A 57,671-nucleotide genomic window follows, 5' to 3' on the forward strand; every position below is an offset into this window, starting at 1 on the left:
AATCTGTGATTACTAGAACTTGGACATTAACTGATGACTGTGATAATACAACAACACTTGTACAAACCATTACCATTCAAGATACTACAGCACCTACATTTACTGTACCTGTAGATATTACTTTGGATTGTAATCAAGATTCAAATGACCTAACAATTACTGGTGATGTAACTGATGAAGCTGATAACTGTTCTACTGGCTTAGACGCAACATTTACAGATAATATTGCTATTGGCGATTGTGCTAACGAGCTGGTAATAACCAGAGTCTGGAGACTGGAAGATGATTGTCTTAACACAACCACTTTCAATCAAATAATCACAGTTGTAGATAACATTGCACCTACATTTACTGTACCTGCTGATATCGCTATCGAATGTGATCAAGATCCTAATGAGCTTACGCTTACTGGTGATGTAACTGATGAAGCTGATAACTGTTCTACTGGTCTAGAGGCTACATTCTCTGATGCTGTTGCTGATGGCGCTTGTGCTAATGAATCTGTGATTACTAGAACTTGGACATTAACTGATGACTGTGATAATACAACAACACTTGTACAAACCATTACCATTCAAGATACTACAGCGCCAAGCTTAGTTTCCGATTTAGAAGATGAAATATTTGTTGTTTGTAATGAAATTCCTGTAGTGCCAGAATTGGTATTTGAAGATGCTTGTTCAACTAATATAAGTGTTTCATTTACTGAAAACTCAACTTCTGATGGAACTACTGAAGATTATATGATCATAAGAGAATGGTTAGTTGGTGATGAATGTGGAAATGAAGCTATTTATTCTCAGATCATTAATGTAAGCGTAGAGAGCATAATCGATGCAGTTGATACAACACTTTGTATTGAAGATGACTTTGAATTTGATCTATTTAGTTTACTCTCTGGAAGTTTTGATACTGATGGTATATGGACAGTTACTTCTGGCAATGCAACTATAGATGGAAGTTTATTCAATCCATCATCACTGCTAGATAGTAATGGAGAATTTACTGAAGCTGATCTAGGTGATTATGTTTTCACATATACTGTTGGCGGAATTTGCCCAAGTGAAACTGAAGTTACAATTACTATTGATGATGAATGTGTGGTTCTTCCATGTGGCGAAGGAGATGTAATTATTTCTAAAGCCGTGACAGTGAACAACGATAATATTAATGAATTCTTTACCATTACTGGTGTGGAAGATTGTGGGTTCGTTATCGAATTGCAAATATTCAATCGTTGGGGAGCAAAAATATATGACAACTCAGATTATCAAAATGACTGGAATGGTGTTGCCTCTAGAGCTTCTATTGGAAGTTCTGGATACGTGCCAACAGGAACATATTATTATGTAATTAATTTAAGAAACAGTGGATTAAGACCTTTCACAGGCCCAATCTATGTATCAACAAACTAAATCTTAACCTAAAATGAAATTAGTAAAGTTTAATATTATAGCGTTTATACTGCTTAATTGCTGGTTCGGAGCTGCACAACAGCTTCCACAGTTTACTCAGTATATGTACAACACGATTTCTATTAACCCTGCTTATGCTGGTAGTAGAGAAACATTGAGTGTTGTAGGTTTGCATAGAAGCCAGTGGGTAGGTCTTGAAGGAGGTCCTACTACACAAACGCTATCTATACATACACCGTTGAGAAATGAAAAAATTGGAATTGGTGTTTCATTCATAAATGATGAATTAGGATTTCAAAATTTCTCTTATCTATATGGTGACTTCTCATATACTATTCAAGTAAGTGAAAATAGTCAATTAGCCTTTGGTTTAAAAGCTGGTTTCACCAGTTTTAGTCTTGATCCAGATTTTCAACTTTCTGAAGCAAATGACCCAGTAATCTTTGGTTTTGAAGATCGTTGGAAACCTAATATTGGTACTGGTGTTTATTGGCATAGTAACAGATGGTACTTAGGGCTTTCAGCTCCAAGAATTTTGAATACTGATTATACTGGTGATGCAGAATTTGAGGCTTTAGAGCGAATAAGTTATTATTTTACTGGTGGTTATGTATTTGATATAAGTGCAAATACTAAATTTAAGCCAGCCATGCTATTAAAAGCTACCAATGGCGCACCTTTATCTTTTGATATTACAGCCAACTTTTTGTTTCATGAAAAGTTCTGGTTAGGTGGTGCATATAGAGTAAATGAAAGAGCATCTGCTCTTGGTGGCATTGCCGATTTTCAAGTCTCAAAACAATTGAGAATAGGTTATGCCTATGAATACCCTTTATCTGACCTAAGACCATATACTAGTGGAACACACGAAGTTTTATTAATGTTCGAAATCTTTAAAAGCAAACGTATTAAATCGCCTAGATACTTCTAAAAACTTAATCATGATGAAAACAAAATCTTTACTATTATTTTTTGTGCTCAGTAGCACATTCATGATTGCTCAAGAAAAGCTAGCTGATAAGTTTTTTGGCAATTATGGCTATGTAAAAGCAACCGAACTTTACAAAGAAGTTCTTAAAAAAGGAGATACAAGTCTGCACGTTTTAACGCGCCTTGGAGACTGCTATTATAACAACTCTAAGTCTGAAGAAGCTGCGTTGTGGTATGAAAAGGCTTTGAAAAAATACGATGAGAAAGTCAATCCTGAATATATTTATAAATACATTCAATCTTTACGAAGCTTAGGGAAATATACTGAAGCCAATGAATGGATGAAAAAATTTACTGAGATTCAAAATAACGACACTAGAGCTAAAGATTATGATCCAGAAAATATTGCTAAATACAATGAATTAGCAAAAACAGAGAATGATCGCATCGTTAAACTTATAAACCTTCCATTTAATTCAAAATATTCAGATTTTGGTTCATATGTGTATAATGACCAACTATACTTTGCTTCTGCTCGAAATACTGACGAGAAGAAACTTTATAGTTGGAACCAGGAGCCTTTTCTAGATCTTTATAGCGTTGCAATAAATAAAGATGGTGATTCCATTAGTTATGGTAGTGCCGATTTTTTAAATGCTGAAAAAGTAAATACAGATTATCACGAAGCTTCAATAGCAATAACAAATGATGGCAAAACTATGTATTTTACTAGAGATAACGTGAGCAAGAAGAATAAAGTACAATATGATAAAAAAGGAACCACTCACCTTAAACTGTATAGAGCTTCTCTTGTAGGTGAAATCTGGACAGATATTGTTGAGCTTCCATTCAATGATGACATTTTTTCAACAGGTCACCCTACACTGAGTCCTGATAACAAAACTTTATATTTTGTTTCAGATCGTGATGGAGGTTTAGGACAAACAGATATCTACAAGGTAGAAATTACAGGAGATAATACCTACTCTGAACCTGAAAATCTGGGTGAAAAAATAAATACTGAAGGACGTGAAATGTTTCCTTTTGTAAGTAAAGATAGTACGTTTTACTTTTCATCTGATGGGCATTTGAACTTAGGTTTATTAGATATTTTCAAGTCTGACATCCTTAAAGATAGTACCGCAGAATCTGAAAATCTTGGCGCACCATACAATAGTGGTTATGATGATTTTGCCTTTTTCTTGAATGATTCAGAAAATGAAAATGATAAAACAGGCTACTTTTCGTCTAACAGACCAGATGGCCAAGGTAGTGATGATATATATAGCTTTGATGCAAGTATCTGTATTCAAACAATTAAAGGTATTACAAGAAATAGTAACACTAATGAAATTTTAACAGGTGTTACCGTAAAATTAATTAATGAGGTTGGAAAAGTTCTAGAAGAAGTTGAATCTAACGAGAATGGTGAATATCAATTTATGGTAGACTGTGATAAGAAATATACTATTGTTGGTAGCAAAGAAGATTATAAAGATGATAAAAAAACGGTTTCTACCAATAATGAAAATGAAAAGGTCACTGAGGTTGACTTAAATTTAGAACCTTTAATAAAGGACAACCAAATTGTTATCAACCCAATATTCTTTGACTTTGACAAATGGAATATCAGAACTGATGCTCAATATGAACTTGAAAATATTGTTGATGTTATGAGAGCTCACCCAACAATGGTCATCAAAATTGAATCACATACTGATAGTCGAGGTAGTGACAGATATAATATGAAATTATCAGACAGAAGAGCAAAATCAACTAGAGATTATATTATTTCTAGAGGTATTGCTGCTGAAAGAATTGAGAGTGCTATTGGTTATGGTGAATCACAATTATTGAATAAGTGTTCTAATGGTGTGAAATGTAGTAAAGAAGAGCATCAATTAAATAGACGTTCATACTTCTATATTTTAAAAGAATAAGCTTTCCCTCTATTTTTATAACTAGAAAAGCAGGCTATGAAATAGCCTGCTTTTTACTATTAATCATAAAAAAGTCTCAAGACTGAATTTATTAACCATACATTCTAGTAAGCCCCTAATGTATTAGACATTACATTAGAAGATCTTAATTCGTTCCTAACTAACGGAAGCTAGGCTTAAGATGTCATCCAACCTGAGACTTATTTTTTAATAAAAAAGCCAACAAAATAATTGAATTCTGAAGAAATGTAGGCTAATACAAATCAATTAAACTATGAATCAAAATCTTTCTTATGTTTGTTGGCATAATTAATATTATTAGTTAGTCTTTTTTAGTTTATAAACACCATTAAAGTTTAAATTCCACGTTTTTCCTTCATCACTGGAGCTTTCCATAATTTGAGTTACATTTCCTGTTTCATTATCTTTTTCATAACTCATTCGTATTAGGTTACCATCTCCTTGATCAGACATCATCATTAAATAACCTTCCTTTGCGCTAGTTTCTTTGAACTCAATTTTACCATTATTCTTATCAATCCATATTTGAGTGTATAACTGGTCAGCGGCATCATAATAATTCATACTTCTACCAAAATAACCACCTAAAGTTCTATAGTCTTCATGTAATGTACAACCACCTTCACTTTTAGTGATATAACTATCTGCAGTTTTTTTTCCTTTTACATAAACATCCCACTCACCTAGCCAAAAATCTAGTTTTTTATATTCTGCACCATATTTACAAGGATTAGCACTGGCATCAACTTTTGATCTTAAATTTTCAAATTCTTTATTATCATTTAAATAATCAAACTCTTCAGTTTTCAATACTGCCATACTATTAAATCCGTTACTAACCATCTCATTTAGTTGACGCAAAACTAGTTCAGATTTTTGCTGTCCAGCATACATTCTTAATAAATTAGAATTTACAAAGACAGCAGGTTGAAAATTATTTTCTTTAGCTTTCAACATATAAGCTTCAGCTGTATTATAGTTTTTCGTTCTAATCAATGAAGCACCCTTAAAAAAATTTGCTTTAGCATTTGCCTTATCTACCGTCAATATTGAATCACAAACATCAATACAGGCTGAATAATCGGCAGCATTAAAATGGGCTAACATTTTATCGTCATTATTTTGTCCGTAAACAAAACACAAACAAACCATACTTATAACTGTTGCTATTGAATATTTTTTATACATATCATCTAATATTAAAACTCTAAAATATCATATTAGACCTAAATAAAAATGTAAAAAACGCCTATGGCTTAAGTATATAATTGATAAATTTGTTTAGGAGAAAATCCTATTACAGATTTAAAATCTTTTATAAAATGTGACTGATCAAAATATCCCAAATCATAAGCTAGTCCAGTTAAAGAATTATACGATTTATCCTTTAAGAGTTTTAAGCTAGTATTGGCTCTTTGAATTTTACAATATTGGCTTGGTGAAGTACCTATTTCTTCATTAAATCGCTTTCTAAATTGCGAGCTACTTAATTTTACTACATCTAGAAGCTGACCTACTTCTATAAAGCCGTTACTGTTATGAATATATTGCAAAACTTTATCTATGGTAGAATCTTTTCTATTCTCTACTTTTGATTTAAGAAAATTTTCGATACAATTTACTCTTTCGGTATCAGTTTTTGCTGCTTCTATTCTTGATATAAGAAGATTACTATCATTCCAAATTTGAGATAACTCTACTAGTTTATTTTGAAATCTATTTAATTTTTCCGGAATGAAATACTTGGTAGCATCTGGTTTAAACTCTACGCTTATTACTGAAAGATTATTAGACTTTTCTGGCTTAACGTAATATGATTTACTATGAAGACCTCCAATGAAATTTTTTGGTCTTGTTTCCCAACCATCAGAATAAGATGTACTGTGTTGAATATCTGAATTTCCTTGAATTACCATTTCAAATACACCCTTTGGGTGTAAAAGCGTCTTATTACTACTTTTAAAATGGTAGATGTATATATTGCTAATGTATTGCTTCAAAAATCTAGAAGGATATTGCTTGACTATTAAAGACTCATTATACATTTTGAATAATTTAGCAAAGGTTAGTACTCAAATGTATTAAATAGATTTTATGGAAATCTCAATATTTTGTTAATTAACAAGTGCATTCACAATGCTAAATGTTAAAAATAAAAAAGCCACAGACATGCTGTGGCTTAAAAACAATGGTTTGCTATTAATCAAGTTTTTAAAGTGTATTATCGTTTAATGAAAATATTTGTAAAATACCATTTACCTTGCGCGTTTTGCTCTGCAGATATGTCAAAGTCAGTAAAATCACCTTCAATATTGGCTCTATGGCCATCGCTGTTGATCCAAGCATTAACAACAGATTGCGCTGAACTGAACGCATAGGCTACGTTTTCTGATACTCTAGTAGCAGAAGCGTTTTGCATTAAACTATTTTTACGTTGAAAAAAATTATCGTGAGATACATTATCAACCTCTACCATGTAATCTGTATGTGTAAATGCCACAGCTTTAATGATATTATGATTATTTAACGGATTTAAACCTATTTCTATTCTATGAGCATTGATGAGCTCTAAAATTTCAATTTCTATAGTTTTAGGTGTTGGTGCATTTTGTAGTTCTATGTTATCAATTGTTTCTTCTGGAAAATCTTCAGTTGAACATGAGAACGTTAACAAAGCTAATAGTGCCAAAAAAGGCAGTAATTTTGTAGGTTTCATAAGAGCGGTTTTTAGATTTGGTACTCTAAAATAGAATGCTCATTAGAAAGATACTGTTAACAATATGTTAAAATCGATAAAATACATGCATTTCATCGAAAATATATGTAAATCATCGATGAAATACACGTTTTGAATGTAAAAAAATGTAATACACCGGTAGTAATATGTATTTCATCGAAAATATAATTTTGAGATTTATGGGGATAGTCGTTCCATGATCCAGTTTAAATTTTTATCTAATTTGAATCGAATTCTGTCATGTAACCTATTAGGTCTTCCTTGCCAAAATTCAATTTCATTTGGCTTTACCATAAAACCACCCCAAAAATCTGGTCGTGGTATTTCTTTTCCATCATATTCTTTTTCAAGATTTTTTAATCGTTGTTCCAAATTTGCTCTGCTAGTAATGGTATCACTTTGCTTAGATACTATTGCACCTAATTGACTACCTCTTGGCCTTGATTCAAAATAGCCATCACTTAAGTTTTCTGAAATTTTTTCTGCCCTACCTTTTATAATTACTTGCCGTTCGGCTTCTGGCCAAAAAAATGAAAGACATACGTTTGGGTTCTTAGAAATAGCTTTTCCCTTTTCACTTTCATAATTAGTAAAAAAAATAAAGCCTTCATGAGTAAACTTTTTAAGTAGCACTACTCTATTTTTAGGGAAACCATCTAAACCGATTGTACTTAAAGTCATTGCGTTGGTCTCACCAGTATTAAAATTGATATCAACTTCATGAAACCATTTTTGAAAGACTTCTAGAGGGTTATCACTAATGTTATTTTCAAGCAACTCTTGCTTTTCGTATGATTTTCTATAATTACTTAAATCTGTGTTCATTAGCGCTTAAATTATGGATTTAATTTTTATTTTGTTTCTTTGCTTCGTTTATTTCATATAAATTTAAACAATAATCCCTACTAATGAAATTTGAAAATAGCAAATATTCTGACCTCTTAGAATACAAAAAGATTTCTCTCCCCTATGGAAATTTTTATATCACCAAAATGTTCATCATTTCAGAACTTAAAGAAGGTATTCATGTTGACCATGCCATGGTAAGTGAAATCATCAGCAAGTTCTCTGATGAGATTACAATAGGTTTAAAGGTTGGTTACATAGCCAATCGTATTAACTCATACTCTTTTGATCCGCAGCTTTGGTTAGACTTTAACAACGACCACGACTTCTTGATCGCTACTGCTATAATTTCATATAATGAACTTAATTATATGAACGCTACCATTGAAAAGCAATTTTTCAAGAAAAGTCTGAAACGCTGTCATAGCCTCGAAGAAGCCATAGAATGGATGCAAGGACTTGAAGAGTTTGAATTAATTACAAATTAATCAAAATTAAATACTTTTCCATCGACTGCTAACTTCGTATTTTTAAAAATCGGCTCAGCTTCTTTTTTAAATATACTAAGATCATCATATCTTGTAGAATAGTGGCCTAAAATTAATGTGCCAGAATTTGACATTTTAGCAATTTTAGCAGCTTGTTTAGCAGTACTGTGCTTTGTTGATTCAGCCAATTCTTTATTTTGCTCTAAAAACGTAGATTCATGATATAATACATCTACATCTTTAATTATGGGTAAAATAGATTCTGAATAAGCAGTATCACTACAAAACGCATAACTTTTTGGTTTATTTGGATCTCTAGTCACCGTTTTATTTTCTACCACAGCTCCTTGTCTATTTTCAACATCAAACCCTTGCTTCAATTTTCTGTAATAAGAAACCTCAATATCTGCATTAAGTACAGCATTCATATCTAGTTTACGTTCTCCAAGTTTTTCTTTAAATAAAAAACCATTAGTATATATTCTATGTTCTAGAGGAATGGTATAAACTTCTACCTTATCATCTTCATAGATAAGCTCTGAAGTTGTAGATGTCAATTCGTGAAAAATAAGTCTGTAATTGGTCCAAGAATCTGATAACTTCATTTGAAGTGTGATGACTTCTTTGAGTCCTTTAGGCGCATAAACATGCAAGTCGGCTTCTCTTGTTAAGAGTCTGAAAGTGGAGACAAGTCCAACTAAACCAAAGCAATGATCACCATGCAAGTGGGAAATAAAAATATGTTTTATTCTACTGAATTTTATTTTATTTCTGCGAAGTTCTACTTGTGTACCTTCACCGCAATCAATCAAAAATGTATGGTTCTTAATCTCTAGTACTTGTGAAGTTGGATTGGTATTAGTTCGTGGTGTAGCACTATAGCAGCCAAGTATGGTTAGTTTCATATACTATTAGAATCCTAGATCGCGCTCAATATCTTCCATTTCGATAATATCATATGCTTCTTGAATTGTTGGAACTACAACAATTTCGTCTGGAGTTTCGTTTAGATCTGTCTTATCTGTTACAATTACAAATGAATGCTTAGCCTTCCTGTGCGTATTAGATAATTGCAAGAACTCAACAATATCAGATAAAGGTATTTTATCTAAGGTGGTTAAACAGATGACAATGTTATTATTTTTATAGCGTTCGTATAAGACATCAATTTTTTTGACAAGTTCTGTTGTCGTTTCTTTTTCTTGAGTTATTATAGTCGTGTTTCCGTCTTTATCAAAAATCATAATTTTAATGTTTTATTTTGGATGCTAGTAAATAAATAACTGCCATTCTAATGGCTACACCATTTTCAACTTGATCTAGAATAATAGCTTGATTAGAATCTGCGACTTCACTTGTAATTTCTACACCTCTGTTGATAGGTCCTGGATGCATAATTGTTATTTCCTTATCTAACGAGTTCAATAGTGATTTATTAACACCATATAACTTTGTATATTCTCTTGTTGAGGGAAAATAACTCATATCCATACGTTCGTTTTGTACGCGTAACATATTTGCAACATCACACCAATTTAAAGCTTTACGCAAGTCAGTTTCTACCTTTACACCTAAGTCTTCAATATACTTTGGTAATAGCGTCTTTGGACCACAGACCATAACTTTAGCACCAAGCAATTGAAGGGCATAAATATTGGAAAGTGCAACTCTGCTATGCAATATGTCACCCACAATAACCACATGTTTCCCCTTTATTTCTCCTAAACGTTCTCTAATTGAATAGCAGTCAAGTAATGCTTGGGTTGGGTGTTCGTGAGCACCATCACCTGCATTTATAATACTCGCATCAATATGTTGAGATAAAAACACACCTGCTCCAGGGTTTGGATGACGCATGACTACCATATCGACCTTCATCGATAGAATATTATTAACAGTATCTATTAATGTTTCTCCCTTTTTTACTGAAGATTGTGAAGCAGAAAAGTTAATCACATCTGCAGACAAACGTTTTTCAGCTAATTCAAATGAAAGTTTAGTACGAGTAGAGTTTTCAAAAAATAGATTAGCAATAGTTATATCTCTAAGCGAAGGAACTTTTTTAATTGGTCTATTAATCACTTCTTTGAAATGATCTGCCGTTTCAAAAATCAACTGGATATCTTTTTTATTTAGATATTTAATTCCTAATAAGTGATTGACACTTAATTCGCTCATAGTTATTAATTATTAATCAAATATACTGAGTCTTCACCTTCGTTCTCTACCCAATTAACTTTTACTTTTTCTTCATTGATGGCATCAACTTGTCGTCCTCTATAATTAGGTTGAATTGGTAAATGCCTACTAAAACGTCTATCTATTAACGTTAACAATTCAATTTCATTAGGTCTACCAAATGATTGGATTGCTGTTAATGCTGCTCTAATGCTTCGCCCAGTATAAAGTACATCATCTATAAATACGATATTCTTATTCTCTACTAAGAAGTCTATATCTGTAGTATTGGCTTCCAATATTTTTTCACCTCTTCTAAAATCATCTCTAAAAAAAGTAATATCTAAATGCCCTAATTGTAGATTTTTGATCTTATAATCTGTTTTAAGAATTACTGCTAAACGATCTGCAAGATACTTTCCCCTAGGTTGCAAACCTATGAGAACTGTATTCGTAAAGTCGTTGTGATTTTCAATTAGTTGACAAGCCAGTCGATGAAGAATGATGTTTACCTCTTTGGCATTAAGTAACACTTTTTGACTCATGTGGTTTCCAAACGTATTTGGTTGACAAAGTTAAGTGTTTTAATTTAGAAATTAAAAAAGTCGGGCAAACATATATTATCAGTACCAAAATTATAATAAATAATTATTTTTTGACCACAATTTTATTATGAGTAGTATTACTTCCCTCAAATGAAATTTTAAATATATATACACCATCTGCCATTTCGCTGATATCAACAGAGTTGTTATTAAATGAATTTATTGTTTTTACTAACCTTCCGTCTAATGCGTAAATAGTTATTTTTCCCAAAGGTTTATTAGCAGAATTTGAAATTGTAACTAATCCAGTAGATGGATTAGGATATACATTTATAAAAGGCGTGTTATTTTTATATTCAGTAACATTTAATAGCGCTCCACAATTTGCCATAAGCGCTTGCACTGCATTATTAACATTAAGTCTACCTCCAGTAGTGGTAATTCCATTTAAACTTAAATTTGAGTCGACATTATCAAGTATTAAATCTCTTACAATTCTTGCGGCTTCTGCAGGATCATTATCTGCTAGATCAGCTAGTTCTTGACAAGGAGCTGAATATAACAATGCAATTGTACCAGTAACATGTGGTGTTGCTCCAGATGTTCCGCCAAAACCACCATATCCGTTATTCCAACTAGTCGTAAATGCACCTTCACCAGGAGCACCAAGATCAATAGTCTGAACACCATAGCCCGCATCAGTTACTTTTATATCATTAATATTTGTATTTGTAACTGATATTAAATATTCACTTGGACAAGCGGTTGGTAAATCACCAACAATATCTACATCAAAATTTCCGTTGATCGTCGCTCCACAACTTAAAATCCCATTTTGACCTAATGTATCATACAATGCACACCATAATGGTGCATTCGCTGGGTTTCCAAAATCAACTCCCCAAGAAGCATTTGTTGCCACAATAAAAGCACCTTCAGTTCCATTGGTTTGGTTATATAATATTCTAGCATCTAGGGCGTAACTATATGCTTCAATAACTTCAGCTTCATTGGTGTCAAAATCATTTCTAATAATCATGAGTTTTACGTCCCAATTAACTCCTGCTACTCCAATTCCATTATTACCTTTAGCTCCAATAATACCAGCAACTGGAGTACCATGACTACCGCCAGCAATATTTCCATCGTTTGCTACTGTGTTCCATCCTAAATAATCATCTACATACCCATTTTGGTCATCATCTAGATCATTATCAGGAATTTCCACTTCATTGATCCAAATATTATCTCCAAAATCTTCATGATCAATATCATGACCATCATCTAAAACAGCAGCTACGATAAGATTTCCATTTAATGTAGTTCCTCCAGTAGTGACATCCCATGCTTCGCCAGCATCAATATCTCCATCACTCATTTGAAAATATTGCCACTGTTGATTGATTAATTGATCATTTGGTATATTAAGTCTCGTAGTTACTTTGTGATTTTTTTGAGCAACAAGGATATTTTTACTTCTGTAAAATGCATTAATGGCATTGTTTTCAGTAATTGAAGGCAACAAACGAATCTGCCAAATATTCAAAGCTTTTGAAATGAGTTTGTATTCTAAAATAGGTATATCATTAAGTTCCGGAGTAATATGAGACATACTTATTCCCTTATCTAGTTGAACTAAAATCTCGTTGGGTACAATACTTGGTTCTTGAGTATAAGCCTTTCCGACTATTAAGACAATTGCAAATAATAGTAACTTCCTCATAATGAATATTTTATTTACTTCATAAAAGTACAGAAAAGCAATCATTATAAATTAATTAGTTATTAACAAAAAAAGCTTCTCAGAAATGAGAAGCTTTTTTTAGTATTTAAAATGCCTAGAAGAAGATTACTTCTTACCGTCCATTTTATCTTTAAGTGCTTGTAAGGCATCATTAGCATCACCTAGTGTAGGTTTAGCCTCTGCTGCTTGAGCCTCTGCTTTTTTAGCAGCTGCTTTTACATTAGCAATTTCCTCTTCTTTAAAGATAGCTGTATGAGAAGCTACTACTCTTTTGAACTCTTTATTGAACTCAATGATTTTGAAATCTACAGTTTCTCCTTTTTTGAGTTTACCACCATCTTCTTTTTCTAAGTGACGAGAAGGTACAAAAGCAACGATATCTTCATTAAACTCTATTGTAGCTCCTTTATCAACGATCTCAGAAATTGCAGCAGTATGTGTAGTTCCTAAAGCAAATTCAGTTTCGTATTTGTCCCAAGGATTATCTGTAGTTTGCTTATGACCTAAAGATAATTTACGCCCTTCAACGTCAAGTTCTAATACAACTACATCTAACTTATCTCCTACGTTACAGAACTCACTTGGATGTTTAATCTTCTTAGTCCAAGATAAGTCTGAGATATAGATTAATCCGTCAATACCTTCTTCTAATTCAACAAACACACCAAAGTTTGTAAAGTTACGTACAACACCTGTATGTTTAGAGCCTACAGGATATTTAGTTGTAATATCTGTCCATGGATCTGGAGTCAATTGTTTAATACCAAGTGACATTTTACGATCTTCTCTATCTAAAGTTAAAATTTCAGCTTCAATTTCATCTCCAACAGAAACGAAATCTTGAGCAGAGCGTAAATGAGTTGACCAAGACATTTCACTTACATGAACTAATCCTTCTACACCTTCTTCTACTTCAACAAATGCACCATAATCTGCAATAACAACAACTTTACCTTTAACTTTATCACCAACTTTTACAGTTTCGCCTAAAGCTTCCCAAGGATGCTTGCTTAATTGTTTAAGACCTAACTGAATTCTAGACTTATCTTCATCAAAGTCTAAGATTACCACGTTAAGTTTCTGATCTAATTCAACAATTTCATTTGGATGATTAATTCTAGACCAAGAAAGATCTGTGATATGAATTAATCCGTCAACACCACCAAGATCAATGAATACTCCGTAAGATGTGATGTTCTTAACTGTACCTTCTAATACTTGGCCCTTTTCTAATTGACCAATAATTTCTTTTTTCTGTTCTTCAATATCTGCTTCAATAAGCGCTTTATGAGACACAACTATATTTTTGAATTCGTGGTTGATTTTAACAACTTTAAATTCCATAGTTTTATTTACATATTGATCGTAATCTCTAATAGGCTTAACATCAATTTGAGAACCTGGTAAGAATGCTTCAATACCAAATACATCTACGATCATACCACCTTTAGTTCTGCACTTAACAAAACCATTTACGATTTCACCAGTATCATGCGCATTATTAACACGATCCCAAGCTTTTATCACTCTTGCTTTTCTGTGTGATAATACCAATTGACCTGTAGCGTCTTCACGTACATCGATTAATACTTCTACTTTATCTCCAACTTTTAAGTTTGGATTGTAGCGGAACTCATTAAGAGAAATTACACCTTCAGATTTGGCATTAATGTCAATAATTGCATCGCGATCAGTAATATGAATAACTTCTCCTTCAACAACTTCATCATCTAATGTATCAACAAAGTTTTCTGCTACTAATTTTTCAAACTCCTCGAGTTGCTTATCATCAACTTGGTCGATTCCTTCTTCGTAATTATGCCAGTTGAAATCTTTTAAGAATTTCTCTGGATTTGCTTGCGATTCAGATACTTTTGGAGTTTCTGCTGTTTGTGTAGTTTCAACAGCTGTAGCCTCAGTAGTTGCTACTTCAGCTTTTTTTGTTTCTTTTTCAGACATGTCTGAATATTAATTTGTATTCTGTATGTTTAGAAAGATTTATGCGAAATAACACACAGAAGCGTTATTGTTTGTTTAAAATAGTCCTTTTTGTCTTTCAATATTCGCCAAAAGGAGCGCAAAAATACAATTTATCAGTCAATAAAACAAACAAAAACTAACTTATTGACACTGTTCTATTTGTATGAATCTAAAATGTTAAAAAATGCTCTAAAAACTATTGAATATTTGGCACATTAATTGGTATCTTTACATTAGTATTAACACTTAATTTAAAATTAAATATTATGGTAAGAGCAAAATACCAAGGCGTATTAGACTTAGGAGAGCAATTAAACATCCAAGATGGAGACGTAAAAGAAGAAAATGGTGTATTAAAGGTATGGGGAACAGCAAATACACAATATGAAAAAGACTTATTATGGGATAGCATAAAAGCTGCTGGTGGAGAAAACCCTGAAGATATAATGGCAGACATAAAAGTAGCAGATACTTCAGTATACCACAGACACACTGTAAAAAGTGGCGAAACCCTTGGCAAAATTGCTAAACATTATTACGGCAACCCGTCTAAGTATCAGGCAATTTTTCAAGCCAATTCTGATATTTTAAAGAATCCAGATTTAATTTATCCTGATCAAGAATTAATCATTCCTAATTTGTAAAAAATTACTGAAATAAAAAAAGCGACTAATAGTCGCTTTTTTTATTAATGGGAAAAGCATTTTAGTTGCATTGTTTGATTTTATCTTCAGCTAATTGTAGCACATATTCAAATTGTTCGTCAAGTCCCATATCTGAATTATCTATTTCTATGGCATCATCTGCCATTGTTAATGGTGAATCTGCTCTAGTCGTATCAATATGATCACGTGTTTGTACATTTTTTAAAACGGCATTATAATCTACATTATCGCCACGTTCAATCAATTCTAGATAACGACGGTGTGCGCGTTTTTCAGCTGAAGCTGTCATAAATAATTTTAGTTCTGCTTTTGGAAAAACCACAGTACCAATATCACGACCATCCATTACAACACCTTTGTGCTTACCAAATTTTTGTTGTTGCCTTACCAGTTGCTCTCTTACTTCTGAAATTGTAGCTATCTGACTTACAAATTGTGATACCTCTAAGGTTCTAATTTGTTTTTCAACGTTTTGACCATTAAGGTATACTTCTGCAAAACCCAAATCTTCATTGAATTTAAAATCAATTTCTATGCCTTCTAACTGTTCTATAAGCTGAGCTTTGTTAACTAACTCAGAATTTATCAATTCGTTTTGCATTGCGTAAAGTGTAACTGCTCGATACATTGCTCCAGAATCTACGTATACATAACCCAATCGTTTTGCTAAGCGCTTTGCAACTGTGCTTTTTCCTGTTGAAGAAAAACCATCTATAGCTATGGTAATTTTATGATTCATCGTAAATCGATTTGCAAACCAAAGAAACTTGTATTTGATGCACTTGAGTATCTGGCATGTGAATAACTAAACCGCATTTTGTTAAGCTTGACTCCTATTCCAAATGACAACCCAGAAAAATTGCGTTGTTCTTCAATACGTAATTCTTCTGCTCTTCTAAAATTATAACCCATGCGTATACTAAATCCTCGTTCAGGAAACAATTCTGCACCAATAATTGTATGTCGTAATACCTCACTTAAAAACCCTACTTCTTCTTGAGTTTGGTTACCATCAAGATCTGTAGTAGCTCTAGCTGGGTTTGATACTGCAATAGGCCATCTTTGAAGGTTTTCAAATGTTAAATGCCATCGCAAAGGTACATTTTCTAGCGTTTGAGACAAACCTAAATCTATTTCTAATGGTAACTTTTCATTAAGACCTGCATAAGTGACTATTTGTGTTCCAATATTTCTTATGGTCAAAGCAGCATGAAAATCTAAACGTTCATTGATATACATGGCGCCAAGATCTGCAGCTATACCTATTGAGTTGTACTGTTCTAATTTAGATGTAATGATTTTTGCATTTGCTCCAATGTAGAAATCGGTAAAAGGAATTTGGTAAGCATATCCAGCAGATAAAGCAGCTTCATTTCCTGTAAAGGTTCCAGTAGATACTCCATTTTGATCATATCCATCGAATTCGCCATAATTTATATAGGTCATTCCGATATGCAAAGTTTGAACATGCCTGTCCCATGTATATGCATATGCAGCTGTACCATAACTAATACCACCGAGATAACTAGAATAGTTGACGGCAAGCTGATTATCCATTTGATCGTTAATGCTTGCTGGATTGAAAAGACCTCCAGTCACATCATAATCATAGTTAGTGATGATTTTTCCACCTAATGCAGCTTGTCTTGGTGAGGATACCAAATTTAAAAACTGAAAAGTAGCTTCACCTCCTACTTGGGCAAAACTAAAGACAGTCATTAGCAGACAACAATACGTGGTAATCTTCTTTAACATATAAGTTTGCAAAGTAAATAAATCTATCTTAAAACGAGTAGTTGTCTATTTTATTTTTTAGTAAAGCTGTTTTCTATTGCAACCGGAGCTTTTGCCCTGGTTTAATGAGATTACTTTGCAAACCATTCAATGCTTTTATTTTCTCAACTGAAGTGTTATTGCGTTTTGCAATGCTGTATAAAGTATCTCCTTTAGCAACTGTCCAGACTGATATGTCATTACTATCAAGTGAATCAAAGTTTTTAACCCTTAATTTTTGATTGATTTTTATAAGTGTGGTATTTAAATTATTAACCAATTTAAGTTGACCTATAGTGGTTTGATATTTCTTTGAAAGTGCATAAAGTGTTTCATTCTTTTTCACTATATGAAAATCTGAATCAGTAACATCGTCTTTCTCTGGCTTTGATAACACTTCAATCACATTTTCAGATTTGGCATTTACACTTTTATGTAGTTTAGGAGGAATAAAGTAAACCGAGTCTAAAACCTTATTATCTGCTAACTTGTTTTTTGAGGTTTTTGATTTTGATGCAACTGTATCAGTAAGGGTTACCTCTCCAGTATTCACATTAAGTTTAGCAGGTTTATCATTTAATAATACGTCTTTAAAGTCATTGGCTTGGGCTACAGCATCAAAACATGAAACTGTAGCCATCAATAGGATCAATGTAACTTTAAAGTGCTTTAGCATTTTTAACTTTCTGGTTAGTTAGTGCTAATTTTAAGACATCACTCATCTCTTTCACATAATGAAATTTCAATCCTTTTAAGTATTCAGGTTTAATTTCATCAATATCTCTTTTATTATCCTCACACAATAAAATCTCTTTAATCTTAGCACGCTTTGCTGCTAGAATTTTTTCTTTAATACCACCTACAGGTAATACTTTTCCTCTCAAAGTGATCTCTCCTGTCATAGCAAGACTGCTTTTTACTTTGCGTTGTGTAAACAAAGATACTAAAGATGTTAACATCGTTACACCTGCACTAGGGCCATCCTTTGGTGTAGCACCTTCAGGTACATGGATGTGCACGTTATAGTTATTAAATACTTCTGGATTAATACCAAACTCGTCTGCATTAGCTTTAATATATTCCATAGCAATAGTAGCAGACTCCTTCATTACTTTACCTAAATTACCAGTAATTGTCAGGTTTCCTTTTCCTTTAGATAAAATAGATTCAATAAAGAGAATATCGCCTCCTACTCTAGTCCAAGCCAATCCAGTAACGACACCAGCAACATTGTTATTTTCATATTTATCACGTTCTAATCTAGGCGCTCCCAATACTTCAACGACATCTTCATTTGTTACTTTAAGGTTGTAAGTCTCTTCCATAGCAATATTTTTAGCTGCATGACGTACCATTTTTGCTATTTGTTTTTCTAAACCACGAACACCAGATTCTCTTGTATAACCTTCAACTATTTTTTCAAGTTGCGGCTTCGCTATTTTTAAATGCTTATCAGTTAGACCATGCTCTTTGAGTTGCTTAGGCAGTAAATGGCGTTTGCCAATTTCTACTTTCTCTTCTATGGTATAACCTGTTACATTAATAATTTCCATACGATCTCTCAATGCTGGCTGTATGGTATTTAGACTATTAGAAGTCGCAATAAACATCACTTTAGATAAATCAAATCCCATTTCTAGGAAATTATCATAAAACTCACTATTCTGTTCAGGGTCTAAAACTTCCAACAATGCTGAAGACGGATCACCTTGGTTAGAATTTGAAAGCTTATCGATTTCATCTAAAACAAATACTGGATTAGAAGTACCTGCTTTTTTCAAGCTTTGAATAATTCGACCAGGCATGGCGCCTATATATGTTTTTCGGTGTCCACGAATTTCAGCTTCGTCACGCAAACCACCAAGCGACATACGCACATACTCTCTTCCTAAAGCCTCAGCTATAGATTTTCCTAAAGATGTTTTACCAACACCAGGAGGACCATATAAACAAAGAATTGGCGATTTCATATCGTTTCGTAGTTTTAGAACTGCGAGATATTCAATAATCCTCTTTTTTACATCATCTAAACCATAATGATCACGATCTAAAATTTGCATCGCGCGTTTTAAATCAAATTTATCTTCACTGAACTCATTCCAAGGTAAATCTAAAAACAGATCTAAATAATTCCGCTGAATAGAATATTCGGCAACTTGTGGATTCATGCGTTGCATTTTTGATAACTCTTTATCAAAATGATCAGCAACTGTATCATCCCACTTTTTGTCTTTTGCACGCTGACGCATTTCTTCTATTTCTTCTCCAGAAGATACGCCACCACCGAGTTCCTCTTGGATGGTTTTCATTTGCTGGTGCAAGAAGTACTCGCGTTGCTGTTGATTCATATCACTTTGAACCTTAGATTGAATATCGTTCTTTAGCTCCAGTTTTTGAAATTCGATATTCATATACTTCAAGGTCGCTAAAGCACGTTCCTTTAAATCATTGATCTCTAACAACTCTTGTTTTTCCTTTACAGAGAGGTTCATATTAGAAGAAACAAAATTTACCAAAAACGAATTACTTTCAATGTTTTTGATTGCAAATGATGCTTCAGTAGGAATATTAGGACTGTCTTTAATAATTTGCAGAGACAAATCTTTAATAGATTCGATAATAGCAGAGAACTCTTCATTATCTATAGCTGGTTTTGCTTCAGGCACGTCCTTAACTGTAGCAGTTAAATAAGGGGCTTCTGAAACTACTTCTTGAATCTCAAAGCGTTTCTTTCCTTGAATAATAATGGTAGTATTACCATCAGGCATTTTTAATACTTTCAGAATACGAGCTACGGTACCCTTTTTGAAAATATCTTTTCCCGTTGGATCTTCAACATTTTCATCTTTTTGCGAAACAACACCTATCACTTTACTACCTTTATTAGCATCGTTAATTAACGTAATAGATTTATCTCTACCTGCAGTAATTGGTATCACAACTCCAGGAAACAAAACCGTGTTACGCAATGGTAAGATTGGTAACGAATCTGGTAAGAGTTCGTTGTTTATTTCTGCCTCATCCTCAGGTGTCATTAAAGGAATTAATTCTGAATTTTCATCAAAATCCTGAAATGACAAACTGTCAAGCTTTAAAAAATTAGACTTCGCCATATTATTTTTTTGGTCATTCTGTCATTAAAATTACAGAACACTATATTTATATTTATTAAAAAAAATTAACTTACTACTTGATTTATAGCTGTTTAACAAGCAACAGTAATTATATATCTTTATATAAATTCAATAGTTATGCCATTACACAATTTCATTATCAAAACTTTTTTGGGTAAAAGTGTAACATTAGTGGTTCATGACCATCTTTATAATAAAGCATTTGTTTTTTGTCACTAACCCATCAAAACATAGAGCAGTTAATACAGCTTTGTAAAACAGGCAACCAAAATGCACAAATGGAAGTCTATAATAGATATTACATAGCAATGTATAATACAGCATTTAGAATTGTAAAAGACAGTTTTGAAGCTGAAGACATCATGCAAGATTCATTTTTAACCGCTTTTACAAAACTGAATGATCTTAAAGAGATTAAAACTTTTGGTTCGTGGTTAAAACGAATTGTTATTAACAACAGTATTTATCAGTATAAAAAAAATGGCAAATATCATGTAATACCATTAGATGATGTACTTTATAAAGTAGAAGACTTATCTGATAAAAACGAAACTTATGAGCTTTCTAGGCTTAAGGCACACCAAGTTATAGATACAATTAAGTTACTTAAAGATAATTACCAAATGGGATTAACCTTACATTTAATCGAAGGATATGATTATGAGGAAATTTGTGAAATCATGAACATATCTAAAGCAAATTGTAGAACACTAATTTCGCGTGCTAAAGAAAGTTTGCGACAAAAACTTAAGCCTTTGGCTTGTTAATACTATCACTTATGGAAAAAGATACTATTGATACACTTTTTGAAAGACTGGACAGTCAATTTGATATCCACATGCCACATAAAGGACATGAAGATCGATTCTTTAGTAAATTAAAGCATATAGACCGAGAAGTTCACAAATCGTCACGTCCAGCAATACGCTTTTGGAAACCATTATTAGCAGCTGCCGCATCAATTATTTTATGCATAGCAATATATATCGTTTTGCCTGAAGAACCAGAATTAATGGATTTAGCTAACGTATCTCAAGAGTTATCACAAACTCAAGATTTTTTCACAGCAGCAATCCAAGAAGAATTATCAAAATTAGAGCAAGAGCGTACACCTGAGACTAACAAATTAATAGAGGGTGCATTACAACAGTTAAGTATTTTGGAAACAGACTATGAATCATTAAAAAAAGATCTTGCACAAAGTGGTGATGATAAACGCGTTATTTATGCAATGATCACAAATTTCCAGAATAGAATCAACGTTCTAGAAACAGTTTTAGATAAAGTTGAAATGGTAAAACAAATTAAAACAAAATATAACGTACTTTAATTAAATTAATGGCAATTTATTTGTCAGTAGAGATCAAAAACTACATATTATGAAAACAAAATTACTATACAGATTTGTTCTAATTACACTAGTTATTCCTTCTTTAGCGCTAGGTAAAACTGCCACTGGCTGGTCAGGGAAACATAGTAAACAAAAAACGGTTAATAAAGAATTTGCTGTTTCAAAAAATGCAACACTTAAAGTAGATAATAGTTTTGGAAATATTGATATTGTAACTTACGATGGTTCTAAAGTATTAATTGAGGTGAACATTAAAACAAATGGTAATGACCTTGAAAAGGTAGAAAGTAAACTCAATCAAATTGAAATCAAATTTTCAGCATCCCCAGATTGGGTTGCTGCTGAAACTCTAGTTGGGAAAAAGAATTCTAACTCATGGTGGAGCTGGGGCAAAAAAAAGAAAGTGAACATAGAGATTAACTACATCATTAAGTTGCCAGTTACCAATAATGTTAATTTAAATAATGATTATGGCAGTATAAATTTAGATACATTAGAAGGCAAAGCAGAAATTAATTGTGATTATGGAAAAATTACAACCAAAGAACTAATGGCCGATAATAATATTATAAATTTTGATTACACTAATCATAGTTATTTCGAATATATAAAAAGTGGTAAGATTAATGCAGATTATAGTAGTTTTACCGTTGCCAAAGCTAAATCTTTAGACTTGGTAACCGATTATTCAGACTCTAAAATAGAAGTTGCAGAAAACATTACTTACAACTGTGATTATGGATCAATGAATGTAATGAATGTAAACAATATTAATGGTAGTGCTGATAATTTAACTCTTAGACTTGGATCAGTCTATAAAAATGTAGATATTAAAGCAGATTACGGTACAATTAAGATTGATCAAATGACCGCAAATGCTGGAAATATTAATATCAAATCGGACTATACAGGAATCACTATAGGATATAATGCTTCATATCATTTTAATTTTGAAATCGGTTTAGATAATGGCACACTGAGGAATCATGATGGCTTCCAGTTTTCTATTCAAAATGTAAATCATTCAGATAAATTTTATAAAGGCTACTATGGTAGTGCTAATAGTTCAAATTTAGTTAGAATAAAATCGGATTATGGAAACATAAGTTTCAAAAAACATTAACAATCAATTAAAAACAAAAAAAAATGAAAACGTCAGCTTTATTAACCGCATTGTTACTTTGTGTAACATTTAGCTTTGCAGGAAACAAAAAAATCAAGGGCAATGGTAAAGTAATTACAATTACAAGAACCACATCAGATTATGATGGCATTAAATGTTCTGGTTCTTTTGATTATGTATTAGTATCAGGTTCTGAAGGAAAAATCACTGTTGAGGGTGAGGAGAATTTATTAGAATATATTGTCACTGAAGTCAAAGATAATAATCTAATTGTAAAAGTTAAAAACCATACCAACATAAGAACCAGCAATGGAAAGACCATAAAAATTACAATTCCATTCAAAGATATAGAAAAAGTGACCTTATCTGGATCTGGTGATCTATGGAATGAAGATGTTATCACTGCAACAGACCTAGAAGTGGCTCTAGCTGGATCTGGAGATATCAATTTAGATGTTCAAGCATCTAACACTATAGCAAAAGTTGCTGGATCTGGTGATTTGACAATTAAAGGCAATACAAATCAACTTGAAGCAAAAGTTGCCGGATCTGGTGATTTTGACGGGTTTGATCTGCAATCTAACCATACTGTGGTAGCTGTAGCTGGATCTGGTGATGCAAAGGTTGTTAGTAAAGAAAGTTTAAAAGCTAGAGTAGCTGGATCTGGTGATATTAAGTATAAAGGTAATCCTAAAATACAAGACACAAAAGTTTCTGGATCAGGTAGTATAAATAACTAATCAAATATGTTAACAAACGTCACATTAGCTTAACTGCTAATAATGTGACGTTTGCTTTGTGCTACTTATTATTGTTTTGTGTAAATAAAAGTCAAATCTTGAGATGTAGTAACCGAAGCATCATCAATATTAAACGCAATGAATCCCTGCGGAATAAATGTTGATATTTGATTACCTTCTAAGGTCCAAACCGATTCAATATCTAATTCATCAACAATAGTTATTTGACTTCCATTTTGTGACCAAGTAAAACTTGTATTCTCATCTTCTAAAATACAATCAACACTATAAATATAGGTGTCTGATGAACCAACTTCTATTTCAAATAAAACATCAGCATAAGACGTACTCATGATTACACCAGTATTATTAGCGTTAAAAACAATGGTTTCATTATTATAACATTCAAATTCTGCTAATAGATCTGTACTTTCAACACCATCATTATTGATGTCAACTGGTTCTTCAGAAATCCATGAGGTAGCTAACCATGTACCAACAATGTCTTCATCTGATTGGTTATTCATGGTACAATCTCCTAAATCATCTATTTCAGATTGAGTACCTCCATCATTACCACATTGTACTATAAGGTTTTCTAAAGCGTCTCTATATGCATTACATAATTCTGTGTAATTCTCATCTGTTGCGTTATCGAAAGCAGCTTGAGCTACACTTACTGCACTATTAGCTGCTGCACAATCATCGGATTGATTATCTAAGGTACAATCTCCTAAATCATCTATTTGAGCTTGTAAGCTACCATCAGGATCTCCACAAGCTTGTATTTGCGATTGTAAAGCTGATCGAAAAGCGGTACATATCTGTGTATAATTCTCATCGTTTGCTTCTAAAAACGCAAGTGCAGCTTGTACTACATTTCCGGTAGCAATTTCGCATGAGAGTTCTACTTCATTAATAAACTCTCCTTCAAGTGGTTCATCTTCGCATGTAAATGCTGTTAATAAAACAAATAACGAAAATAGAATTGTTATTTTTTTCATAGCAAAAGTATAATTGGGTTTATGCAAACATACTAATTTATATTTATTCTTTAATAAGTTTACTATTATACAAAAAAACCAGAGGTATGAGCTCTGGTTCAAATTATCCGTCGTGTCTAAATTTATTCTACTCTTTGCCAGACCGAAGTAGCTTCAATCATTGTATTAGTATCAAAACCGTTATCTTCATTAAGCTGTTCAGAATCTTGAAAGAAAGTCAAGGTTTGTCCATCTGCACTCAATTGAAAGTCTGCGTCTTGATTAATATCTAGATCTCCTGTTTGCATGCCATCAACTTCAAAGTCTAAAAACGAACCGTCAATAGTCATCACATTCCCGTTTGTCACATATGTACCTTCACCAGATACGCCGTTATATTCATCTAAATAACTATCATTAACTTCTCCATTGACTGTGGTTGTAGATTCTAGTACATAATCACCAGATACTGTATAAACTGTTTCCGTAAATACCAAAGTATAATCTGAACTAACCATTTCAGAAGTAAAGTCAAGTACAAAATCTTGGCCTTCAAAACTTGTTATCGATGTAAGGTCAACATCAAACTCTATGAGAGTCCATGTGCCAACTAGAAGTGGATTGAAATCTTGCAGGTCAAAATCTTCATTTATAAACTCTCCCTCTAGAGGTTCGTCCTCACAAGTAAATGCAGTTAACAAAACAAATAGTGAAAACAAAAAGCTTAATTTTTTCATGGTAATTGTGATTTAGTTTAAACAAACATACTAATTTAAAGTTAGTTAGTTCGTTTATTCATTTTCTTTTGGTATTCTAAATAACAAAATAATTCCAACCAAGAAAAATACAAATAAGAACAGAATAGCATTTCGCATACTACCTGTAATCTGGTCAATGGTAGCAAAGATTCCCATCCCAATGACAATACCAATTTTTTCTGCAACATCATAGAAACTAAAATATGACGTAGTATCATCGGTTTCAGGCAAAAATTTAGAATATGTTGATCTGGCTAAAGATTGAATACCTCCCATAACCAATCCAACTAAGGAAGCTGCAATATAAAATTGCAGAGGTGTTTTCATAAAGTAAGCATATACACAGAGAGACATCCATATTATGTTTATGATTATCAACGTTTTTATGTTACCAAATTTTGATGATGCACGTGAAGTTAAAACGGCTCCTACAATTGCTACAAGCTGAATCACTAAAATACTAACAATCAATCCCTGTGTTTTGGCATCTGAGCTTCCCCAAGTAATTTCTTCTTCTCCAAAATAAACAGCTATTAACATAATGGTTTGCACAGCCATACTAAATACAAAGAAAGCTGCTAGATAACGTTTTAACCTCAAGTTTTGCTTTAACTGCTTCCAGACTAATTTCAATTCTTTTAAACCATTAAAAATGACATCTTTAGTCACTTTATGTCCTTTTGAAGTTCCTTTTGGCAACCAATAAAATGTATACTGGCTGAAGACTATCCACCATAGGCCTACTGTTATAAATGAAATTTTCATTGCTTCAAATGAAGCACTGTTTTTTGCTTTCTCTATGGCTTCTTGAATTTGTATTTCAGTGCCAGTTTCTCTTAAGTTTTCAGATATGCTAATATCAAAACCAAACCAATCTGGTTTCATGACCATAGCTAAGTTTATTAGTAACAAAATCACACTACCAAAATAGCCCATACTATAGCCTTTTGCACTAATACGGTCTTGTTGTTCTGGAAACGCTATATCTGGCAAATAAGAATTATAAAATACTAAACTTCCCCAATACCCAATTAAGCCCATGAAATAGAACAATAGACTCAAGTGTATCTGCTCTAAACTAAACCAATATAGACCTATACAACCAATTCCACCAACGTAACAAAAGAATCTCATAAAATTCTTCTTATTTCCAATATAATCTGCAATTCCAGAAAGGATTGGTGACATTATAGAAACTACCAAAAATGTAAAAGCAGTAACATAAGTAATTAGTGCTGTACTTTTAAATTCAAAACCAAAAGCTGATACTACTTTATTGGTTTGAGAAATAAATAATGCTGAATAAAAAATTGGAAATATCGAAGAGGCAATAGTTAACGTGTATACCGAATTTGCCCAGTCGTAAAAAGCCCAAGCATTAAGGAGTTTTTTACTGCCTTTCTCTAAGTTTGCCATAATATCTAATTAAAAAAGCCGCCTTTGATTAGGCAGCTTCTAAATTACTATATTTTTTAATCTTTACAATTAAAAGTTTCCTAAAGGTCTAAAGGAAGTTATTCCAAACTTTTTAGCTTCTGCTTTAGCTCCTGGTGCCCAGTTTTGTAAATTTGTTATACGTGTGTCATTTGAAGGATGCGTACTTAAAAACTCTGGTGGAGCTTGCCCACCACTATTCGCTTTCATACGTTTCCATAGTTCTGCAGCTTCATCTGGATTGTAACCAGCTATCGCCATTAATGTTAAACCGATATTATCTGCTTCGGTTTCATGACTTCTACTGAATGGTAACATACCTCCTACAGTTGACACAATACCAAATGCTTGATTATATATCCCAAGGTTTTCATCGTTTTGAAGTGCAATATTTCCTCCTATAGCTATACCTTGCTGAATATAAGCTGCACTCATACGCTGTTGCCCATGATTGGCTAAAGCATGAGCCACCTCGTGACCCATAATTGCTGCAATTCCAGTTTCATTTTGTGCTATAGGCAAAATCCCAGTGTAGAATACAATTTTCCCACCAGGCATACACCATGCATTGACCGTTTTATCATTAACTAAGTTATACTCCCACTGGTAATCGTCTAGATAACCTTGATTCCCATTGGCATTTAACCAACGTTCTGCTGCTACAGCTATACGTTGCCCTACACGTTTGATCATTTCAGCATCAGAAGTTCCAGTAACGACTTTGTTTTCACTTAAAAACTGATCGTATTGCGCAAATGCTGAAGGAAATAGTTTGTCATTAGAAACAAATGCCATGGTTTTCTTTCCTGTGAATGGGTTTGTAGCACATGATAAGAACATAAGTAATGTTCCTAGCACTACTATAGTGTTTTTGAATTTCATTGTTAATGGGTTTAAATATTATAAGCTAAATTTACAAAAATCGTTCCGTATATTTTGACACATATACATATAATATTGTCACATTTATATGTGAAATTATAATATTGATTTGCTTGATCTACTATTTGCCTATAAAATGTAACTCAGAAAAATCCTTGTCTATATTGATATTAGAATACTGATCAACATTCAATCGTTTGATATCTATCACTTCATTGTCGACTTGAATTTCTTTAACTTCAAAAGGTAAGCCCAAAATTTTCAAATTGAAGGTATTATACTTTGTTGTGTATTTTCCTTCTTTATGCTGTTGAATAATGAGTTCGTTTGTTTTTCCTGTTAATTTGAATGTTCTTAAGCTATAACGTCCTTTAGTATAATCATAACCATCTTCGGCATCGTCATATAATGTGGAATAATCTTTTCCTTCTTTATAATAAACATCAAGTTTTACCTCATCTATTTGCAATTCATCAACATACTGTTGAATTGGATATTTAGGAATGATCGCACCTTCTTTTACAAATATTGGCATACTATCTATATCAGCATCTACCCACATTTCCTTTCCTCCTTTTATGCGTTCATTAGTCCAATAGTTATACCAATACCCTCTTGGTATGTACATACGTCTTCCTCTAGCATTTGGCTCTATGACAGGGCAGACTAATATTTTATCACCAAAAATGAATTCATCTGTTCTGTAGTGTGTATGCACATCGTCTTGATCATATAGCACTAATGACTTAAGTATTGGAGTACCTTGGTCGATATGATGCCAAAATGCGGTATATAGATATGGCAATAACTGATATCGAATTTCAATAAACTTTCTTACTATGTCTGTAACATCTTCATCAAAAGCCCATGGCTCTTGATCGCCATGATCACCTGAAGAGTGTACACGACAAAATGGGTGAAATACACCAAGCTGAATCCATCTCGTAAATAACTCCCCTTGTGGCTGTTCCGCAAAACCTCCAATATCACTACCTGCAAAACTAAACCCAGACATTGCCATGCGTTGAGCCTGTACATTTGCAATCCATAAGTGTTCCCATGTGGCAACATTATCTCCTGTCCATGTTGATGTATAACGTTGTGTTCCAGAATATGCGGCTCTAGTTATTACAAAAGGTCGTTTTGGGTATGCATATTTCTTAAGTCCTTGATAGGTGGCGCGAGCCATTTGCATACCATATATATTATGTGCCTTTCTATGACTGCAATAATTACCATCATAATTATGTCGTACATCATCGGGAAATGTCTTATTTGGAACTTCCATTACGGCTGGTTCATTCATATCATTCCAAACACCTTTAACTCCGATGTCTTCAATAAGTTCTTTGAAAAGTCCAGACCACCATTCTCTAACTTCAGGATTGGTAAAATCAGGAAAGTAACATTCGCCAGGCCAAACCTTACCTTTCATGTATGGACCATCTGCTCTTTTACAGAAATAATCATTCTCAAGCGCTTCTTTAAATACAGAATAGTCATTATCTATTTTAATACCAGGATCAATAATAGCTACTGTTTTAAAGCCATCATCAGCTAATTCTTTGACCATTCGCTTTGGATCTGGAAAATACTCTTTATTCCATGTGAAACATCTAAAACCATCCATATAATCAATATCTAAATATATTGCATCACATGGAATCTTTAGTTTTCTGAATGTTGATGTGATTTCTTTTACTTTACTTTCTGGATAATAACTCCATTTACATTGATGGTAACCCAAAGCCCAAATTGGTGGTAATTGATGTGGCTTTCCAGTAAGATCTGTATAACTTTCAATCACGTCTTGCATTTGTGGTCCATAAATGAAATAATAGTTCATTTCACCGCCATCTGCCCAAAAACTAGTTACGTTACGACGTTCATGAGAAAAGTCGAAAAAACTCCTAAATGTATTATCGAAAAATATTCCGTAAGCCTTTTTATTATGTAAGCCAGTATAAAATGGGATGGCTTTGTAAATAGGATCTGTATCTTTACCATATGCATAAGAATCTGTTACCCAATTCTGATAGCGTTTCCCCTTTAAATTCAAATGACTAGGCTTATCACCTAACCCATAGTAACTTTCGCCATCATTAGATACCTTACTCATTTTTACAATATTACCGCCATATTGATAGCTTTCTTCCCAATGAAATCCTGATTCGTCTTCATTAATTAGCGCTTTATCTTTTGCATCGTAAAGTGCTACTCGTAAATTTTGTTTCGATATTTTACAGATCAGTTTAGATGTTGTGATAGAATAGTAGGTTTCATCTTCTTCGATAGATAAGTGATTATATCCTGTACTTGCATACTTTGTTATTGCGTATGAAAAATCATTATCAAAAGTACCTGTAGTTGTATACCTAAAGCGCAATACACTATCTCTTAATACAGTGAGCTGCAATACAACATCATTATCTGTAGAAAAATATAAAGTATCAACATCTTTTTTGAAAGCAATAATTTTTGATGGAAAAAGATTTCCTTTTTGTTCTAATTCGGTATTTATAATCATAGCTTGATTTTTTAATAAAAATCTAATAATTAGTTATGGTATTTAAACATCACTACACTTAATGGCGGAATGATAATTTCAGCAGAGAAGTCTCTAAATTGCCAAGGTTGTTCCTTAACACTTAAGGGCTTATTTACAAAATCGCCTGTCCCAAAATATTTTTTTGAATCGCTATTGAAGATTTGTTTTATTTTACCTGCTTTTGGTAGTCCTAATTTGTAATTTTCCTTGGGTATCGGAGTCATATTACAGATAACAATAATAGAGTCTTTCTTATCATGGCCATGACGCATGTATACAAACATTGAATTTTCAGCATCATTATAATCAATCCATTCAAAACCTTCACCTGAAAATTGCTTTTGGTACAAAGCTGGTTCTTTTTTATATAGTTTATTCAAGTCTTTTATTAGCTCTTGAATTCCTTTGTGTGGTTTAAAATCTAAAAGATGCCAATCGAGACTTTGCTGAAAATTCCATTCTTCACTTTGTGCAAATTCTGCACCTTGAAATAGTAAGTTAGTTCCTGGATGTGTGAACATGTAACTGTACAAAATTCTCAAATTTGCAAAGCGTTGCCATTCATCTCCTGGCATTCTTCCAAGAATTGATTTTTTACCATAAACTACTTCATCATGACTTAATGGCAACATAAAGTTTTCAGTAAAAGCATAGGTCATGCTAAACGTTAGGTCGTTTTGATGAAAACGTCTATAAATAGGTTCTTTTGCAAAATACTGAAGCGTATCATGCATCCAACCCATCATCCATTTCATTCCAAATCCTAACCCACCCATAAATGTCGGCTTTGATACCATTGGAAATGCAGTAGACTCTTCAGCAATGGTTTGCACATCTGGAAAACTTGAATAAACAGCTTCATTCATCTCACGCATAAATGCAATGGCTTCTAAATTTTCACGACCACCATACATATTTGGTTCCCACTGACCTTCTTCTCTTGAGTAATCTAAAAAAAGCATTGACGCTACAGCATCAACTCTTAAACCATCTGCATGATACTGGTCTAGCCAAAATATAGCATTACTTATTAGAAATGATTTTACTTCATTACGTCCGTAATTAAAAATTAAGCTCTTCCAATCGTTATGATATCCTTTTTTAGGATCTGGATGTTCGTACAAATGAGAACCGTCAAAGAAACCTAAACCATGCGCATCTTCAGGAAAATGTGACGGCACCCAATCTAAGATAATTCCAATATTATTTTGATGCAATTTATCGACTAACAGCTTAAATTCTTCAGGGTATCCAAAACGAGATGTTGGTGCAAAATACCCTGTTAATTGGTAACCCCAACTTGGGTCGTAAGGGTATTCCATTATTGGCATTAGCTCAACATGAGTGAAATTCATTTCCTTAACGTAATTCACTAAATCATCAGCAAGCTCGACATAGGATAGGAAACGGTTTTCTTCAATTTGTTTTTTCCAAGAACCTAAATGCACTTCATATACCGAAAAAGGAGCATCTAATGCATTATGCTTTTTACGCTTCTTCATCCACTTATCATCATTCCAATTATAGGTGTGATCCCAAACTATAGACGCTGTTTTCGGTGGATGTTCACAGCGTCTAGCATAAGGGTCTGCTTTTTCAGTTTTAATGTCATTATTATTACTTTGGATCTTATACTTATATACACTTCCTTTACCAGCACCTGGAATAAAACCTTCCCATATACCACTAGAATCCCAGCGTACATTTAAAGAATGTGTACCTTCTACCCAAAAATTAAAATCTCCAATTACCGAAACATGTTTTGCGCTTGGAGCCCAAACAGCAAAATAGGTGCCTTCTACTCCATTTAATGTCATGGTATGCGATCCAAATTTTTCATACAGTCGATAATGTTTGCCTGCTTTAAAAAGATCGATATCAAATTCTGTAAATAGACTGTGCGCTATTACTTCTGCCATAAGTTAATTATTAATGATATTAGAAATTCCTTTTAGAGGAATAACTGCCCAACGTGGGCGTGAATTAAGCTCGTAACCTAACTCGTAAACTGCTTTCTCTAACAGTGAATATTTTAATAAAAAAATGCGTTCTTGATGATATCCTATATTAATATTTGCATTTTGTATTTCAATAATATAAGTTCCTAAAAACACCCCTTTGAAGTATTGATATAGAATCTCGGCTGCTTCAAAGAGTTTGGTTTGTTCTTGCTTGTATAAATCGATATTATTAAAAATTGTCGCATATATCGCATAATGAAATGAACGAAACATACCAGCAACATCTTTTAGAGGAGGCTGTTTTACTTTTCGATCTCTAATGGTACTTTCTGGTTCTCCTTCAAAATCAAGAATATAAAAATCATCATCTTTAACTAGAACCTGACCCAAATGATAATCACCATGAACCCTAATACGTTCGCCTTTTAGTTTTGTCCAATCAAAATTCACAAATTGTTTACGGATTTCATTTTTCCGGTCTAAAAATTCATTGGCTAGATCTAAAGCTAACCCATCCAATTTATGCAAATTATTTTCAATGGAGTTCAATCTATTTTGAAATTGGTACAACAATCTATTTTTTAACCAAACGGTGTAGTCACCATTAAAATGAGTTGGTGTAAAGGACGTGTCTTCAAATTCACTGCCTAATGCTATGTGCATTTCGGCAGTACGTTTAGCAAGTATTTGAATTTTTAAAAACACATTAAGTCCTGCCCAATCTATAATTCTTGGAGGGACATCACCAATATCTAATCTACCATAATCTTCAGTTCTAGGTAGTGCGCTTATATCTATATTTTTATATTCAAGATTAGAGAATACTTTGTGCAGCTCTCTGAGCATATATTCCCAAGCATCACCATCATTATCTACCATTTCTTGCATCAAGCCTATAGTGATGTTCGTATTATCACTATCTTTAATTTGAATGCTACCAAGATATGCTGGTGTATTTTTAAAGTCTTTTTTTTCAGATAAAAAACGACTCATTTCATAATCTGGATTACGATCTGCATAAATGCGTCTGAAGAACTTCAGCACAAACTTTTCGTTGTATACAATTGAAGTGTTACTTTGCTCCAAACCCATGAATCGTGAAGATTCATACTGACAATTTTTAAATAGCTCACTTTTATGATAACGCACTCTTGTTTTGTCTTTAGGAAGTGCGTTTAAAATTCGTTCAAAAACGACCTTTCTAAATGCTTCTAAATGAATAGCGTCTATGATAAATCCTTTTTGGTTTTGAATACTAATAGGCAGAATTCGATTCTCTTTGGCAAAATTTTCATCTGAAACAAAAGCAATAGGTAAAAAGTAATGTTGGTAGAATGCTTCGTCAAAATTAATTTCTAAAATTAAGCCATAGTAAACTTCTTCATTCTGTTGAATTTTAAAATACTCAGCAAGCTCAATATATTTTAACTTGCTCGACTTGCCACCATACCAACGCTGTTTTTTAACGTAATCTTCTAAAACATCAGACAAAAACACCTTAACGAAATCTTTGTTATCTAGCAACTCTTCCCATCGGTCATTAAAATTAAATGGTGGCTGTAAACTTATGTTTTTAGTAGACTTTTTTGACATGCTTATTTGTTTATCTTAAAGATATGAAAAGGCAGTGTTGGATGCAACTCTACATAATTCCACTCTTGATCCCAATTATAACTACTTCCAGTTATTAAATCGTGCATATGTAGTGTATGTCCTGACGCTACTCCAATAGCATCTAAAGGCAATTGAACTGTACCTTGTTGTTTGTAATATTGATCTAAACTTATAACGATTAAAAGCTCATTGGTTTTTTCGGTATTCCATTTGTAGAATGCTAACAAATTATCGTTCTCTACGTAACAAAATTTAATATTATTGGTTTGTTGTAGAGCTTCGTTTTCATGTCTTAACTCATTGATCTTAGTAATTAATAACGTGAGTTTATTCTCTTTAAACCAGTCGTAATACTTTACTTCAAATTTTTCAGACATGTGATATTCTTCTTTACCAGGAATAGCTTCAGAGATCATTTGCTCGAAAACTGGTCCATAAATACCAATACTAGAACTTAATGTAGCCGCAAGTGCGTAACGTTGAAGGTACATAGACTCACTTGCTCCTTGCAAATGATAAGGATTGATATCTGGAGTATTTGGCCAAAAATTAGGCTGCATATATTCACGCTGATCCGTTTGTGTTAACTCATTGATATAATCAATAAACTCTTGTTTTGATGTGCGCCAAGTAAAATAAGTATACGATTGTGAGTAGCCTTGTTTTGCTAACTGCTGCATCACTTTAGGTCTAGTAAATGCTTCGGCTAAGAAAATAACATCTGGGTGCTTTTGCTTTACTTCAGAAATTAACCAGTTCCAAAAATAATAAGGTTTGGTATGTGGATTGTCAACTCTAAACACATTTATACCGCAATTAATCCAATATAACATGGTATCAAGACATTCCTGCCATAAGTTTTTATAGTCTTTACTTTCCCAATAAATTGGCAAAATATCTTGATATTTCTTTGGTGGGTTTTCAGCATATTGAACGGTACCATCAGGTCGCCATTTGAACCAATCTGGATGTGATGTTACCCATGGATGATCTGGTGCAGCTTGTAAAGCGTAGTCCATGGCCACTTCAATATTTATATCTTTCGCTTTTTGAATTAATGATTTGAAATCCTCAACAGTTCCAAGCTGTGGATGAATGGCTTTATGGCCACCATATTTAGAACCAATTCCCCAAGCAGACCCTACATCATCTTTATTAGCTTCAGTTGTATTGTTTTTACCCTTTCTATTAACTTCTCCAATAGGATGCACTGGCGGAAAATATAACGTGTCAAAACCCATTTGAGCTACTCTTGGTAACAACCGTTCACAGTCTTTAAATGTTCCATGCTGACCTTCTTTTTCAGATGCAGAACGTGGAAAAAACTCATACCAAGTACTAAATCTTGCTTTCTTACGGTCGACATAAACTTGCAACTCATGCGTTGAATTAGACAAGTGCTTTTCAGGGTACTTTGTAAAGATTGCATGTAATCTTTTACTCTTGGCTTCTAATTTAGCAATAGCATATTGTGTCTCATCCTCAAAAGCTTTAATACATTTTTCTAAATATGTTTTTTCTGCTTTATTCACCTTTTTTACTAAAGCTTGTAGATAGAGAATACCTTCTAAAAGCTCAGATTTCACTTGTTGTCCATCATCGATCTTACGTTCAATTCCATGTTGCCAATTGAGCGCATAATCAACCCATGCTTCTACTTTATAACTGTAAAATCCTTGTTTTTCTACTACAAAAGAAGTCCTCCATTCATCATTCTCAATTAATTGCATTCGTGTTTCGCTCCACACTCTGGACTTTTCATGCTTATACAATACTGAAGCTGCTATCACATCATGTCCATCAACTAAGACATGCGCATGTATATTTACTATTTCGTTAACAACTCGCTTGATAAAAAAATCACCTCCATTTATTTGTGGTGAAACATGATCAATTACAACACGCTTTTGGTTTAACATATTTGTTGGTTTTATAGTGTAAAAATATAAAATTAAGAGTCAGTATAGTTCAAAACCAGCGCTTTGAAGGTAACTACAACGTTTGATGTTAATAAGTATTTTTATCAAAAAACACATTGACCAAACTTTTATTTATTCTTAAATTTACTAGTAGTTGTAAAGAACTAAATATTACATCGACAAAATTTACCAAAAGAACAATTATGAAAAACTTATTTATACTATTCACATTTTTATTATTATTCAGCTGTAATGGTAATGCACAAAAGGATAAAACTGAAAAGCAAGAGCCATTTACAGTTACAAAAACTGATGCTGAATGGAAAGAGGAGCTTACCCCTCAACAATACTACGTATTAAGAGAGGCTGGTACCGAAAGGCCTTTTTCAAGTCCATTAAATAAAGAATATGGTGATGGTGTATTTCATTGTGCGGCTTGTAACACACCTTTATTTAAAAGCGAACACAAGTTTGACTCTGGTACTGGTTGGCCAAGTTTTGATAGAGAAATCGAAGGCAACGTAGCCTTTTCTACCGACTACAATTTAGGTTATGCAAGAACTGAAGAACACTGTGCCACATGTGGTGGCCATTTAGGCCACGTATTTAACGATGGTCCTAGAAAAACAACTGGAAAGCGCCATTGTATAAATGGCGTTGCTTTGAAGTTTGTTCCTAAAGAATAGATTAAAGAATTAGAATAGTGATATAACATCTAATTATAACTATCTATAGTTTTTAAACATTCGTATCACTATTTTTAATTTAATTTTTATTTATATGGAACATTCATATTTGCCAAGTGTCATTAAACAGTTTGAGTATTATAAAAGTCTTGGTGATAAAACATTTGCACAACTTACATTTGAAGAATTGCAAAAAGAATTCAAAGACAACTCAAACTCAATCGCAATTATTGTAAAACATATAGTTGGTAACATGCTAAGCCGATGGACTAATTTTCTAACTGAAGATGGTGAAAAAGATTGGAGACAACGTGATGATGAGTTTATTGATACCTTTCAAAACAGAAAGGATTTAATTACTGCTTGGGATAATGGTTGGGCATGCTTATTTAATGCAATAACACCTTTACAGAGTAAAGATTTAGAGCGTCTAGTTTACATAAGAAACCAAGGCCATACAGTTACTGAAGCCATTAACAGACAATTGGCTCATTATTCTTATCACATTGGTCAACTGGTGTTTTTAGGAAAACTTATTAAGCTAGATGGTTGGCAATCATTATCAATTCCAAAAGGAAAATCAGTATCCTATAACAAGGAAAAATTTAATCACGAAAAAGGACGCAGACATTTTACTGATGACCTTTAATATTACAATAAGGTTTTGTAACTTCGTATCCTCAAAATTTATACAAAAATAAACTCATGAGTAAATACGATGTCATAGTACTTGGAAGTGGTCCTGGAGGCTACGTAACTGCAATTAGAGCTTCGCAATTAGGCTTTAAAACTGCTATTGTAGAAAAAGAAAGCCTAGGAGGCGTATGCTTAAATTGGGGATGTATACCAACAAAAGCGTTACTTAAATCAGCTCAAGTTTTTGAGTATTTGAAACATGCTGAAGATTACGGACTAAATGTTAAAGATGCCTCGCATGATTTTGATGCAGTGGTAAAACGTAGTCGTGGTGTTGCAGATGGCATGAGTAAAGGGGTCCAGTTTTTAATGAAAAAAAACAAAATTGATGTTATTGAAGGTTTTGGAACACTAAAAACTGGAAAAAAGGTTGAAGTAGACGGTAAAGAATATAGTGCTGACCATATCATCATTGCAACTGGCGCACGTTCACGTGAATTACCAAGTTTACCTCAAGATGGTAAAAAAGTAATTGGTTATCGAGAAGCCATGACCTTAGCTAAGCAACCAAAGAAAATGATTGTAGTTGGCTCTGGAGCTATTGGTGTTGAGTTTGCTTATTTCTACAATTCTATGGGCACTGAAGTTACTATAGTTGAATATTTACCAAATATTGTTCCTGTAGAGGACGAAGATGTATCTAAGCAATTGGAACGATCGTTCAAGAAAAGTGGCATTAAAATTATGACTTCTTCTGAAGTGACTAAAGTTGATACCTCAGGAGAAGGTGTTAGAGCTACTGTAAAGACAAAGAAAGGAGAAGAAGTTCTTGAGGCCGATATAGTTTTATCTGCTGTGGGTATCAAATCAAACATAGAGAACATAGGCTTAGAAAATGTTGGTATAGCTGTAGACAGAGATAAAATATTAGTTAATGATTATTACCAAACAAACATACCTGGTTATTATGCAATTGGAGATGTTACTCCTGGTCAAGCCCTAGCTCATGTTGCTTCGGCAGAAGGTATATTATGTGTAGAAAAGATCGCAGGCCAGCATGTAGAAGCTTTAGATTATGGAAATATTCCTGGTTGTACTTATTGTTCTCCTGAAATTGCTTCTGTAGGTTTAACAGAAAAACAGGCCAAAGAACAAGGTCTCGATGTAAAGATTGGTAAATTTCCTTTTTCAGCATCAGGAAAAGCAAGTGCTGGAGGAAATAAAGATGGTTTTGTAAAAGTAATTTTTGATGCTAAGTATGGTGAGTGGTTGGGTTGCCATATGATAGGCGCTGGTGTAACAGATATGATTGCTGAAGCTGTTTTAGGAAGAAAGCTAGAAACTACTGGTCATGAGGTTTTAAAAGCAGTACATCCACACCCAACAATGAGTGAAGCAGTAATGGAAGCGGTTGCCGACGCTTACGATGAAGTTATCCATCTATAGCAACAAATAAACTAATTTTAATTTTTGAAGAATGCGATTCAATACGAATCGCATTTTTTATAGCCTTATACCCACTCCAAAAAACAACCCATTAGGTGCAATTTCCTCAAAGCCAATCGTATATTTTGTATGGATATCTATTGCATCTGTAATATTGTATGCAGCACATACATCAGCTCTTACCTTAAATTTGTTATTAAAAAAATCAAAGAAATAGTTTAAGCTAGGTCCAACCATCACATTAAAATTATTTGCAACTTCGTATTTAACGTAAATTGGTGCATTAATAAATTTAAAATCATTCAGACCAATATATAATACTTCTGGTTGGATTGCTAAAACATCTTCAATATCAAACACAGCAAAAACACCTCCATAATAACCAGCTTCTGTTTCGGTATTGGGGCCAAAATTAGATTCTACAACCTTGAAAAAAGTTAAATTTAAACCACCTTTAATTCCGAAATCGACATCATTTTGTGCAACGAGTCCAAAATTAAAAAACAGGCTGAACAAAAGTGTGAATGCAAAGTGTTTCATATAATATCATTAGGTTTTTGAGTTATACAAATTTCAATCTAAAAAACTAAGAATGGCTAACTCATAACTCTGCAAGCCAAATCCTAAAATTACGCCTTTTGAATTTGGTGAAATATATGATTTATGCCTAAATTCTTCTCTGTTAAATGTATTAGAAATATGTACTTCAATAACAGGAGTTTCAATAGCTTTCACAACATCACCTATACCAACTGAGGTATGCGTATATGCTGCTGCATTAAGTATGATCCCATCATAATCAAAGCCTACCTCTTGTATTTTATCAATTAACTCACCTTCTATATTAGACTGATAATGTTCTAACGAAATGTTTGGATACTTATTGACTATGGTGTCAAAAAATTCTGTAAACGATAAATTACCATAAATATTAGTTTCGCGTTTACCCAAAAGATTTAGATTGGGTCCGTTGATTATGATGAGTTTCTTCATAAAGTAAAGGTATTAAAAATTAGGCATAAAAAAACCGAAGCTAATAGCTTCGGTTTTTTTATAATTATCTTGTGAAGATTACAATACCAATTAGTTGAACTTATAAGTCACACCAAAGTTAACATCAGATAAGTTTAAGCCAATATTGAATGTGTTTAAAGACTCAGCTCCATCAACATCTAATTTACTACTTGTATAACTAATAGCTCCAACAGAAGCTCTTAAAGCGATGCAATTAGATACAAAATAGTTTAAACCTGGTGCTACAACAAAACCAAAAGTATCTGTACTTAATTCAGCAGAATCTTCAACATCAACCTCAGTTTTAGTATTAGTGTAAGCTACTCCAGCACCAACAGTAAAAGAAAATTGTTTAGCTGGTGTAAAGAAATATGTAGCACCAACACCACCACCAAAAGTAGAATTATCAACAGAGAACGTTTCACCTTCTAAGTCAATAGAACTTTCTCCAAAACCTAAGATAACAGTTCCTTCAAGAGCAATGTACTCAGAGATAAAGAAACCTACAGCTGGAGAAAATGTAAAGTTATCAGTTTTGATATCTCCAAATTTTGCATTAGTGTATCCAACAGTACCCGTTGCATAGACATCTCCCTTTGCGAAACCACCGGTTGTGTTTTCATCTTGTGCATTAACAGTTGTTAATCCGAATACTGCAACAGCAGCAATAAGTAATAATTTTTTCATAATAGATTAAGTTTAAAATTGATTAAATTGGCGGCAAATATATGTGAAGGAATAGTCTTAAACAAGAAAAAACGCATAAATAAATGCGTTTTAACGATAAAAATCTACATTTCAACGAATTAAAATATAGTGTATAAAAAAAGCAGTTATAAATAACTGCTTTTTTTATTATGTTAAATAGATACTAAAATTTATATCCAACACTTAGGTTAAGTGTATTAATTTTCACAGAGCCGTCACCATCACCTGTAAAGTGGTCATTAAGTTGAAAACCGTAACGCGCTTGAACAAAAATATCTTCTGTAATATCGTAACCAGCACCTACTGCAAGTCTTAAATTAAGTTTGGTAAAATCGTCACCTAATAAATCATCTAATGCATCAATATCATCGCCTCCAGCAAAGCCTACTTGAGGACCTAACTGTATATTAAACTCTTCAGATACATGATACTTAGCCATTGCATTCACATTTAACAATGAAATATCACCAGCCATTTCATAAGTTAATTCTGGTTGTACAGAGAAGCTTTCGGAAATTCCAATATCAGCGAAGGCTCCAATATGAAAACCCGTTTCAGAATCTGTGTCAACACCATCTACATCTGGAGTCAAAATAGATAATCCAGCTAAAGCTCCAAACGTTGTTTCTTGGGCATTAACATTTGTTAAACCAAAAACTGCAATAGCAGCTAATAACATTAATTTTTTCATAATTTATAAGTTTTTAAAATTGATTAATACAAACTAAACACTTTTTTTTCAATTAATTAGCACAAATTAAGGAGTTATTAACAATTTTGTAAACAATTAAAATTAAAATATTGATTATCAGTATTTTAATTTTAATATTATTAACAATTTTTAAGAAAAATACGACAAATTACGTAGTTTAATCTAGTTATATGTACTTAAAAACTATTACTTTTATCTAGTTTAAGTCATAATACTAGTACACAAATTATAATGAAATGGCAAAATGCAATACAAGACTATAAACACTATCTCAAGATAGAACGAGGGCTTTCTAAGAACTCAATAGATAATTATGTGTTCGATATTTTAAAACTAGTTACTTTTTTAGAAGACAACAGCATTAACTCCTCTCCTATTGTTATTGATCATGAAACAGTTCAATCCTTTATATATACTGTATCAAAATCTTTAAATGCCAGATCTCAATCAAGACTCATTTCTGGATTGCGAAGTTTCTTTTCTTATCTCGTTTTTGAAGATTACAGGAAAACTAATCCATTAGATCGTATTGAGTCTCCAAAAATAGGACGTAAACTTCCAGACACATTAAGTACTCAGGAAATAGATGCACTAATAAATGCTATAGATTTAACAAAAGTATATAATGGCATCTCTATTGGAGAACGTAACAGAGCTATTTTAGAAACATTATATAGTTGTGGATTGCGCGTTAGTGAACTTATCAACTTAAGGGTCTCAGATCTCTTTTTTGAAGAAGGTTTCATTAAAGTTACAGGCAAGGGTGATAAACAACGCTTTGTACCTATTGGAGCTAACACGCAAAAATATATCAATATCTGGAAAGTAGAACGCGCAAAAATTAGTATCAATGAAGAATCTAAGGATACCCTTTTTTTAAACCACAGAGGTTCACAGTTAACTAGAGCAATGATTTTTACCATTATAAAGGATTTGGCTAAATTGATTAACCTTAATAAATCCATTTCTCCGCATACCTTCAGGCATTCTTTTGCTTCACACTTATTAGAGAATGGTGCAGACTTAAGAGCTATTCAACTCATGCTTGGGCATGAAAGTATTACCACCACTGAAATCTATGTGCATGTGGATCGCTCGCATTTAAAAAATGTATTAATGCAATTTCATCCAAGAAATTGATTATACCAAATAAAGAAAATAAAAAACACTTCTAATTATAGAAGTGCTTTTTTATTGCAATTGAATTGGTCTTCTATTACTTAGCTATATTTACAGCTCTAGTTTCTCTTATGACTGTTACTTTAACTTGGCCTGGATAAGTCATATCGGTTTGTATTTTTTGTGAAATTTCAAACGATAAATTAGCCGCTTGCTCATCTGTTACTTTTTCGCTTTCAACTATAACACGTAATTCACGACCAGCTTGAATAGCATAAGCTTTATTTACGCCTGTAAAGCCAAATGCGACATCTTCAAGGTCTTTAAGACGCTGTATATATGAGTCTAGTACTTGTCGTCTTGCTCCAGGACGTGCTCCAGAAATAGCATCACATACTTGAATAATTGGAGACAGTAATGTTGTCATTTCAATTTCATCGTGATGCGCTCCAATGGCATTACATACTTCTGGCTTTTCTCCATGTTTTTCAGCCCATTGCATTCCAAGGATAGCGTGAGGCGTTTCCATATCTGCTTCTGAAGATGGTACCTTTCCTATATCGTGCAGTAATCCAGCACGCTTAGCAAGCTTTGGGTTTAGACCTAGTTCTGCAGCCATAACACCACATAGTTTGGCAACTTCTCGTGAGTGCTGCAATAGATTTTGACCATATGAAGAACGATATTTCATACGACCAACAAGTTTGATCAATTCTGGATGTAATCCGTGTATTCCAAGATCAATAACAGTACGTTTTCCAACTTCAATAATCTCTTGTTCTATTTGTTTTTCGGTTTTCTTGACAATCTCTTCAATTCGTGCTGGATGAATTCTACCATCAGTAACAAGTTTGTGTAAAGACAATCGAGCAATTTCTCTTCTTACAGAGTCAAAGCACGATAATATAATTGCTTCTGGTGTGTCGTCAACAATAATCTCTACACCAGTTGCAGCTTCTATGGCTCTAATGTTTCTTCCCTCACGACCAATAATTCTTCCTTTTACATCATCAGATTCAATGTTGAATACAGACACACAATTATCTATAGCTTCCTCAGTTCCTATACGTTGAATAGAATTAATAATAATTTTCTTTGCTTCTTGTTGAGCCGTTAATTTAGCTTCTTCTAAGGTGTTTTGAAGATAGCTCATAGCGTCAGTCTTAGCCTCACTTTTAAGTGATTCAACCAATTGTGCTTTGGCATCTTCAGCAGATAAGCCAGAAATCACTTCTAATTGTTTGATTTGACTCTTATGTGCCTTTTCTACCTCGTCTTTCTTCTTTTCTAAAAATTCAAGTCTAAAATTGTAATCTTTAATTTTATCTTCAAGACTTTGATTTGTTTTTTTGCTTTTAGCCAACTCACTTGATACCTGAGATTCTTTATCCCTCGTTCTTTTTTCAGCTTCAGCCATTTTTTTATCTCGAGATAAAATCACCTTTTCGTGTTCTGCCTTTAGTTCAATGAACTTTTCTTTAGCTTGAAGAATTTTATCTTTCTTAATTGATTCGCCATCATTTTTGGCCTGCTTTATAATAGAGTTTGCTTCATTTTTAGCATCTTTAATAAGCTTTGACGCATTGCTTTTCTCTAAGGATTTAGCAATGAAATATCCTAGTATTATTCCCAATACTAAGCCTCCAACAATTAATAAAATTGTATTTAGTTCCATGTTTAGTTAGTTTTTATATATAAAAAAAGCCTACATCAGTTTCGAATTTTGTATAAACTCCTTAAAAACAAGTTTAGGGCTAACAAGCTGATCAAAAATCTGCTCAAAGGCAGCTCGATTTTACAGCTTAAACTCACCCTTTTTAAAGAATTAACGTTGAGTTTATCAAAAAAAATAACTAATGTAGGCAGTAACCTATTATTTTATTTAAAAGAACGTTATGCGCTTAAGTGTTCATGTAGCAGCTGATTTAAAGCATCTAGCTTATTTTCTACTTCTTCACTTACTTCGGCTTTATCTATTTTTTTCTGTTCTACTTGAGATGCAAATTGTAAGGCACACATTGCCAACACATCTTGCTTATCTCTAACAGAATAATTCTGTTCAAACTGGCTTATCATGGCTTCAATCTTTTTAGCTGCCTTACGCAATCCTTCTTCTTGGCTTGGTGCAATGGTTAAAGGATACACACGGTTAGCTATAGATAGCTTTATTTTGAGCTGTTCTGCCATTAATGTCTTTTTACACTATTCTGATAATTGCGCTATACAATGATCAATATCTCTAATAAGTGTATTTATTTTAAGCTTAGTTTCTCTATTATTATCGTCACTGCCCAATAGTGAATTTGCCATTTTGAGTGCTTCATATTTATCAGCCCAAGAACTAATTTCTTCTTGTTGCTGTATGTTTTTTTGCTGTTGGATTGCTAATTGTTCTGAAATTTTAGCATTGGTTTGTTTTAAAACCTCTAGTTTGTGTAAAACTTTGCTAATTTTATTCTCTAACGAATCAACAATATCCTCAATTTTACTCATTTACAAAATTCAATACTGATGTAACAAAGTTAACATACCTAATCAAAAATCACAATAGTTTTGATATAAATTTTGAAAATTAGAACCTATCGTCAGTCATAATGCACTTTACCAACTACTTAAATCTTTAATTTACTATTTCCTATAAGCTTATCTTTCTTATTTTTGAATTTTTGAGACCAAAATTAATCCCTCTAAATCTTATGTAGAATATTTTCTATATTTAAAATAAATTAATATTTTTACGTTATAGAAATTCTGTACAGATGTAAATGAACATGAAATATATATTTTTAATCCTGTTTTTCCCTTTGTGTATTTATGCGCAAACACCTTACCCTCAAGATTACTTTAGAAGTCCATTAGATATTACTCTTATCCTCTCTGGCACTTTTGCCGAATTAAGATCAAATCATTTTCATTCTGGATTAGACATTAAAACACAACAACGTACAGGCTTGAAAGTCTATACAGCAGCTGAGGGTTATGTGAGCAGGATTAAAATCTCTCATTATGGTTACGGTAAAGCACTTTACATCACTCATCCAAATGGTTATGTAAGTGTATATGCACATTTGAAAAAGTTTTCTCCCAAGATTGAACGCTATATCAAAGACTGTCAATATCAAAAAGAAAGCTATGAAGTTGAGGTGTTTCCAGCTCCAGAAGAATTGCCGATTATTAGTGATGAGGTTGTAGGTTTTTCAGGAAATTCTGGTAGTTCAGGCGGTCCACATTTACACTTTGAAATAAGAGATAATGCCGAACGCCCAATAAATCCTATGCTATTTGGCATAGAAATTAAAGACTCTAAACAACCAATGGTAACTGGCATATATGCTTATCCAAAAGACAGAAAGTCTCATGTTAACAACGTTAAGACTAGAAAAGAATTAAGGTTAATACCAAACAAGAATGGCGACTATTTTGTTGAACCTATCGAAGCCTTAGGAGATATTGGATTTGGTATTGTAAGTTACGATCAACAAGATTTGGCTTATAACAAAAATGGGGTAAGCAATATCCAAACCTTTTTTAATGGCAATAAGAATTTTGAAATGGATTTCAAGCGGTTCAGTTTTGATGAAACTAAACACTTGAATCGCTATATCGATTTTGAAATATATAAAACCAACAAATCACGTATACAAAAATTATTCGTTCAGCCTGGTAACACACTCAGTATGTTAAAAGATGTTTCTGATAACGGTTATATAAAAGTTGAAGATAGTACAGCTTCTGTTTATAAAATAAGGATTCAAGATTTCAAAGGAAATGAGTCTTGGGTTAGCATTCCCATTACTGGAAAAAAAGCTAAAGAAGTACTAGAAAACTATGAAGTTTTACCTGCTTATTATGTACAGTCAAATGAACCACTAAGACTTGAAGACAACAATGTTTCTGTTTTTTTTCCTGAAGATACTTTTTATGACGATTTTCATATCGATTTTTCTGTTAGAAGTGATACACTTAAACTTCATAGAGATATTATTCCCCTAATGAAAAACTACACTATTAACTACAACATTGAAAATTACTCTGAAGAAGATAAAAGCAAGCTTTTTATCGCCAAACTCTATGGGTATTATCAACGTCCAGGCTACATCAAAACTACGAGACAGGGCAATTTTCTAACAGCTAGAACCAAGTCACTTGGCACATTTACTTTAGCAACAGATACAATTAATCCTATCATTAAGCCGTTAAATTTTCAAGACGGGAAATGGATGAGTAAATCCAAAACCTTGAAGGTTAAGATTGAAGATGATCTTTCTGGTATCGGAAATTACAGAGCTACAATAAATGGGAAATGGATTTTAATGGAGTATGATTACAAAAAAGACACCTTAACCTACGACTTTGATGATGATGTAATTTCAGATACTGAAAATAATTTGAAAGTAATTGTTATAGATAATATTGGAAATAGTTCTACATTTGAAGCAACGTTTTTTAGAAAATAAAAAAGAAGACTTTTGAAAATTCAGATTCAACTCCTATTTCTATTCCTATTATTACCGTTTATTGGTATTTCACAAACTGCAACTGTTAAAGGTGTTATTCTTGATGAAAACAACTTACCGGTTTATAATGTAAGCATCAAAGCTGGTGATAGTGGAACCACTTCTAACGAAAATGGGTTCTACGAAATTAAAATTCCAGCAAATACAGATGTTACCATTGTTTTAACTCACCTATCTCATAAACGTATTGAAGCCACATTCAACTTAAAAAATGGAGAAGAAATTGAGTTCAATCCTATTATGAAAGTAGAGATCGAACAAATTGCTACCGTTATCATCAACAGCAATACAAAACAATCTGTAGAAGGTATTGTCTCAATTCCTCCTGCAGTTTTAAGAACAATTAAAGGTGCGCAACCTGGCGTTGAAAACATCTTAAAAACCTTACCTGGTGTTAATATATCGAACGAGTTAAGTACGCAATACTCTGTTCGTGGTGGTAATTTTGACGAAAATTTGGTTTACGTCAATGAAATTGAAGTGTACAGACCATTCCTAATCCGATCAGGCCAGCAAGAAGGGTTAAGTTTCGTGAATACAGATTTAGTTCAAAATGTTGATTTTTCAGCAGGTGGATTTCAAGCAAAATTTGGAGATAAGTTATCATCAGTATTAGATATTACTTATAGAAACCCCATAGATTTTGGTGTACGTGCAGAAGCTAGCTTACTAGGTGGAAGTGTTGCCGTAGAAACCGTAAGTAAAGACTCTAAATTTTCAGGCATAATGGGTCTACGCTACAGAGACAATAGCCTTTTTATTAATTCTCTGGAGACTGAAACTAATGTTGTTCCCGTTTTTGCTGATGCTCAAACCTATTTGACATATAAGTTTTCAGATAAATTTCATTTGAATTTCTTAGGAAATATATCACTCAATAAATATGATTTCGAGCCTCAAAATAGACAAACCAATTTTGGAACATTAGATGAGCCTGTTGCACTTTTAGTATTTTATGATGGGCAAGAAAAAGACCAATATTTTACTTCCTTTGGTGCGTTTAAAGCTAATTATTTTGCTTCAGATGATCTAACATTAAAGCTTATCGCTTCAGCCTATCATACAACAGAAGAAGAGTATTTTGATATTTTGGCACAATATAGATTAGGTGAGGTTAATAGTAATATTGGTGATGAAAACTTAGGAGAAGTTGAGTTTAGTGAAGGCATCGGTTCGCAGCTCACACATGCCAGGAACGATCTTGATGCTTTAATCTTTAATATAGAGCACAGAGGCGATTATAAAATTGATGAAGAAAGTACGATAGAGTGGTCTGTAAAATATACGCATGAAGACATTAGAGATCGTTTGGTTGAATGGGAAGTTATAGATAGTGCTGGATTTTCAGTTCGTCCTCCAATCTTCGATACACCAAACAATCAGCCTTATGAGCCCTTTGAAGGTCCATTGGTCGCTTTTGAAAATGTTAGAGCTACCAACGAAGTACAAATCGATAGATTGCAAGCTTATGCGCAATGGAGCAAACGATCAACAATTGGCAACCATGACGTGTTTTACAATGCAGGTGTAAGAATTCATAATTGGACTGTAAATAGTGAAGTGCCAAATCAGAATGGAGTAACCAACGCAACACAAACTGTTTTTAGCCCAAGAGCACAATTTGCTATAAAACCAGACTGGGAGAAAGATATGCTCTTTAGAATTGCTGGAGGCTTATATTATCAACCACCTTTTTATAGAGAGCTAAGAGATTCTTCTGGTGTTGTACAACCAGATGTAAAAGCTCAAAAGTCGTTTCATATTGTAATTGGTAATGAGTATAGTTTTGAAATGTGGAAACGACCATTTAAGTTAGTTACTGAAGCTTATTATAAGAATTTAACCGACGTTAACCCATATACTTTAGAAAATGTACGTATTAGATACAGAGCGCGCAACAACGCAACAGCTTATGCATATGGGTTAGATTTACGACTTAACGGAGCGTTTATTCCTGGTACAGAAAGCTGGTTTAGTTTTGGTTATTTGAAAACTGAAGAAAACATTGATGATAGAGGTTTTATCGCTAGACCTACAGATCAGCGACTGAAGTTTGGTGCATTATTTCAGGATTACATGCGTGCCATACCAGACTTGAAAATGTACTTGAATTTAGTTTATAATACAGGTGTACCTGGTGGCTCGCCTAGTTATGCAGATCCTTATGACTTTCAAAATAGATTACCTGATTATAAGCGCGCAGATGTAGGTATTTCTTATATCCTAGTTAATCCAGAGAAGACCTATAACTCTACTTGGAAGCGTCATTTTAAAGAATTAAGCATTGGTTTTGAGATATTCAATATATTTGATGCTCAGAACTCTATAACCAATACTTGGGTAAGAGATGTATATAGTAAACGACAATTTGCTATCCCAAACTTTTTGACACCTCGTGTATTCAATGTAAGGTTAAGTACAAGGTTTTAATACGCTTTATCATATCGTAACGCCATAGTTTTTAAGCTTTTATAAATTCTTTCAACACAGCAATAACGTAATCTACCTCTTCTTTTGTATTATAACTACTAAAAGAAAAGCGTACCGAAGGTCGCTGCAAATATTCATCATCTAGAATTTCGGTAAGCACGTGCGAATTTTGCGAACTTCCGCTTTGACAAGCACTGCCTTTAGAACAAGCAATTCCTTTTAAATCCAGTTGAAACTGCAACATCTGTGCCTTTTCTGGAGCGATAGGCAAACAAACGTTGACCAATGTATAAGTGCTTTTTTCAATACTTTCTGATTGTCCATTAAATTGTATCTCATCAGAAATAGTTTTTAATTGTTGAATAAAATATGCCTTTAAATTCTCAATATAACTACGCTCTGAATCAAGGTTTTGATAGGATAATCGCAATGCTTCATTTAAACCTACAATATTATGAATGGCTTCAGTACCAGCTCTTAAGCCACGTTCCTGCTCGCCTCCAAATATTGAAGCTCTTAGTCCGCTATTCTTTCTTACATAAGCAAAACCTACACCTTTTGGCCCATGAAATTTATGTGCGCTAGCAGCAATAAAATCTATAGGAATTGCTGATAAATCTAACTTATAATGACCTACAGACTGAACAGTGTCACTATGAAATAAAGCATCATGAGTTTTACAAAGGCTTGCAACTTTAACAATATCAAGTTTGTTTCCAATTTCATTATTGATATGCATTAAACTGACGAGCTGTTTTTTGTTTGAGGATAATAATTGCTCTAAATGCGCTATGTTAATATCACCTTTATGATCAACATTTACATACTTCACCGAAACATTATATTCTATTACCAATTCATCGATTAAATGAAGAATGGCATGGTGTTCAATCTTAGAGGTAATCACCTCCTCAACCTTAAGATCTTTAACTGCGCTTCTAATTACCAAATTATCAGCTTCAGTACCACCAGATGTAAAAATAATTTCAGAAGAAGTAACATTAAAAAATGAAGCAATCTCTTTTCTAGAAGCTTCTATTAACGATTTAGATTGTCTTCCATAAGCATGTGTAGATGAAGGGTTTCCGTAATTTAATTTCATTACTTCTGCCATACGATCAATAACCTCATTTCGTATTTGAGTTGTAGCAGCATTATCAAAATAAACTGAATTCATAACCATTAACTAATTATGCAAAGATGCAACATTCTTATTGCAAATAAAACCACTATAGACGACAATTAAAATTATTTGTTAATAGCAACGTTATAAATTTACAAATCTCTATTTTTGTTTCTTTAATGAATTACAACATGCGAAAATTACTTTCTATTTTATTTTTAGGCGTTTTATTTCACACCTGTGATGATGGTGATGTCTTTGAAGTTGAATTGGATTTCCCTGATACATTTGAACATTGTGGTAATCTTGTTTTCTTTAAAGAAAATATAAGTCCAGCCGAAACGCTTTCTATAAAACTTGATGGTAGAGATATTGAAGATTTTTTGGCAGTAAACGCTGATGGTTTTTACGAAGAAACAATAAACTTCAATAACAGTACAAATATTTTCAATTATAGAACCTATAATTCAATTCCTGAAGTAGATATTTTTTGTAATGATATTCCACCTGCTAACCTTGAAATCACAGGTAATTCGTTTAGCACAACGGGAAGCCTTTTGATTCAAACGGTTTTAATAGAAGATGATGAAGATGGGATTCCTGCTGAGTTAGAAGACGAAAACCTAGATGGTGATAACGACCCTTCCACTAATCCAACAGATACAGATCAAGACTCTATTCCTAATTATTTAGATGCTGATGATGATGGAGATAATGTGTTAACCATAAACGAATTGGACACAGAAAACCTCGATGGTGACAACAACCCATTAACAAACCCAAAGAATACAGACGCAAATAGCCCAATGAATCCTGATAATATTCCTGACTATTTAGATAAAGACGATGATGGTGATGGTGTTGACACTCGTGATGAAGAAAATATTACACCAGATGATAATAATCCAGCTACTGATTCAACTAATGGGATTATTGCTGATTACCTAAACCCAGAAGTTAGCACAACAGTAGTTGAAACCGAATACAGGCAACACATCATAAAGCAAATCTATACAATAACGATAACGGTATTTAATTTACAGCTTCCAAATTTGACTCAAGAAGTACTAAATTTTGGAACATTAGTAGATAGTGAAGGTGACGATATTACTGTAAATGAACGAGTTGGAGAAACTGTATTTGTTGATTAAAGTTTTAGGTTTTGATAAATATAAACTTCGGTTGCGCCATTGCCATACTTTTGTAGGTCTGCGTCATAAAATTTGATGTTATCATAACGTCTAAACAGCGTATCTAACTCCATCTTTAGTACACCCTCTCCTACACCGTGAATAAACACAACTTTTCTAATACGCTTACGTATAGCAAACTCTAACTGCTGTTTAGCGACGTCCAATTGTAAGGTCAGCATATCGTAATTGGTCATTTGCCTCTCGTTGCTCGTTAATTTATGAATGTGCAAATCTACCTCCATAGCTGGAAGATATCGAGCTTTAGGCTTGACTTTAATAGATTTCTTTTTTATAGAAAATTCTTTTTGCTTAATCACTTCAATTATTTCATTTGTTGAAATACCATTAGAAAACGATTCGGTTTTAATAAGTTCGTTAGGTGAGAATTCAAGAATAAAACCATCAGAAGTTTCAACACAAACGATTGTATTATCTATCTGAACCACAACACCTGAAATGGCTTCATCTATCACAGAAACTTTATCGCCAATATTGAATTTCATCAAGGCTTATTATTTGAAGTTTGATCCTCTTCTTGAATATCTTTCTTGCTAGGAATAGTTCTTGATACTCTATAAATTCCCAGCATTAAAATCATAATACCACCAATAAGTATAAATTGGTTTTGATTTTCTCCAGCTTTAGCATAAATAGCCACAATTGCGCCTACTAATATTAAGATATAATTTATGGTTCTGGACATCATCTTTGATTTAAATTATTAGTACAAATTTACCCAAATTATATTATTATCACTAAAAACCAATGTGCCATTCATCAAATTAACCAGCTATTTGATTACTAACCAAACTGTAAGTTTTTTAGTTTGTGCTTTCAGAGAAAACCATATTATTTTTCAAAAAACTAGATTAAAAATAAATGTATAATACACGCAAAACATTTTAAGTTTATTATTTTTGCTAGCAATATTAAAAATTATGGCTCCACTAGAAGAATACATGTTGCCTTGTTTAAACAAAAAGCTTTTTGGGCTTGAATGTATGGGTTGTGGAATACAACGTTCTATAGCGCTCATATTACAAGGCGATTTTGTAGCAGCATTTCATATGTATCCAGCAATATACACCTTAATCTTACTTATAGGCTTTGCCTTATTAAATTCATTTAAAAATTATAAGTTTGCGAGTAAAATAATTATTACTTTGGCAATTATTAATGTTATAATCATTGTAGGAAACTTTATATTAAAACACTTTTAATCAACAACTATATTATGGAAAAACAACAATTACCTAATTCGACCCTTATTTTAGTATTTGGAATTTTATCAATCGTTACCTGCTGTTGCTATGGCGTTATTGGTTTAATTCTTGGTATCATCGCTTTTGTATTAGCTAAAAAAGCAACTGCTTTATATTTAGAAAACCCAGAATTATATAAAGGTTACCAGAATGTGAAAACCGGTAAAATCTTAGCTATCATTGGTATTATTTTAAGTGTTTTATCGCTTGCATACTACATATGGATTATTGCATACTTTGGTATTGAAGGCCTACAAGACCAACAAATGATCGAAGAGAGAATGAGAGAAATGATGGGGCAATAATTATTTAGAATATAATAAATAATAAAGAGCGGCAAATTATTGCCGCTCTTTTTATTATTTTTGAACAATATAACCAATCAAAACCCAAAATAATGGAAAACAAACCACAAAGACCTAATAGTTATTTGGCACTTGCAATTATCAGTACTATTTTATGCTGCCTACCCTTTGGAATCGTAAGTATTATTTATGCAACAAAGGTTAATAGCTTATTTGAAGATGGGAAATATGATGAAGCTGAAAAAGCATCTAAAAATGCTAAAACTTGGGGATTAGTATCCATAGGAGTCGCCGTTGTAGGATGGATTCTCTATCTATTAATTTTTGGAGTTGCGTTTCTTGGAGCTTTAGGAAGTGGCAGTTACTAAAACAAAAATTCTTATACCAATTATAGTGATCGTATTTTTCGGAATACTATCACTATATTTTTTTTGGGACCCATCTACATATCGTTTTTTTCCAAAATGTCCTTTTTACACTTACACAGGGATTTATTGTGCAGGTTGTGGAAGTCAAAGAGCAATCCATCAAATCATAAACGGAAATATAATAGCAGGTTTAAGACATAACTATTTGCTTCTTCTACTATTTGCCGTATTAGCTTACAAAGCAATTCTTTTCATTTTACTGAAGGTTTACAATAAGTCTATACCTAATTTATTACACAAGCCTATAACTACTAAAATAATACTTGTACTGGTACTTTTATTTTGGCTATTTAGAAATATAAGGTTTTATCCGTTTACAGAATTAGCGCCATAAAAAAGCAGCTAGTCACAGCCGCTTTTTTGTGTAATGTAAATAAATTTTAATCTTCAAATGCTCTTAAAGTATCTGTAATAATAGATACACAGTCTAAAAGTTCTTCTTTAGTCATTACTAAAGGAGGTGCAAAGCGGATGATATTTCCGTGTGTTGGCTTAGCCAATAAACCATTATCTCTAAGAGCCAAGCAAATATTCCACGCTGTATCACTTTCTTCATCATCATTGATAACTATGGCATTTAATAATCCTTTACCTCTTACAAGTCGTACAATAGAACTAGTAGCAATGTACTTGTTCATTTCACTTCGAAATAATTCACCTAATTGGAAAGCATTTTCAGCAAGTGCTTCGTCTCTTACAACTTCGAGAGCTGCCATTGCAACAGCTGCAGCTATTGGGTTACCACCAAATGTGCTTCCATGATTTCCAGGCCTGATAACATTCATAATTGAATCATTAGCCATTACAGCACTAACAGGATATGCGCCACCTGATAAGGCTTTACCAAGAATTAAAATATCTGGCTTTACTTCTGGTGTTCCAGAGCAGTTCTTATTTTCACAATTACAGTTACCACAAGTTGCTAATAAACGTCCAGTTCTTGCAATTCCAGTTTGAACTTCATCAGCAATGAATAATACATTGTGCTTTACACACAAGGCCTTAGCTGCACTTAGATAATTATCACTAGGCACATAAACTCCAGCTTCGCCTTGGATAGGTTCTACCAAAAATCCAGCTACATTTTTATTATTAACCAAAGCTTCTTCTAAAGCATTAAGATTGTCATATTCAATTTTTATAAACCCATCTGTATATGGGCCAAAGTTTTTTCTTGCAACAGGATCGTTACTGAACGAAATAATGGTTGTTGTTCTTCCATGAAAATTATTTTCACAAACAATGATTTCTGCTTCATTTTCATTGATCCCCTTTATTTCATAAGCCCATTTCCTACACAACTTTAGTGCAGTTTCAACAGCTTCAGCACCTGTATTCATAGGTAGTAATTTGTCAAAATGAAAATACTCTGATGCAAATTTTTCATACTTCCCTAGCATATCATTATAAAATGCTCGTGATGTCAAACTTAATGTTTGAGCTTGTTCGGTCATAGCACTGACAATTTTCGGGTGACAATGCCCTTGATTTACTGCTGAGTAAGCTGAAAGAAAATCATAATACTTTTTTCCTTCAACATCCCAAACATACACACCTTCTCCTCTACTCAATACTACTGGTAATGGATGGTAATTGTGTGCACCATACTTGTTTTCTAAATCGATCGCTTGTTGCGAAGTTAATTGGTCTAAAACAGCCATTTTAATAAAATTTTTAAGTGAATAAAATAACCATTCCTTCTGTACCTTTATTCTTTCGAAGACATACGAAAAAGCAGCGTGGGAGAGAAATCATCCCTAGAACCTGCAAATTAATAATTTTATACTGTGATTTAAAATCTTATTCTGAAATTTTTCCTGATAAGGATAAAACTTGTAACTCCAAACGCTTTATCTCTCTTAATAATGCGTTTTTATCCATTTGCATCCAAGCAAAGATCTTTAGCATACTTACTCCAATTAAAAAGGTAAGACTCCCAAGTCCCCATTTTAACAATTCATTGGTAGCTGTTGTATCAAAAAATTTTATAGTGCAATACACAAATAGACCAAAGAATATTAGAGTCATTACATTCATTAAAACCATGATCCATTTATTTTTTCCTACGAACAAACCGGTTATCATACCCAGAACATTTTGCTCTTCTAGGGTATCATAAAACTTAGCTTCTTCCTTAGTTAAAGTTTCTTTTATTAATTGGTCAATGTCTTCCATATTCGTTTTCATAATGTTTTATTTTTTGATTTCCATCGTAACAGAAATCTAGTTAATATTATATTTTTCGTGTTTTTAAAATTGATTTTAGTTTCTCTCGTGCATGAAATAATCTCGACTTTGTCGTACCTACTGAAATATTTAACATATCACTTATCTCCTTTAACGAATAGTCTTGGGTATAAAACAGTCTAATAACAATCTGCTGCTGCTGTGGTAGCATATGTATAGCTTTTAAAAGTGCTATTTTTAACTGCTCGAGGTATTGATCATCTTCTACAGGTACAGCATCTTCGCTTTCTTTTTTTAATGCATTCGTATTTAAACGTCTACGATTTTGCGCTCTAAGAACATCCATAGATTTACTATACACGATACGCATTGCCCAAGATTTAAAGCTAGAAGGATTATGTAATGTATGTAATTTATCAATAATAATATTCCAACTCTCTTGAGCTATATCTTTAGATAAATCGGCATCCTTAACGATCCAATAGGCTTTTTTACAAAACTTGAGATGCCAACGTTCTACCAGTAAAGCTAATTGCTTTTCATCACCTGATTTATAAGCTTCAATTAATTTTACATCAATATGTTGCTGATTTCTATTCAATTAAGCCTGTTTAATTTTAAATGATTTTCTCTTGTAGATTTGCCTTAACAAAATAACCCATAAACTATACTTTAGATCCTTTTTATGAGAAAAAAAATAATTCTCTACATTATCAAACGCATCCTCTATTAACGCATCGTGTAACCACCTGATTATCAAACACCACAATAATGTAGCTTTTATACTAGTTGTATCCATTTCAATCTTATGCACAATTTCTGTACATTGGACGTCTAAGCTGTAGATCTTTAACTCATGTGTTCCTGTAAAATTATCAGGCTTATTAAATTCAAATTTGATGTGTTTACCAGGCACAAACTCAATTACTGTATAACGTATTCGACCGTGACCTCCAGAGTTCCCAACACGCAATCCATTTTTAAATCTTATAGCAGGCCACTTATCTTTTGGCCAGATGTCATCTTCAGAAGTTGCTAAAGTTTTAAATAATCCTGATACTTTAACCTCAGATTGATGTATTGTGCGTTTGTGAATATTAATAACTCTCATACTCTAAAGACGCAGAAGAAATAAAAAGGTTCATTTTATTTTGAAGTTTTTTAAAGATAATTCTATTTCCCTATACTTTATTTATTGCTATTATTATTTTTGCATCATGTCAAGACGTAAAAACGCAAAACAGATTTTTGAAAATATAGAAGTTATAGATGCAGGTGCTAAAGGTAAAACTATAGGTAAAGCGCCAGATGGACGTATTATTTTTTTACCAAATGCTGTACCAGGTGATGTAGTAGATGTACAGACCTTTAAAAAGCGTAAAGCTTATTTTGAGGGTAAAGCCATAAAATTCCATAAACTATCTAATAAACGAACAATACCTAAATGTGAACACTTTGGAACTTGTGGTGGTTGCAAATGGCAAGATATGGATTATAAGTTCCAGCTAGAATACAAACAAAATGAGGTCACCAACAACTTACGTCGTCTTGGTCATTTAGAACTACCTGAAGTTACACCTATTTTAGGGTCTAAAACACATTACTTCTATCGAAATAAAATGGAATTCTCTTTTAGTGACTCTAGGTGGCTAACTCTTGAAGAGATTCAATCTGAAAAGGATTTAGGTGATAGAAATGCTCTCGGGTTTCATATTCCAGGAATGTGGGATAAGATCTTGAACGTAAATAAATGCTGGTTGCAGGAAGATCCTTCAAACGCTATTAGGAATGCTGTTAAGTCATTTTCTGTAGCTAATGGTCTTGAATTTTTCAATACTAGAAATCAAACTGGATTTTTACGCACGATGATGATACGGACATCTTCTACTGGTAATATTATGGTCGTTATCCAATTTTTCAAAGAAGACAAAGTACAGCGTGAATTGTTATTGAATTATATAGCAGAGTCATTTCCAGAGATCACGTCACTTCAATATGTTATAAATAGTAAAGCGAATGACACGATATATGATCAAGACGTAATTTGTTATAAAGGCGTAGATCATATATTTGAAGAAATGGAAGGATTAAGGTTTAAAATTAATGCAAAATCTTTTTATCAAACAAATTCTTCTCAAGCATATGAGCTCTATAAAATAACAAGAAATTTTGCCAACTTAAGCGGTAATGAACTCG

At 32.9% G+C, this 57,671-nt stretch carries 57 protein-coding genes and 1 other RNA gene (1 of these 58 running past the window's edge); 21 read left to right on the forward strand and 37 right to left on the reverse strand.

Features of this window, described 5'->3' with window-relative positions:
• The 3 genes from Q0876_RS13350 to Q0876_RS13360 all read left to right on the forward strand — a co-directional run.
• Positions 1-1,415, forward strand: a 1,415-nt coding sequence (locus Q0876_RS13350) for a gliding motility-associated C-terminal domain-containing protein (protein ID WP_299228698.1), incomplete at its 5' end; no start/stop codon positions are given.
• A gap of 13 nt (positions 1,416-1,428) precedes the next feature.
• Complete coding sequence (locus Q0876_RS13355) at positions 1,429-2,346, forward strand: type IX secretion system membrane protein PorP/SprF (protein ID WP_299228701.1); 918 nt, start codon at positions 1,429-1,431, stop codon at positions 2,344-2,346.
• 10 nt (positions 2,347-2,356) lie between these two features.
• On the forward strand, positions 2,357-4,285 hold the full coding sequence (locus Q0876_RS13360) for an OmpA family protein (protein WP_299228703.1): 1,929 nt from the start codon (positions 2,357-2,359) through the stop codon (positions 4,283-4,285).
• 318 nt (positions 4,286-4,603) lie between these two features.
• Here Q0876_RS13360 and Q0876_RS13365 read toward each other — a convergent pair whose 3' ends face one another.
• From Q0876_RS13365 to pdxH, 4 genes are all read right to left on the reverse strand, one after another.
• Positions 4,604-5,494, reverse strand: a complete 891-nt coding sequence (locus Q0876_RS13365; RefSeq protein ID WP_299228704.1) for a hypothetical protein — start codon at positions 5,492-5,494, stop codon at positions 4,604-4,606.
• A gap of 68 nt (positions 5,495-5,562) precedes the next feature.
• A complete protein-coding gene (locus Q0876_RS13370; RefSeq protein WP_299228706.1) occupies positions 5,563-6,351 on the reverse strand; it encodes an AraC family transcriptional regulator in 789 nt (262 codons plus the stop codon).
• Between the two features lie 176 nt (positions 6,352-6,527).
• Positions 6,528-7,022, reverse strand: a complete 495-nt coding sequence (locus Q0876_RS13375; protein WP_299228708.1) for a CAP domain-containing protein — start codon at positions 7,020-7,022, stop codon at positions 6,528-6,530.
• A 198-nt stretch (positions 7,023-7,220) separates the two neighbouring features.
• Positions 7,221-7,868 (reverse strand): pyridoxamine 5'-phosphate oxidase, encoded by a 648-nt coding sequence (pdxH, locus tag Q0876_RS13380; RefSeq protein WP_299228710.1) that lies wholly within the window; start codon positions 7,866-7,868, stop codon positions 7,221-7,223.
• A gap of 83 nt (positions 7,869-7,951) precedes the next feature.
• On the opposite strand from pdxH, the gene Q0876_RS13385 reads away from it, so the two are divergent.
• Entirely contained in the window at positions 7,952-8,377 is a 426-nt protein-coding gene (locus Q0876_RS13385; protein WP_299228712.1) for a hypothetical protein, read from the forward strand.
• Here the strand turns inward: Q0876_RS13385 and Q0876_RS13390 are convergent.
• The 6 genes from Q0876_RS13390 to rpsA all read right to left on the reverse strand — a co-directional run bounded on the left by Q0876_RS13390 (position 8,374) and on the right by rpsA (position 14,803).
• Positions 8,374-9,282, reverse strand: a complete 909-nt coding sequence (locus Q0876_RS13390; protein ID WP_299228714.1) for a ribonuclease Z — start codon at positions 9,280-9,282, stop codon at positions 8,374-8,376. The two genes, Q0876_RS13385 and Q0876_RS13390, sit on opposite strands and share 4 nt — an antisense overlap.
• 6 nt (positions 9,283-9,288) lie before the next feature.
• Positions 9,289-9,621: a ribonuclease Z gene (locus Q0876_RS13395; RefSeq protein ID WP_299228716.1), complete on the reverse strand. Its 333-nt coding sequence runs from the start codon at positions 9,619-9,621 to the stop codon at positions 9,289-9,291.
• A gap of 4 nt (positions 9,622-9,625) precedes the next feature.
• Entirely contained in the window at positions 9,626-10,555 is a 930-nt protein-coding gene (locus Q0876_RS13400) for an aspartate carbamoyltransferase catalytic subunit (RefSeq protein ID WP_299228718.1), read from the reverse strand.
• A 5-nt stretch (positions 10,556-10,560) separates the two neighbouring features.
• Positions 10,561-11,100, reverse strand: coding sequence for a bifunctional pyr operon transcriptional regulator/uracil phosphoribosyltransferase PyrR (gene pyrR, locus Q0876_RS13405; RefSeq protein ID WP_299228719.1), 540 nt, complete (start codon positions 11,098-11,100; stop codon positions 10,561-10,563).
• Positions 11,101-11,203: 103 nt separating this feature from the next.
• Positions 11,204-12,823 (reverse strand): S8 family peptidase, encoded by a 1,620-nt coding sequence (locus Q0876_RS13410; protein ID WP_299228721.1) that lies wholly within the window; start codon positions 12,821-12,823, stop codon positions 11,204-11,206.
• A gap of 126 nt (positions 12,824-12,949) precedes the next feature.
• Positions 12,950-14,803, reverse strand: a complete 1,854-nt coding sequence (gene rpsA / locus Q0876_RS13415) for a 30S ribosomal protein S1 (RefSeq protein WP_299228723.1) — start codon at positions 14,801-14,803, stop codon at positions 12,950-12,952.
• A 287-nt stretch (positions 14,804-15,090) separates the two neighbouring features.
• Here rpsA and Q0876_RS13420 point away from each other — a divergent pair, with 287 nt between their 5' ends.
• On the forward strand, positions 15,091-15,468 hold the full coding sequence (locus tag Q0876_RS13420) for a LysM peptidoglycan-binding domain-containing protein (protein ID WP_299228725.1): 378 nt from the start codon (positions 15,091-15,093) through the stop codon (positions 15,466-15,468).
• Positions 15,469-15,529: 61 nt separating this feature from the next.
• Here Q0876_RS13420 and cmk read toward each other — a convergent pair whose 3' ends face one another.
• From cmk to lon, 4 genes are all read right to left on the reverse strand, one after another.
• Positions 15,530-16,228, reverse strand: a complete 699-nt coding sequence (gene cmk, locus Q0876_RS13425) for a (d)CMP kinase (RefSeq protein ID WP_299228727.1) — start codon at positions 16,226-16,228, stop codon at positions 15,530-15,532.
• Positions 16,225-17,244, reverse strand: a complete 1,020-nt coding sequence (gene porQ / locus Q0876_RS13430) for a type IX secretion system protein PorQ (RefSeq protein WP_299228729.1) — start codon at positions 17,242-17,244, stop codon at positions 16,225-16,227. The genes cmk and porQ overlap by 4 nt, the downstream gene beginning before the upstream one ends.
• Positions 17,245-17,317: 73 nt before the next feature.
• Positions 17,318-17,938, reverse strand: coding sequence for a LysM peptidoglycan-binding domain-containing protein (locus tag Q0876_RS13435; protein WP_299228731.1), 621 nt, complete (start codon positions 17,936-17,938; stop codon positions 17,318-17,320).
• Positions 17,922-20,375 carry an endopeptidase La gene (gene lon, locus Q0876_RS13440; RefSeq protein ID WP_299228733.1) on the reverse strand — a complete coding sequence of 818 codons (2,454 nt, stop codon included), beginning with the start codon at positions 20,373-20,375 and terminating at the stop codon, positions 17,922-17,924. The genes Q0876_RS13435 and lon overlap by 17 nt, the downstream gene beginning before the upstream one ends.
• Positions 20,376-20,605: 230 nt before the next feature.
• Here lon and Q0876_RS13445 point away from each other — a divergent pair, with 230 nt between their 5' ends.
• Genes Q0876_RS13445 through Q0876_RS13460 form a run of 4 tightly spaced genes read left to right on the forward strand, consistent with a single transcriptional unit; the run spans position 20,606 to position 23,610 of the window.
• The gene (locus tag Q0876_RS13445; RefSeq protein WP_299228735.1) at positions 20,606-21,163 is read left to right on the forward strand and encodes an RNA polymerase sigma factor; all 558 of its coding nucleotides are present in this window, start codon (positions 20,606-20,608) and stop codon (positions 21,161-21,163) included.
• A gap of 11 nt (positions 21,164-21,174) precedes the next feature.
• On the forward strand, positions 21,175-21,726 hold the full coding sequence (locus Q0876_RS13450) for a hypothetical protein (protein WP_299228737.1): 552 nt from the start codon (positions 21,175-21,177) through the stop codon (positions 21,724-21,726).
• A gap of 49 nt (positions 21,727-21,775) precedes the next feature.
• Positions 21,776-22,870, forward strand: a complete 1,095-nt coding sequence (locus tag Q0876_RS13455) for a hypothetical protein (protein ID WP_299228739.1) — start codon at positions 21,776-21,778, stop codon at positions 22,868-22,870.
• 23 nt (positions 22,871-22,893) lie between these two features.
• Positions 22,894-23,610 (forward strand): head GIN domain-containing protein, encoded by a 717-nt coding sequence (locus Q0876_RS13460; protein ID WP_299228741.1) that lies wholly within the window; start codon positions 22,894-22,896, stop codon positions 23,608-23,610.
• Positions 23,611-23,678: 68 nt separating this feature from the next.
• Here Q0876_RS13460 and Q0876_RS13465 read toward each other — a convergent pair whose 3' ends face one another.
• The 8 genes from Q0876_RS13465 to Q0876_RS13500 all read right to left on the reverse strand — a co-directional run bounded on the left by Q0876_RS13465 (position 23,679) and on the right by Q0876_RS13500 (position 35,709).
• The gene (locus Q0876_RS13465; RefSeq protein WP_299228742.1) at positions 23,679-24,614 is read right to left on the reverse strand and encodes a lipocalin family protein; all 936 of its coding nucleotides are present in this window, start codon (positions 24,612-24,614) and stop codon (positions 23,679-23,681) included.
• Between the two features lie 122 nt (positions 24,615-24,736).
• A complete protein-coding gene (locus Q0876_RS13470) occupies positions 24,737-25,330 on the reverse strand; it encodes a hypothetical protein (protein ID WP_299228743.1) in 594 nt (197 codons plus the stop codon).
• Between the two features lie 54 nt (positions 25,331-25,384).
• A complete protein-coding gene (locus Q0876_RS13475) occupies positions 25,385-26,767 on the reverse strand; it encodes an MFS transporter (RefSeq protein WP_299228744.1) in 1,383 nt (460 codons plus the stop codon).
• 69 nt (positions 26,768-26,836) lie between these two features.
• Positions 26,837-27,667 (reverse strand): M48 family metallopeptidase, encoded by an 831-nt coding sequence (locus Q0876_RS13480; RefSeq protein WP_299228745.1) that lies wholly within the window; start codon positions 27,665-27,667, stop codon positions 26,837-26,839.
• Positions 27,668-27,788: 121 nt separating this feature from the next.
• Positions 27,789-30,194, reverse strand: coding sequence for a glycoside hydrolase family 31 protein (locus tag Q0876_RS13485; protein ID WP_299228746.1), 2,406 nt, complete (start codon positions 30,192-30,194; stop codon positions 27,789-27,791).
• A 29-nt stretch (positions 30,195-30,223) separates the two neighbouring features.
• Complete coding sequence (gene glgB, locus Q0876_RS13490) at positions 30,224-32,134, reverse strand: 1,4-alpha-glucan branching protein GlgB (protein ID WP_299228747.1); 1,911 nt, start codon at positions 32,132-32,134, stop codon at positions 30,224-30,226.
• 3 nt (positions 32,135-32,137) lie between these two features.
• On the reverse strand, positions 32,138-33,769 hold the full coding sequence (locus Q0876_RS13495) for a trehalose synthase (RefSeq protein WP_299228748.1): 1,632 nt from the start codon (positions 33,767-33,769) through the stop codon (positions 32,138-32,140).
• A 2-nt stretch (positions 33,770-33,771) separates the two neighbouring features.
• Positions 33,772-35,709, reverse strand: coding sequence for an alpha-1,4-glucan--maltose-1-phosphate maltosyltransferase (locus tag Q0876_RS13500; RefSeq protein WP_299228749.1), 1,938 nt, complete (start codon positions 35,707-35,709; stop codon positions 33,772-33,774).
• A gap of 203 nt (positions 35,710-35,912) precedes the next feature.
• Between Q0876_RS13500 and msrB the strand changes: the two genes are divergently transcribed.
• The 3 genes from msrB to lpdA all read left to right on the forward strand — a co-directional run bounded on the left by msrB (position 35,913) and on the right by lpdA (position 38,477).
• Positions 35,913-36,395 (forward strand): peptide-methionine (R)-S-oxide reductase MsrB, encoded by a 483-nt coding sequence (msrB, locus tag Q0876_RS13505; RefSeq protein ID WP_299228750.1) that lies wholly within the window; start codon positions 35,913-35,915, stop codon positions 36,393-36,395.
• 94 nt (positions 36,396-36,489) lie between these two features.
• The gene (locus tag Q0876_RS13510) at positions 36,490-37,044 is read left to right on the forward strand and encodes a DUF1572 family protein (protein WP_299228751.1); all 555 of its coding nucleotides are present in this window, start codon (positions 36,490-36,492) and stop codon (positions 37,042-37,044) included.
• 56 nt (positions 37,045-37,100) lie between these two features.
• Positions 37,101-38,477, forward strand: a complete 1,377-nt coding sequence (gene lpdA / locus Q0876_RS13515) for a dihydrolipoyl dehydrogenase (RefSeq protein ID WP_299228752.1) — start codon at positions 37,101-37,103, stop codon at positions 38,475-38,477.
• Positions 38,478-38,534: 57 nt separating this feature from the next.
• Here the strand turns inward: lpdA and Q0876_RS13520 are convergent, their stop codons facing one another.
• The 4 genes from Q0876_RS13520 to Q0876_RS13535 form a co-directional block, all read right to left on the reverse strand.
• The gene (locus Q0876_RS13520; RefSeq protein WP_299228753.1) at positions 38,535-39,017 is read right to left on the reverse strand and encodes a hypothetical protein; all 483 of its coding nucleotides are present in this window, start codon (positions 39,015-39,017) and stop codon (positions 38,535-38,537) included.
• Between the two features lie 33 nt (positions 39,018-39,050).
• Entirely contained in the window at positions 39,051-39,470 is a 420-nt protein-coding gene (aroQ, locus tag Q0876_RS13525; protein WP_299228754.1) for a type II 3-dehydroquinate dehydratase, read from the reverse strand.
• A 90-nt stretch (positions 39,471-39,560) separates the two neighbouring features.
• The gene (locus tag Q0876_RS13530) at positions 39,561-40,178 is read right to left on the reverse strand and encodes an outer membrane beta-barrel protein (RefSeq protein ID WP_299228755.1); all 618 of its coding nucleotides are present in this window, start codon (positions 40,176-40,178) and stop codon (positions 39,561-39,563) included.
• Positions 40,179-40,362: 184 nt separating this feature from the next.
• Positions 40,363-40,890, reverse strand: a complete 528-nt coding sequence (locus Q0876_RS13535) for a porin family protein (RefSeq protein ID WP_299228756.1) — start codon at positions 40,888-40,890, stop codon at positions 40,363-40,365.
• A gap of 252 nt (positions 40,891-41,142) precedes the next feature.
• Between Q0876_RS13535 and xerA the strand changes: the two genes are divergently transcribed.
• On the forward strand, positions 41,143-42,051 hold the full coding sequence (xerA, locus tag Q0876_RS13540) for a site-specific tyrosine recombinase/integron integrase (protein WP_299228757.1): 909 nt from the start codon (positions 41,143-41,145) through the stop codon (positions 42,049-42,051).
• 76 nt (positions 42,052-42,127) lie between these two features.
• Here xerA and rny read toward each other — a convergent pair whose 3' ends face one another.
• The 4 genes from rny to Q0876_RS13560 all read right to left on the reverse strand — a co-directional run bounded on the left by rny (position 42,128) and on the right by Q0876_RS13560 (position 44,523).
• Complete coding sequence (rny, locus tag Q0876_RS13545; protein ID WP_299228758.1) at positions 42,128-43,705, reverse strand: ribonuclease Y; 1,578 nt, start codon at positions 43,703-43,705, stop codon at positions 42,128-42,130.
• 54 nt (positions 43,706-43,759) lie between these two features.
• A non-coding RNA gene (gene ssrS, locus Q0876_RS13550) (6S RNA) lies at positions 43,760-43,867 on the reverse strand.
• Positions 43,868-43,923: 56 nt separating this feature from the next.
• Complete coding sequence (locus tag Q0876_RS13555) at positions 43,924-44,217, reverse strand: cell division protein ZapA (protein ID WP_299228759.1); 294 nt, start codon at positions 44,215-44,217, stop codon at positions 43,924-43,926.
• A 15-nt stretch (positions 44,218-44,232) separates the two neighbouring features.
• Positions 44,233-44,523 (reverse strand): hypothetical protein, encoded by a 291-nt coding sequence (locus Q0876_RS13560; protein WP_299228760.1) that lies wholly within the window; start codon positions 44,521-44,523, stop codon positions 44,233-44,235.
• A gap of 278 nt (positions 44,524-44,801) precedes the next feature.
• Here Q0876_RS13560 and Q0876_RS13565 point away from each other — a divergent pair, with 278 nt between their 5' ends.
• On the forward strand, positions 44,802-46,487 hold the full coding sequence (locus tag Q0876_RS13565; RefSeq protein ID WP_299228761.1) for a M23 family metallopeptidase: 1,686 nt from the start codon (positions 44,802-44,804) through the stop codon (positions 46,485-46,487).
• Positions 46,488-46,499: 12 nt separating this feature from the next.
• Entirely contained in the window at positions 46,500-48,977 is a 2,478-nt protein-coding gene (locus tag Q0876_RS13570) for a carboxypeptidase-like regulatory domain-containing protein (protein ID WP_299228762.1), read from the forward strand.
• Positions 48,978-49,008: 31 nt separating this feature from the next.
• On the opposite strand, the gene Q0876_RS13575 is transcribed toward Q0876_RS13570, so the two are convergent.
• Positions 49,009-50,154, reverse strand: coding sequence for a cysteine desulfurase family protein (locus Q0876_RS13575; protein WP_299228763.1), 1,146 nt, complete (start codon positions 50,152-50,154; stop codon positions 49,009-49,011).
• A 137-nt stretch (positions 50,155-50,291) separates the two neighbouring features.
• On the opposite strand from Q0876_RS13575, the gene Q0876_RS13580 reads away from it, so the two are divergent.
• The gene (locus Q0876_RS13580; protein ID WP_299228764.1) at positions 50,292-51,251 is read left to right on the forward strand and encodes a hypothetical protein; all 960 of its coding nucleotides are present in this window, start codon (positions 50,292-50,294) and stop codon (positions 51,249-51,251) included.
• On the opposite strand, the gene Q0876_RS13585 is transcribed toward Q0876_RS13580, so the two are convergent.
• Positions 51,248-51,796, reverse strand: coding sequence for a Smr/MutS family protein (locus Q0876_RS13585; RefSeq protein WP_299228765.1), 549 nt, complete (start codon positions 51,794-51,796; stop codon positions 51,248-51,250). The two genes, Q0876_RS13580 and Q0876_RS13585, sit on opposite strands and share 4 nt — an antisense overlap.
• Complete coding sequence (locus Q0876_RS13590; protein WP_299228766.1) at positions 51,796-51,996, reverse strand: hypothetical protein; 201 nt, start codon at positions 51,994-51,996, stop codon at positions 51,796-51,798. Before Q0876_RS13590 ends, Q0876_RS13585 begins: the two co-directional genes overlap by 1 nt.
• A 235-nt stretch (positions 51,997-52,231) precedes the next feature.
• Here Q0876_RS13590 and Q0876_RS13595 point away from each other — a divergent pair, with 235 nt between their 5' ends.
• The 4 genes from Q0876_RS13595 to Q0876_RS15700 all read left to right on the forward strand — a co-directional run bounded on the left by Q0876_RS13595 (position 52,232) and on the right by Q0876_RS15700 (position 53,622).
• On the forward strand, positions 52,232-52,513 hold the full coding sequence (locus Q0876_RS13595) for a DUF2752 domain-containing protein (protein WP_299228768.1): 282 nt from the start codon (positions 52,232-52,234) through the stop codon (positions 52,511-52,513).
• A gap of 14 nt (positions 52,514-52,527) precedes the next feature.
• A complete protein-coding gene (locus Q0876_RS13600; protein WP_299228770.1) occupies positions 52,528-52,860 on the forward strand; it encodes a CCC motif membrane protein in 333 nt (110 codons plus the stop codon).
• A gap of 92 nt (positions 52,861-52,952) precedes the next feature.
• A complete protein-coding gene (locus Q0876_RS13605) occupies positions 52,953-53,228 on the forward strand; it encodes a CD225/dispanin family protein (RefSeq protein ID WP_299228772.1) in 276 nt (91 codons plus the stop codon).
• Positions 53,229-53,253: 25 nt separating this feature from the next.
• The gene (locus tag Q0876_RS15700; RefSeq protein WP_367276655.1) at positions 53,254-53,622 is read left to right on the forward strand and encodes a DUF2752 domain-containing protein; all 369 of its coding nucleotides are present in this window, start codon (positions 53,254-53,256) and stop codon (positions 53,620-53,622) included.
• Positions 53,623-53,668: 46 nt separating this feature from the next.
• On the opposite strand, the gene rocD is transcribed toward Q0876_RS15700, so the two are convergent.
• The 4 genes from rocD to Q0876_RS13625 all read right to left on the reverse strand — a co-directional run bounded on the left by rocD (position 53,669) and on the right by Q0876_RS13625 (position 56,586).
• The gene (gene rocD / locus Q0876_RS13610) at positions 53,669-54,949 is read right to left on the reverse strand and encodes an ornithine--oxo-acid transaminase (protein ID WP_299228774.1); all 1,281 of its coding nucleotides are present in this window, start codon (positions 54,947-54,949) and stop codon (positions 53,669-53,671) included.
• A 139-nt stretch (positions 54,950-55,088) separates the two neighbouring features.
• On the reverse strand, positions 55,089-55,475 hold the full coding sequence (locus tag Q0876_RS13615; protein WP_299228776.1) for a DUF6768 family protein: 387 nt from the start codon (positions 55,473-55,475) through the stop codon (positions 55,089-55,091).
• Positions 55,476-55,521: 46 nt separating this feature from the next.
• Positions 55,522-56,076: an RNA polymerase sigma factor gene (locus Q0876_RS13620; RefSeq protein WP_299228777.1), complete on the reverse strand. Its 555-nt coding sequence runs from the start codon at positions 56,074-56,076 to the stop codon at positions 55,522-55,524.
• Positions 56,077-56,586, reverse strand: coding sequence for a hypothetical protein (locus Q0876_RS13625; RefSeq protein WP_299228779.1), 510 nt, complete (start codon positions 56,584-56,586; stop codon positions 56,077-56,079).
• Positions 56,587-56,692: 106 nt separating this feature from the next.
• Here Q0876_RS13625 and rlmD point away from each other — a divergent pair, with 106 nt between their 5' ends.
• A protein-coding gene (gene rlmD / locus Q0876_RS13630; RefSeq protein ID WP_299228781.1) for a 23S rRNA (uracil(1939)-C(5))-methyltransferase RlmD crosses the window boundary here: on the forward strand, positions 56,693-57,671 show its 5' portion. 434 nt of this gene lie beyond the right edge of the window; 979 of the gene's 1,413 nt are visible here — the first part of the coding sequence; its start codon is at positions 56,693-56,695; its stop codon lies off the right edge, out of view.

Origin of the sequence: uncultured Psychroserpens sp., from assembly GCF_947503375.1 — a bacterium.
Taxonomy (GTDB): domain Bacteria; phylum Bacteroidota; class Bacteroidia; order Flavobacteriales; family Flavobacteriaceae; genus Psychroserpens.

What these genes read in the sequence shown, in the direction of transcription:
- Q0876_RS13355 (WP_299228701.1), top strand. Translation starts at nt 1,429, where the DNA reads ATGAAATTAGTAAAGTTTAATATTATAGCGTTTATACTGCTTAATTGC.
- Q0876_RS13360 (WP_299228703.1), top strand. Translation starts at nt 2,357, where the DNA reads ATGATGAAAACAAAATCTTTACTATTATTTTTTGTGCTCAGTAGCACA.
- Q0876_RS13365 (WP_299228704.1), bottom strand. Translation starts at nt 5,494, where the DNA reads ATGTATAAAAAATATTCAATAGCAACAGTTATAAGTATGGTTTGTTTG.
- Q0876_RS13370 (WP_299228706.1), bottom strand. Translation starts at nt 6,351, where the DNA reads ATGTATAATGAGTCTTTAATAGTCAAGCAATATCCTTCTAGATTTTTG.
- Q0876_RS13375 (WP_299228708.1), bottom strand. Translation starts at nt 7,022, where the DNA reads ATGAAACCTACAAAATTACTGCCTTTTTTGGCACTATTAGCTTTGTTA.
- pdxH (WP_299228710.1), bottom strand. Translation starts at nt 7,868, where the DNA reads ATGAACACAGATTTAAGTAATTATAGAAAATCATACGAAAAGCAAGAG.
- Q0876_RS13385 (WP_299228712.1), top strand. Translation starts at nt 7,952, where the DNA reads ATGAAATTTGAAAATAGCAAATATTCTGACCTCTTAGAATACAAAAAG.
- Q0876_RS13390 (WP_299228714.1), bottom strand. Translation starts at nt 9,282, where the DNA reads ATGAAACTAACCATACTTGGCTGCTATAGTGCTACACCACGAACTAAT.
- Q0876_RS13395 (WP_299228716.1), bottom strand. Translation starts at nt 9,621, where the DNA reads ATGATTTTTGATAAAGACGGAAACACGACTATAATAACTCAAGAAAAA.
- Q0876_RS13400 (WP_299228718.1), bottom strand. Translation starts at nt 10,555, where the DNA reads ATGAGCGAATTAAGTGTCAATCACTTATTAGGAATTAAATATCTAAAT.
- pyrR (WP_299228719.1), bottom strand. Translation starts at nt 11,100, where the DNA reads ATGAGTCAAAAAGTGTTACTTAATGCCAAAGAGGTAAACATCATTCTT.
- Q0876_RS13410 (WP_299228721.1), bottom strand. Translation starts at nt 12,823, where the DNA reads ATGAGGAAGTTACTATTATTTGCAATTGTCTTAATAGTCGGAAAGGCT.
- rpsA (WP_299228723.1), bottom strand. Translation starts at nt 14,803, where the DNA reads ATGTCTGAAAAAGAAACAAAAAAAGCTGAAGTAGCAACTACTGAGGCT.
- Q0876_RS13420 (WP_299228725.1), top strand. Translation starts at nt 15,091, where the DNA reads ATGGTAAGAGCAAAATACCAAGGCGTATTAGACTTAGGAGAGCAATTA.
- cmk (WP_299228727.1), bottom strand. Translation starts at nt 16,228, where the DNA reads ATGAATCATAAAATTACCATAGCTATAGATGGTTTTTCTTCAACAGGA.
- porQ (WP_299228729.1), bottom strand. Translation starts at nt 17,244, where the DNA reads ATGTTAAAGAAGATTACCACGTATTGTTGTCTGCTAATGACTGTCTTT.
- Q0876_RS13435 (WP_299228731.1), bottom strand. Translation starts at nt 17,938, where the DNA reads ATGCTAAAGCACTTTAAAGTTACATTGATCCTATTGATGGCTACAGTT.
- lon (WP_299228733.1), bottom strand. Translation starts at nt 20,375, where the DNA reads ATGGCGAAGTCTAATTTTTTAAAGCTTGACAGTTTGTCATTTCAGGAT.
- Q0876_RS13450 (WP_299228737.1), top strand. Translation starts at nt 21,175, where the DNA reads ATGGAAAAAGATACTATTGATACACTTTTTGAAAGACTGGACAGTCAA.
- Q0876_RS13455 (WP_299228739.1), top strand. Translation starts at nt 21,776, where the DNA reads ATGAAAACAAAATTACTATACAGATTTGTTCTAATTACACTAGTTATT.
- Q0876_RS13460 (WP_299228741.1), top strand. Translation starts at nt 22,894, where the DNA reads ATGAAAACGTCAGCTTTATTAACCGCATTGTTACTTTGTGTAACATTT.
- Q0876_RS13465 (WP_299228742.1), bottom strand. Translation starts at nt 24,614, where the DNA reads ATGAAAAAAATAACAATTCTATTTTCGTTATTTGTTTTATTAACAGCA.
- Q0876_RS13470 (WP_299228743.1), bottom strand. Translation starts at nt 25,330, where the DNA reads ATGAAAAAATTAAGCTTTTTGTTTTCACTATTTGTTTTGTTAACTGCA.
- Q0876_RS13475 (WP_299228744.1), bottom strand. Translation starts at nt 26,767, where the DNA reads ATGGCAAACTTAGAGAAAGGCAGTAAAAAACTCCTTAATGCTTGGGCT.
- Q0876_RS13480 (WP_299228745.1), bottom strand. Translation starts at nt 27,667, where the DNA reads ATGAAATTCAAAAACACTATAGTAGTGCTAGGAACATTACTTATGTTC.
- Q0876_RS13485 (WP_299228746.1), bottom strand. Translation starts at nt 30,194, where the DNA reads ATGATTATAAATACCGAATTAGAACAAAAAGGAAATCTTTTTCCATCA.
- glgB (WP_299228747.1), bottom strand. Translation starts at nt 32,134, where the DNA reads ATGGCAGAAGTAATAGCGCACAGTCTATTTACAGAATTTGATATCGAT.
- Q0876_RS13495 (WP_299228748.1), bottom strand. Translation starts at nt 33,769, where the DNA reads ATGTCAAAAAAGTCTACTAAAAACATAAGTTTACAGCCACCATTTAAT.
- Q0876_RS13500 (WP_299228749.1), bottom strand. Translation starts at nt 35,709, where the DNA reads ATGTTAAACCAAAAGCGTGTTGTAATTGATCATGTTTCACCACAAATA.
- msrB (WP_299228750.1), top strand. Translation starts at nt 35,913, where the DNA reads ATGAAAAACTTATTTATACTATTCACATTTTTATTATTATTCAGCTGT.
- Q0876_RS13510 (WP_299228751.1), top strand. Translation starts at nt 36,490, where the DNA reads ATGGAACATTCATATTTGCCAAGTGTCATTAAACAGTTTGAGTATTAT.
- lpdA (WP_299228752.1), top strand. Translation starts at nt 37,101, where the DNA reads ATGAGTAAATACGATGTCATAGTACTTGGAAGTGGTCCTGGAGGCTAC.
- Q0876_RS13520 (WP_299228753.1), bottom strand. Translation starts at nt 39,017, where the DNA reads ATGAAACACTTTGCATTCACACTTTTGTTCAGCCTGTTTTTTAATTTT.
- aroQ (WP_299228754.1), bottom strand. Translation starts at nt 39,470, where the DNA reads ATGAAGAAACTCATCATAATCAACGGACCCAATCTAAATCTTTTGGGT.
- Q0876_RS13530 (WP_299228755.1), bottom strand. Translation starts at nt 40,178, where the DNA reads ATGAAAAAATTATTACTTATTGCTGCTGTTGCAGTATTCGGATTAACA.
- Q0876_RS13535 (WP_299228756.1), bottom strand. Translation starts at nt 40,890, where the DNA reads ATGAAAAAATTAATGTTATTAGCTGCTATTGCAGTTTTTGGTTTAACA.
- xerA (WP_299228757.1), top strand. Translation starts at nt 41,143, where the DNA reads ATGAAATGGCAAAATGCAATACAAGACTATAAACACTATCTCAAGATA.
- rny (WP_299228758.1), bottom strand. Translation starts at nt 43,705, where the DNA reads ATGGAACTAAATACAATTTTATTAATTGTTGGAGGCTTAGTATTGGGA.
- Q0876_RS13555 (WP_299228759.1), bottom strand. Translation starts at nt 44,217, where the DNA reads ATGGCAGAACAGCTCAAAATAAAGCTATCTATAGCTAACCGTGTGTAT.
- Q0876_RS13560 (WP_299228760.1), bottom strand. Translation starts at nt 44,523, where the DNA reads ATGAGTAAAATTGAGGATATTGTTGATTCGTTAGAGAATAAAATTAGC.
- Q0876_RS13565 (WP_299228761.1), top strand. Translation starts at nt 44,802, where the DNA reads ATGAAATATATATTTTTAATCCTGTTTTTCCCTTTGTGTATTTATGCG.
- Q0876_RS13575 (WP_299228763.1), bottom strand. Translation starts at nt 50,154, where the DNA reads ATGAATTCAGTTTATTTTGATAATGCTGCTACAACTCAAATACGAAAT.
- Q0876_RS13580 (WP_299228764.1), top strand. Translation starts at nt 50,292, where the DNA reads ATGCGAAAATTACTTTCTATTTTATTTTTAGGCGTTTTATTTCACACC.
- Q0876_RS13585 (WP_299228765.1), bottom strand. Translation starts at nt 51,796, where the DNA reads ATGAAATTCAATATTGGCGATAAAGTTTCTGTGATAGATGAAGCCATT.
- Q0876_RS13590 (WP_299228766.1), bottom strand. Translation starts at nt 51,996, where the DNA reads ATGTCCAGAACCATAAATTATATCTTAATATTAGTAGGCGCAATTGTG.
- Q0876_RS13595 (WP_299228768.1), top strand. Translation starts at nt 52,232, where the DNA reads ATGGCTCCACTAGAAGAATACATGTTGCCTTGTTTAAACAAAAAGCTT.
- Q0876_RS13600 (WP_299228770.1), top strand. Translation starts at nt 52,528, where the DNA reads ATGGAAAAACAACAATTACCTAATTCGACCCTTATTTTAGTATTTGGA.
- Q0876_RS13605 (WP_299228772.1), top strand. Translation starts at nt 52,953, where the DNA reads ATGGAAAACAAACCACAAAGACCTAATAGTTATTTGGCACTTGCAATT.
- rocD (WP_299228774.1), bottom strand. Translation starts at nt 54,949, where the DNA reads ATGGCTGTTTTAGACCAATTAACTTCGCAACAAGCGATCGATTTAGAA.
- Q0876_RS13615 (WP_299228776.1), bottom strand. Translation starts at nt 55,475, where the DNA reads ATGAAAACGAATATGGAAGACATTGACCAATTAATAAAAGAAACTTTA.
- Q0876_RS13625 (WP_299228779.1), bottom strand. Translation starts at nt 56,586, where the DNA reads ATGAGAGTTATTAATATTCACAAACGCACAATACATCAATCTGAGGTT.